We start from the raw sequence: 54741 nt of genomic DNA, 5'->3' as shown, positions 1-54741 counted from the left end.
TCGTGGAGTACGCCGAGGAGCAGGTGCTCCGGCCCCACATCCGCATCACGCGCCCGCGCCTCACCCCACGCGAACTCGAAGGTGCTCTTCGCGCGTGGGGTGAACGGGATCGCGCCCGCCGCCGCGCCGCTCCGGCCGCGGCCGATGATCTCCACGACCAGGTCCCGCACCGCCGGAGCCGTGATGCCGAAGTCGGCGAGCACCCGGGACGCGACGCCCTGCCTCAAGGTCACCAGCCCGAGCAGGAGATGCTCGGTGCCGACGTACACGTGGTCGAGCCGGCGGGCCTCGTCCTGTGCCAGCACGATGACCTGGCGCGCCGGTTCGGTGAACTTCTCGTACATCGGATCTCCCCTCCACCAGTCCTGCAGTAGGTCGCCGAGGCCGTCGAGCAGGTCGATCTCCAGATGCTCCTGCAGGTCCTCGGCGGTCACCGGGTGATGCTCGAGCCGGCTCCGGATGAAGGCAGCGGCTTCGCTGTGCCCGGCGTCGCCGGCCGCGATCCGATCGAGCAGGTCGTCGACGTCGGTCACCGGCTCGAGTTGCAGCTCGGCGCGGTTCAGCGAGACGAACTGCAGCACGACCGCGACCGCCACCACCCGGTTCGCCCCGGCGAACGGCCTGGCCCGCACGAGACCCGCGAGCAGCACTCCCGCCGATTCCGCGAGGCTCCCGGTCAGCCGTACGCCGTCCAATACCCGATCGATCGCGTCGAGATTCGACCGGCGGACGACGTCGTCGGAGTCGCACCGCAGCACGCGGGCCGCGATGGCGAGAACGTCGTACCGGCCGAGGTAGCGCATCAGTCGTCTCCGCGCAGCCGGCGCAACGACTCCTCGTGCCGGACGAGGTTCTGCTCGAGCAGGTCGCTGAACTGCGCGTCCTGCCGGCGCTGATCCACCAATGCCGCGATCGCCTCGCGTGCCACGTCCGACACCGACCGGCCCTCCACCGACGCCACGGTCTGCAGCCGCTCGGCCAGGTCCGGGTCGAGCCGCAGCAGGATGTTCTTGGTCGCGTCCTTCGCCATAGATAGCAAGATATCAGGCTAGCTGGACCTAGGTGGAGGCGGGAGACGCCCGTGGGGCGTCGATCCTGGAGTCGGTGCTGCGGGCGCGGGGGATTCGTTCGCCTACCACGCGTCCCGCGACGCCCTGCGCCGCGACTGTCGTCGTTACACCAACCTCGCGATGCGTGGTTGGACCTTGCTGCGGTTCTCGTGGGAGGACGTGATCCTGGACGAGGGGTGGGTCGGGGAGGTGCTGGCGGCTGTCCGAAGTGGACGCACAGGCAGGCAGAACCCCCAGAAGAGGGCCGCTTGAGGGCCCGAAACGGGAGTTCTGCCTGCCCGCAGGGTCAGGCGGAGTGCACCAACATCGGACGGGCGATCACCGGACGCGGGGCGGGCTCGAGGGTCAGGAGGTCGAGCCCGGCGACGCCGTACCGGAGGAGGACCAGGCGCGCTACCTCCGCGCTGACGCCGAGCGGGGCCGAGACCGCGACCGCGCCGGCGCGGCGGGACGTGGTTTCGGCGCGGTCGGGGAGTACGCCGGGCGCGAGGAACAGGGAGCCGACCGCGACGTGGCGACGGCCCTCCAGTCGCCACTGGAGCACGGCCTCGGCCGGTGACGGCGAGGCGGCGCAGACGAAGGCGGCGGTCACCGGGAGGCGGTGACGCTGGCCCCACAGCCGCGCGAGGCGGGTGACACTCGCGTTGGCGTGCGAGTCGCTCGAACCGGCCGCCGCGAGTACCAGCGCGTCCAGCTCACGGACCCGGCCGCCCTTCAGCTCGGCACGCATCCGGCGGTCGAGTACGTCGAGCAGCGTGTCGTCGTACCCGAGGACGTCGGACGCGATGATCCGCAGGTTCGGGAACCGGCTGCGCGCCTCGTCGAGGACGGCCGGTACGTCGATCCGCGCGTGGTACGCGGCCGACAGGAGCAACGGCAGGACGACGACCTCTTCGACGCCTTCGGCGGCGAGCTTGCCGAGCACCTGGTACGGCGTGGGCGGGCAGTGGTCGAGGAAGGAGGCTTCGATCCGCAGGTCGTCACGCATCTCGCGCAGGCACTTGACGAGGGCGTGGACGGTGGCGGCCGAACGCGGATCGCGGCTGCCGTGGGCGAGGACTACGAGAGCTGGCGCAGTCATAGCAGTTCCCCTTCTTCGTCGTCGATCATTCCGGCCGCGAGGGTCCACCCGTCGTGGGCGTCGATCAGCAGGAACGATCCGGTGATGGCGTTGCTGGAGTACGGGTCGGCGGCGAGCGGTGCGGCGATCTTGAGTTGCACCTTGCCGATGTCGTTCAGGTCGAGCTCGGCGGCGTCGATGACACCGAGCGTGTCGAGGTCCAGCGCGCCGGTGATCTTGGTGACGATCGCCTGCGCGGTGGTGGTGGTGTGCTTGATCAGCACCCGGGCCCCGACGGTGAGCGGCCGGTCGGACAACCAGCTGATGGTGGCGGCGAGTTCCCGGCGGGTGCCGGGGGAGTGCTCGGCGGCGACGATCACCGAGCCGCGGGCCACGTCGATGTCGTCGGCCAGCCGGACCGTGACGGCTTCACCGGCGATCGCGGACGGCCGTTCGACGACCGCGGTCGACGTGGCGGTGACGACGGGGCGGTCGATCCCGGCGATCGACGTACGGCGTCCCGCGGGCAGCACGATCACCGGGTCGCCGACCGTGACGGTGCCGGAGGCAACGGTTCCGGTGTAGCCGCGGTAGTCGCGGTACTCCTCGGTCTGCGGGCGGATCACGTACTGGACCGGGAACCGCAGTGGCTGGTTCGAGGTGTCGGTGCGTCCGTTCGCGTTCTCCAGGACCTCGAGCAGCGTCGGCCCGTCGTACCAGGAGGTGTCCGCGGAGTGCTCGACGACGTTGTCGCCGACGAGCGCGGAGACCGGGATCGCCTGCAGGTCGGCGATGCCGAGCTGATCGGCGACCTCGCCGACGTCCTTGGCGATCTTGGTGAACACGGCCTCGTCGTAGCCGACCAGGTCGATCTTGTTCACCGCGAGGACGACGTGCGGCACCCGGAGCAGGCCGGCGACGGCGAGATGCCGGCGGGTCTGCTCGAGTACGCCGTGGCGGGCGTCGACCAGGATGATCACCACGTCCGCCGTCGATGCACCCGTCACGGTGTTCCGGGTGTACTGCACGTGCCCGGGGCAGTCGGCCAGGATGAACGAGCGCTTCTCGGTCGCGAAGTACCGGTAGGCGACGTCGATCGTGATGCCCTGCTCGCGTTCGGCGCGCAGGCCGTCGGTCAGTAGGGCGAAGTCGAAGTCGCCGCCACGTGCCTCGGAGACCGTCTTCACATGCGCGATCTGGTCGGCGAGGATCGCCTTGCAGTCGTGCAGCAACCGCCCGACCAGCGTCGACTTGCCGTCGTCCACCGAGCCGGCCGTTGCCAGACGCAACAGGGTGCTCATCAGAAGTACCCCTCTCGCTTGCGGTCTTCCATCGCGGCCTCGCTGGCCCGGTCATCGGCGCGGGTGGCGCCCCGCTCGGTGATCTCGCTGGCCGCGACCTCGATGACGACCTCGGCCGCGGATGTCGCTCCGCTCGCGACCGCTCCGGTGCAGGACATGTCGCCCACGGTCCGGTACCGAACGGTGCGCCGGGCAACGGTTTCGCCGTCGCGCGGCTGCGAGTAGGGGCCGACGGCAAGCAGCATGCCGTCGCGCTCGAACACGTCCCGCTCGTGCGCGTAGTAGATGCTCGGCAGCGGGATCTGCTCGCGCTCGATGTAGTTCCAGATGTCCAGCTCGGTCCAGTTCGACAGCGGGAACACCCGCACGTGCTCACCCGGCCGGTGCCGGCCGTTGTACAGCGACCACAACTCCGGGCGCTGGTTGCGCGGGTCCCACTGACCGAACTCGTCGCGCAGGCTGAAGATCCGCTCCTTCGCCCGGGCCCGCTCCTCGTCGCGCCGGCCGCCGCCGAAGACGGCGTCGAACCGGTGCGCGTTGATCGCGTCCAGCAACGGAATGGTCTGCAGCTGGTTCCGCGTCCCGTCGGTGCGCTCCCGCAACCGGCCGTCCGCGATGTAGTCCTCAACCTTCGCCACCTCGAGCCGCAGCCCGAGCTGCTCGACGACCGCGTCGCGATAGGCGAGTACTTCGGGGAAGTTGTGGCCGGTGTCGACGTGCAGCAGCGTGAACGGCACCCCGGCCGGCGAGAACGCCTTCCGCGCCAGGTGCAGCATCACGATCGAGTCCTTGCCGCCGGAGAACAGGATCACCGGCCGCTCGAACTCCGCCGCCACCTCACGGAACACGAAGATCGATTCGCTTTCGAGCGCATCGAGCTCTGTCACTGTGTTGATCACTGGCGCGGTCATGTGTGCAACCCGCATTCCACCTTGCCGGTGCCCGCCCAGCGGCCGCTGCGCGGGTCCTCACCGGGCGCGACCTGCTGCGTGCACGGCTCGCAGCCGATCGACGGGTAGCCGTCGTACTGCAGCAGGTTCACCAGTACGCCGTTGTCCTGGATGTAGCTGTCCAGGTCCTCCTGCGTCCACGGCGCGATCGGGTTGAGCTTCACCATGTCGCGCTTCTCGTCGTACTCGACGACGGGTGTGTTCGCGCGGGTCGGCGCCTCCTCGCGGCGGATGCCGGTGACCCAGGCCTTGTAGCCGGACAGGTACCGGTTCAGCGGCTCGACCTTGCGCAGCGCGCAGCACTTGTTCGGGTCGCGGTCGTGGAGTTTCTCGCCGTACTCCGCGTCCTGCTCCGCGACGGTCTGCTTCGGGGTCGCGTTGATCAGGTGGATCGGCAGGGTCGCTGCCACCGCGTCGCGGGTCCCGATCGTCTCGGCGAAGTGGTAGCCGGTGTCGAGGAACAGTACGTCGACGCCCGGCGCCGCCTGCGCCGCCAGGTGGGGGAGCGCACCGTCGGCCATCGAGGCGGTGACGACGAGTTCGTCGCCGAACGTCTCACGGGCCCACGCGAGCACCTCCACGGCCGACGCCTCGGCCAGCCGTTCGTTCGCCTCCTCGGCGATCGTCTTCAAGTCACTCATTCCACTGTCACCCGCAACCCGATCATCTTCAGCTGGAACACCCGCGCACACGGCCGGCACTCCCACGCGCCATGGCCTTCCTCAGAGGGCCTGAGGTCCTCGTCCCCGCAGTACGGGCAGTAAAGAGGTGCAGCTCGTTCACTCACTGAAGTGCCTCCTGGTCCGCTCGGGTAACCCACTGGGCGAAGCGCTCGCCTTCGTTGCGCTCCTTCAGGAAGTTCTGGGTGACGCGTTCCACGTAATCGGTGAGGCCGTCCGCGGTGACCTTGTGACCGCGGAGCTTCCGGCCGAAGCCGGCGTCCAGGCCGAGGCCGCCGCCGAGGTGCACCTGGTAGCCCGGCACCTGGTTGCCGTCGGCATCCAGCACGAGCTGGCCCTTCAGGCCGATGTCCGCGACCTGGATCCGGGCGCACGAGTTCGGGCAGCCGTTGACGTTCACCGTGATCGGTACGTCGAGTTCGGGGATCCGCTCCTCGAGCTCGTTGATCAGCTGCGCCGCCTTCGCCTTGGTCTCGACGATCGCCAGCTTGCAGAACTCGATCCCGGTGCAGGCCATCGTGTTCCGCCGCCATGCCGACGGCTTCGCCTGGTACCCGAGCGCGTCGAGCTCGGCGACCAGCGAGTCGACCCGGTCGGCCTCGACGTCGAGTACGAGCAGCTTCTGCTGCGCGGTCGTCCGGATCCGGTCCGACCCGTGCCGCGCCACCACGTCGGCGACCTGCGCGAGCGACGTACCGGAGACCCGGCCGACGACCGGCGCGACGCCGACGAAGTACTTGCCGTCCTTCTGCTGGTGGATGCCGATGTGGTCACCCTGGATCGCGGGGACCTCGGGCGCCGGGCCGTCGATCAGCTTCCGCTTCAGGTACTTGTCCTCCAGGACCTCGCGGAACTTCTCGACGCCCCAGTCCGCGAGCAGGAACTTCAGCCGGGCCCGCGTCCGCAGCCGGCGGTAGCCGTAGTCGCGGAAGATGCTGGTGACGCCCCACCAGGCTTCGGCGACCTCGTCCAGCGGGATCCAGGTGCCGAGGCGCTGCGCGAGCATCGGGTTCGTCGACAGGCCGCCTCCGACCCACAGGTCGAAGCCGGGGCCGTGCTCGGGGTGTACGACGCCGACGAACGCGATGTCGTTGACCTCCGGTACGACGTCGTGCGACGGGTGCCCGGTGAGCGCGGTCTTGAACTTGCGCGGCAGGTTGGAGAACTCGGCGCTGCCGATGTACTTCGAGACGATCTCGTCGATGGCCGGCGTCGGGTCGATGATCTCGTCGGCCGCGATCCCTGCGACCGGGCTCGCGATGACGACCCGCGGTACGTCGCCGCACGCCTCGGTCGTGTACAGCCCGACCGCCTCCAACTGCTCCCAGATCGCCGGCACGTCCTCGATCGCGATCCAGTGCAGCTGGATGTTCTGCCGGTCGGTGATGTCGGCGGTGTCGCGCGCGTACTTGGTGGAGATCTCGGCGATCACCCGGAGCTGCTCGGTGGTCAGCTGGCCGCCCTCGACCCGGACCCGCATCATGAAGTAGCGGTCGTCCAGCTCCTCCGGCTCGAGCGTCGCGGTCTTGCCGCCGTCGATCCCAGGCTTGCGCTGCGTGTACAGACCCCACCAACGGAACCGGCCGCGCAGGTCGGCGGGGTCGATCGAGTCGAAGCCGCGGTGCGCGTAGACGTTCTCGATCCGGGCCCGGACGTTCAGGCCGTCGTCGTTCTTCTTGTTCTCTTCGTTCTTGTTCAGCGGCTCGCGGTATCCAAGCGCCCACTGGCCTTCGCCCTTGCCCTTGCGGGGGCGGGCCGGTTTGCGGGCGGGGGAGGTGACGCCGGCAGTCATCCGGGGCGTGTCCTTGTCCTCGTGACAGGTGCGAACCTGCGGGCGGACTGATCGAAGCGTCGTCGGTTCGATACGTTCCGCGCGGTGCGCACCCAGCGGTGATCGGGGGTGATCAGGGGCCGTCATTGGCCCTGGCAGGGTGGCTGTCAGAACATCGAAGGACAACAGATGGCGCTGCGCATCCGCCCGAGGTCGACATGAATGCGACCTACGAGGTGGGTGGAGAGGGCAGCGAGCATGTCCACAAGCGTCAGCGCCAACCGCTGACAAATCAACTCCCATTCCTACATCCTGAGACGCAATCTCACGATACGGCTATCTCTACCAGTCTGGTGTTGATTGAATCGGCTATGGAATGCGTCGCACAAGAGTTCTTGTGCAAGAGTTCTTGTGGAAGCTACGGTGCTGTTCATGACACCTCCGAACCGCCGGACGGTGACACCGTCCGTCCTCGCCGCCATGCACCACCCGCTGCGCCGCCGGCTACTTGACCTGATCCACATCAACGGGCCCGCGACCGCGTCCCGGCTGGCCGACGCCACCGGAGAACTTGTCGGCAATATCAGCCATCACCTGAAGGTTCTCGCGTCCGCGGGCGTGATCGTCGAAGCTCCGGAGCTGGCCAAGAACCGCCGCGAGCGGTGGTGGAAGCTCGGCGACACCTCGGGGTACTCCTGGTCGATCGCGGACGCTGCCGGTGATCCGGCGGCCGAGTTGGTGGCGGCCACGGCCGAGGACGCGAACCTGGCCCATCACGTCGGCAAGGTGCGCCAGTGGTTCGACATGCGGTACGAGTTCGAGGAGCCCTGGGTGCGGGCGGCGTACGCCACCGAGAGATGGCTCACATTGACGCCCGATCAGCTCAGCGAGCTGAGTGAACGGATCGAGGACCTCGTCCGGTCGTACTACGAGAACCCGGCCGAGGGTGACGATGCGCATCGGGTCTTCTTCTTCGCCCACGCCGTACCCGCCCGGCCATGAGCACGACGGTCTTCCCGCCGCTCCGGAGAGACCGTCGGGTGCACGGATGGATCGCGTCGGCCGCGGTGTCGCAGGCCGGCGACATGGCCTGGTACGTCGGGCTGGCGTGGAGTGCCGCACAGGTCACGAGCCCGGCCGGTGCGGGTCTGGTGATGGGGATCGGAGCGCTGCCGAAGGCGCTCATCCTGCTGTACGGCGGTGCGCTCGCGGACCGTTTCGACGGCCGCCGGACGATGATCCTCGCCAACCTGGCGCGGATCGTCGTCCTGGTGGTGGCCGCGACGGCGGTGGCGGTCTGGGGGCTCTCCCTAGCACTGCTAGTGGTTGTGGCGGTCGTGTTCGGCGCGGTCGACGCGCTCTACACGCCGGCGTCCGGGACGCTGCCGCGGCGCATGGTCCGCTCGGAGGACCTGGTCAAGCTGTCGGCGGGTTCCCAGCTGGCGCAGCGGCTCGCGGTCTTCGCGGGCGCCCCGCTCGGCGGACTGCTGGTTGCGCACGGCGGCCTGATCACCGTGATGATCGTCGACGCGGCGTCGTTCGTGGTGATCGCGGTGGCGCTGGCGTTCCTGGTGAAGCCGCGCCTCCCGCAGCCGGTCTCCACCGGCCACTCGATCCGCGCCGACCTGCGCGACGGGTTCGCCTACCTCAAGCGGGACGCCCGGGCGCGGACGCTGGTGATCGCGTTCTCGGGCCTGAATCTGTGCGTCGGCCCGATCCTCGCCGTCGGCCTGGTGCAGCGCACCCACTCCGCCGGCTGGGGCTCGGCCTGGTACGGCTGGTTCGAGGCGTGCTCGGGGGTCGCGGCCGCGGTGGGTGCACTGGTCGCGATGCGCTGGAAGCCGGCCGACCTGGCGCGGTCCGGTCTGCTCACGCTGGTCGTCCAGGCGGCCGGGTGCGCGATGATCGGGCTGATGCCGAAGCTCGGTGTCTTCGTCGCGATGGCGATGATCGGCTGTACGGCGGGGATCGCGTCGGCGCAGCTGTCCGCGGCGTTCCAGCAGAGCGTGGACCCGACGTACCTGGGGCGCAGCTTCAGCATCGTGAACCTGTCCGACGAGGCGATGATGCCGCTCGCGATGGTCGGCTTCGGGGCGCTGATCAGCCTGTCGGGGATCGCGGTGGCGTGCGTGCTGGTGGCCGCCGGTTTCGCGGGCCTCGTGCTCTGGGCGGCGGTCCGGGTCGATCGCTGAGGTCTGTACTCCGGGAGTCCGGTGCGCTACCGTCCGTTCAAGTAATAGGAAACTTTCCTAACGATTGGTCGGAGGGAGACAGTCGTGGGGTCCTGGCGTCGGGTCGGAGCGATGGTTCTGGCAGCGGGTCTGGTCGTGGGGTCGGTGGGTCCGGTGAGTGCGGCAGATGGTGTGGCCGGGGCGGTTCGCGTGAATCAGCTCGGGTACGGCGCCTTCGACGGCAAGGCGGCGTACGTGCTGAGCCGTTCGGCCGTGACCCGCTACGCGGTTGTGGACCGGCATGGGCGCCGGGTCCTGAGCGGCCCGGTCGGCAAGGACGTGGGGGAGTGGAACGCGGCGTACCCGCACGTCTATCAACTGGATCTGTCCGCGCTGAAGGTGCCGGGGACCTATCGGATCGAGGTGCCGGGCCTGCCATCGGCACCGTTCGAGATCCGGGCGTCGTCGGACCGCCTGCTGACCGGCGCCAAGGACAAGGCCGTCTCCTTCTTCACGGCTCAGCGCGACACGGCGCACCGCAACGACGCGCGGGCACTCGTCTACGAGACGCCCGAGTTCGTGGATCCGGACACCGACCAGACCGTCGGCGAGCTGCAGCGGATCGGCGGGCCGGTCGACGTCACCGGCGGGTGGTACGACGCGGGCGACTACCTCAAGTTCACGCACATCGCGGCGTACTCGGATTCGTTGCTGTGGGCATCGGCCCGGGATGCGCGACGGCCGGACCGGAAGGTGCCGGCGGAGGCGCGGCACGGGCTGGACTGGCTCGGCAAGATGTGGGACGAGCGGACGCGGACGCTGTACATCCAGGTCGGCGTCGGGACCGGCAATGCCGAGGAGACGTTCATCGGCGACCACGACATCTGGCGGCTGCCCGGTGTCGACGACAACCTCACCGATCCGTCGGAGCGCTTCCTGCGGAACCGCCCGGTGTTCCGCGCCGCGGCCCCGGGGCAGCCGATCAGCCCGAACCTCGCCGGTCGTACGGCGGCGGCGTTCGCGCTCGCCGCGCAGGTCGAGCCGGACCGGGCGTCGGCCCGTCGGCACCTCGAAACGGCAGCCCAGATTCTCGCGCAGGCTCAGACGAAGAACGTCGGCCAGTTGGTGACCTCGCTGCCGTTCGCGTTCTACCCGGAGACGGCGTGGCGGGACGATCTCGAGCTGGGCGCCACCGAACTCGCCCTGGCTGCTCGGCGATTGGGTGACCCGCGGGGCCGGACCTGGCTGAAGCAGGCGGCGTACTGGGCGACGCAGTACATCGAGCACGAGGCGGGCGGCGACACGCTCAACCTGTACGACGTGAGCGCGTTGGCGCATGCCGATCTGATCCGGGCCGCGCGCACCGATCGGCCGCTCGTGTCCAAGCTGGTCGGCGATCTGCGGGCTCAGTTGGAGATCGGGGCGTCGCGGGCCGCGGCGGATCCGTTCCGGGCGGGAGCGCAGTACGACAACTTCGACGCCGTACCGCATGCCTTCGGGCTCGCCGCGACCGCGCGGCTCTACCGGACGGCGACGGGAGACCGGCGGTACGACGCTTTCGGGCAGCAGCAGCTCGACTGGAACTTCGGGGCGAACGCGTGGGGTGTGTCGTTCATGGTCGGCGTCGGCCGGAACGCGGAGCGCTGTCCGCACCACCAGATCGCGAACATCACCGGCCGCACGCTGACCGGGGCGGTGGTCAACGGGCCCAACTCCGCGTCCCTGTTCGATGAAGGGCTCGGGGATCACCTCGACGGGATGAACCCGTGTCCCGCCGACGGTGTCGACCGGTACGCCGAGTTCACCGGCCACGGCTCGCGCTACGTCGACGACGTGCGCTCCTGGCAAGCCTCGGAACCGGCAGACGACTTCGCCGCGATCGCCGTCTACGCGCTGAGTCGGTGACGGCTCATGTGGTCCGCTGCTGCCGCACACGCCGCGTCATGACCACACCGGGGATGCCGAGCCCGAGCAAGAACGGGATCGCGCCGAAGATCGCGAACCAGAGAAAGATGGCGAGGTAACCATAGGCAGCGTTGTCCACGTCCGCGTCCGCCACTGCAAGCAGGACAAAGCTCGCCACGAGCGCAACCACCATGAGGACCGCGACGGCGATTGCCAGCCCGATGAGAATCCGGGCCCATCGCCGATAGGCGGCGCTGATCACCCGGACTTGCGGTGGCGCGTACGCCGCAGGCCCACCAGGCATCTGAGGCGGGTGAGGGGGCGGCTGCTGTTCGGACATGGGCCCTTTTCTACTGTGTGCGGCCCCGAAACACCATTTACGCTCTGAGTCGGTGACTCACAGGAGGCGTGGATGGCGTTGGGCAAGTCGAAGCCGGAAGCAACCAAGTCGAATCACGATCAAAGCGAGTGGCTCGACCGTCGCCTCCACCCTCGTCGCCCAATGACCGCTCGGGCTGTTGCTGAGCAGGTGCGGTCGGGGGCGGTGTCTGCGCTGGAGATCGTAAACCGCGCTCTCCAGGCGGCCCGGGAGTTCGATCCGGTGCTGCATTTCCTGGATGAGCTGGACGCGGACCGGGCACTTCGTGCTGCCGAGCGGTTGGAGCCGAGTGGGCCGTTGGCCGGCGTACCGTTCCTGATCAAGGCGCGTACGCCGCCGGAGTCGCCGATCCTGTCCCGGCTGATCGCCGCAGGCGCGATCCCGATCGGCTGGGCGACACGGGCGCGACCGGGTGCGGTCTCGCTGACGTTCGGATGGAACGGGACCGAGTACACCCGCAATCCGTGGGATCTCACGCGGTCGCCGGGCGGCTCGACCGCGGGTGGAGCGGCGCGGCCCGCACCGCCTCGACCCCACAGCCCTACCGCACTGGCCGAGCGACCTTGAGCACCCACCAACCAAATCTGACGGCGATTCATGGTTGGTGGATGCTCAAGGACAGGGCAGGCGGTGGCGGGTGGCGTATCGGTCGACGCTGGGGGCGTCGCCGGCTGATCCGGACGTGGATCGCGTTGTGCGGGAGCGGCTGGCCACGGCGGGTGTCGACGTGGTCGACGTACCGCTGGAGCTGGAGTCGACGGAGGAGGCTTGGCCGGTGCTGTCGGACCTCGACAACGGGCGCGGCGCGGAGGCTGCCGCCGCGAATCGGGCTCGCTTCATCAGGGATCACAACAACACCGCGCTGGCAGATCTGTTCACCGCGGTGGATGTGCTGGTCACACCGACCACACTGACCGTTGCCCACGGCTACGACCAGCACGAGCAGAACATCATCACCGCCGACCCGTGCTGGATCTTCAACGTCACCGGCCATCCCGCGGTGAGCGTTCCCGCCGGTCTGTCGGACGGGCTCCCGGTGGGGATGCAGGTTGTTGCGCCGCACGGGGCTGATGAGATTGCGCTGGCGGTGGCCCGCCGCCTCCAGGTCGTGCTGCCTCCGCCGCCTGTTCGGTGACCGTCGGCGGCAGCGCCTTGGCCACGACGTCGATCGCCGACGCCAGCCGCTGGTCGGTTCGGGTCTCACCGCGAGCGGTCGGGGAGCGGAGCGGCTCGGGTTTCACGAAGTCGGCGACGGCCGCCACGACCTCCGGCGTGTAGACGTCCTCGGACGTCGCGGCGGCCGGTGCGACGGACCCGGTCGGCGGCCGGAAGACCTCTTTGAGCTCGATCCGAAGGAACTTGACCAGTTCCTTCGCCCGGAGAAAGCGGCTCCGACGGAGGATCGCTCGTTCGCCGGTGAGGGTCGCGGTGTCGCGCCAGTGGACGTCGCACATGATCCGGCCGAGCTGGAACCCCGGATTCGTCTCGCCGCCGGGATACCCGCGCGCATTGCCGTGCGTGAAGAACTCGCTGTAGAACGCGCCTTCGTCCTCGTACTTCAGCACGTTCCAGGCCCGGAACGGATCCGTCGGCAGGTCGCCTCGCACCCACGCCTCGTCCATCAGCGCGTGCGACGTCGCGTTCAGCGGCCGATGGCCGACATAGCGGTACTGCGGTTGCTCACCACGCCGGCGCCGGTCGTACTCGGCGATGATCTGCGGCCACTCGTCGGCGGACACCGCACGCGCCAGGCGCGACGCGAACGACGTCCGCGCACGCAGCTCGGCCCGCGACGTGACCGGGTGATCGGTGCGCCCGGTCATCGTCTCGAGCTTGTCCATCACGAAGGTCCCGCCGTGCGGCCCGACCCGCTCCCAGCGGGTGACCTTCAGCGACGGGCGGTTCGGTCCGCCGGTGACGGCGTTCAGCGCGCGCAGGGCCGCGATCCCGATGCGGTAGAGCGGGACCCGGCGGCGCATGATGCGCGTCTCCCACGCGGTGCGGTACGAGCTGTTCAGCCACGCCGTACCGACGAGCTGCTTGGCTTCGCGGCGGTTCATCGCGGGTGTTTCGCCCGCCACTCCTTGATCATCTGGTCCATGTCGGCGTGGATGAACGCGAAGAAGTCGGCGGCCTCGGTCAGCCGCTGGCCGACGGGGGAGTCCTCGCCGAACAGTGATGCGCCGGAGCGGCTGGTCGACTCCCACTCGGTGAGCGCGAGGTTGCGGCGCTCCAGGATCGCGGCGAAGACGTCCTCGCGGATCCGGTAGTGGTCCTTACGCGAGCCCGGCAGCCGCTCGCGGGAGATGAACGAGACCTGGAGCAGCTGGCGGACGGCGCCGGACACGGCCGGCTGGCTGATCTGCAGCAACTCGGCGAGCTCGGCCGCCGTCATCGTCCCGTTCGGGCTGACCAGCATCGCGCCCATCACCCGGGCCGACATCGTCGGTACGCCGCTGTTCGCCAGCACGCCCGCGAAGCGCTCGACGAACTGACTGACGGCCTCCCGGCTCGGTTCCGCACCCATGGTTGAAGCTTACAGTAATCTGATCTATCGCAACTATCACAGACTTCTGATCAGGGCCACGCAGGGCGCCTGACCAGAACAGCGCCCGCTCCCGGATATCCAGGAGCGGGCGCTGTCGGAGTGGGTCAGCTGAGCTCGAGGCCCGGGTAGAGCGGGAACTTGTCGAGCAGCTCGGCCGAGGCGGCCTTGGTCTTGTCGGCGACGCCGTCGGCGAGGACGTACTTCGCCTTGGACGGGGCGCCCGCAGCGGTCGTCGTCGGTGTCGTGGAGGACAGGACGTCGACGATCAGCTCGGCGACGCGGTCGAACTCGTCGCCGCCGAAGCCGCGCGTGGTGAGCGCCGGCGTACCGATCCGGACGCCGGAGGTGTACCAGGCGCCGTTCGGGTCACGCGGTACGGCGTTCCGGTTGGTGACGATGCCCGCGTCCAGGAGGGCGGACTCGGCCTGCCGGCCGGTGATGCCGTACGACGAGACGTCCAGCAGCACCAGGTGGTTCTCGGTGCCGTCCGTCACGAGCTTCACGCCGCGCTTCATCAGGCCCTCGGCCAGCGTCACCGCGTTGTCCGCGACGGCCTGCGCGTAGGTCTGGAACGAGGGCTGCCGCGCCTCGGCCAGCGCGACCGCCTTGGCGGCCATCGTCTGGCTGAGCGGACCGCCGAGGACCATCGGGCAGCCGCGGTCGACGGAGTCGGCGTACTCCGGCTGGCAGAGCACCATGCCGCCGCGCGGACCGCGCAGCGACTTGTGGGTCGTGGTGGTGGTGACGTGCGCGTGCGGGACCGGGTCGAAGTCGCCGGTGAAGACCTTGCCCGCGACCAGGCCGGCGAAGTGCGCCATGTCGACCATCAGGGTGGCGCCGACCTCGTCGGCGATCTCGCGCATCTTGGCGAAGTTCACCTTGCGCGGGTACGCCGAGTAGCCGGCGATCAGGATCAGCGGCTTGAACTCGCGGGCGGCCTCGGCGACCTTGTCGTAGTCCAGCAGACCGGTCGACGGGTCGGTGCCGTAGGAGTGCTGGTTGAACATCTTGCCGGAGATGTTCGGCCGGAAGCCGTGCGTCAGGTGACCGCCCGCGTCCAGCGACATACCGAGCATCTTCTGGTCGCCGAGCGCCTTGCGGAGCTTGGTCCAGTCCTCGTCGGTCAGGTCGTTGACGTGCTTGGCGCCGGCCTCGGCCAGCGCCGGGGACTCGATCCGCTGCGCCAGGATCGCCCAGAACGCGACCAGGTTCGCGTCGATCCCGGAGTGCGGCTGAACGTAGGCGTGCGGGGCGCCGAACAGTTCGCGGGCGTGGTCGGCGGCGGTCTGCTCGACGGTGTCGACGTTCTGGCAGCCGGCGTAGAAGCGGTGCCCGATGGTGCCCTCGGCGTACTTGTCCGACAGCCAGTTGCCCATCGTGAGCAGGGTGGCGGGGGAGGCGTAGTTCTCGCTCGCGATCAGCTTCAGCGAGGACCGCTGGTCGGCGAGTTCGGACCTGATCGCGCCGGCGATGGTGGGCTCCACCGCGGCGATCACCTGCAGCGCGTTGTTGTACGCGGCCGACGCGGCGGCCGCGTCGAAGGACTGAGTCATCGTTGTCTCTCCTGCGGTTTGCAGTGGGTCGAAGGCACCCAGGCGCACGGTGCCGACGGGTTTCGCTCCCCGGTGGTTCTCCACCTTCAGCGCGCCAGTCGCGACGAGGCTCACCCTATCGTGCGCTCGACGATTTGCCCGAAGGGTGTCGTCCGCGGCAACGTGCCGAACACACCACCCCAGTCGCCGGCCAATCGAGATGCGACGAACGCGTCCGCAACGGCCGGTGTGGAATGCCGGATCAGCAAGGAAGCCTGCAGGCACAGGGCCATCCGGGCGGCCAGTCTGCGAGCCCCGGCTTCGGCGTTCTCGATGTCAGCAAGCGCTTGCAGTACGTCGTTCACCGCCGCATCCAACCGCGTATCCGCCCCCTGCACGGCGGCCATCTCGGTCAGCCAGGCCTCGAGCGACTCGGGTCGGCGCAGGGCCCGCAGTACGTCGAGCGCGTTGACGTTCCCCGACCCTTCCCAGATCGAGTTCAGCGGCGACTCGCGGTAGAGCAGCGGCAGCCCGGACTCCTCGACGTACCCGTTGCCGCCGAGGCACTCCAGCGCCTCCGCGACCATGAACGGCGTCCGCTTGCAGACCCAGAACTTGGCCAGCGGCAACGCGATCCTCCTGAAGGCCGCTGCCTGCGCATCACCCCCGAGCGCCGCATCGACTGCTGCGGCGAGGCGCATGCCGAGGGCTGTTGCCGCCTCGCTCTCGATCGCCAGGTCCGCCAGCACGTTCTGCATCGCGGGCTTGTCCGCCAGCAACCCGCCGAAGGCCGATCGGTGCCGGGTGTGCCAGATCGCTTCGACCAGCGCACGCCGCTGGAGCGCCGCCGAACCGAGCACACAGTCGAGCCGGGTCGCCGCCACCATCTCGATGATCGTGCGCACCCCGGCGCCCTCGTCGCCGAGGCGGTACCCGATCGTGCCGTGGAACTCGACCTCGCTGGAGGCGTTCGAGCGGTTGCCGAGCTTGTCCTTCAGGCGCTGCAGCGCGAACGGGTTCCGGTTGCCGTCGGCAAGAACCCGCGGTACGACGAAGCAGCTCAGCCCGTCCGGCGCCTGCGCGAGGACGAGGAACAGATCCACCTGCGGCGCCGAGCAGAACCACTTGTGCCCGTTCAGCTGGTACACATCGCCGGCGGGGGTCGCGGTCGTGAGGTTCGCCCGAACGTCGGAACCGCCCTGCTTCTCGGTCATCCCCATCCCGGCCAGTACGCCGTTCTTCGCGGCGGCCGGCAGCCGGCGTACGTCGTACTGCGTGGACGCCAACTGCGGGATCCACTCCTTCGCCAGTTGCTCGTCCGCCCTCAAAGCGGGCACGGCGGCGTACGTCATCGAGATCGGGCAACCGTGGCCCGGCTCGACCTGCGACCACAGGTAGAACCCGGCCGCGCGGGTGAGGTGCGGCGACGGGCGCTCGCTGGTCCACGGCGCCGCCTGGAGCCCGAAGCCGACAGCCTGCTCCATCAGCCAGTGCCACGACGGGTGGAACTCGACCTCGTCGATCCGGTTCCCGTAGCGGTCGTGGGTGCGCAGCACCGGCGGGTTCTGGTTCGCCGGGAGAGCGTTGGAGAGCGCCTCCTCGGACCCCGCGAGCTCGCCGATCCGGTGCAGACCGGGATCGCCGGTGAGGTCGACGTACGGACGCAGAGCGTCACCGAGAGCCGTGTCCCGGGTGAAGAAGTTCACGCCCCGCAGTGGGGGAGCCTGATTCGTTACCGCGAATGGGTCCGCCATGTCAGTACGGTAAGCGGTATGGCACGTTCTGGGGCAGGACCCACTGGTGGGAGCTCCCTCTCATTGGCATGGGTTCGCAGGGTCCCCGCGACGACCTGGAAGCTGCTCACCCAGACGATCGGCGTCTGTCTGCGCTACCGGGTCACCGGACTCGCGGCCGAGGGGGCGTTCTTCGCGATCCTCTCGCTGCCGCCGCTGATCTTCGGGCTGGCGGGCTCGCTCGGTTACATCGCGAGCAAGTGGTTCGAGGTCGAGACGATCAACGACATCAAGCAGCAGATCGTCGACCTGGCCGCCCGGGCGCTGACCGACGACTCGATCAAGAACGTCATCGCCCCGACGCTCGACCAGGTGCTGAACGGCGGCCGGCCGGACGTCATCTCGATCGGTTTCGTGCTGGCGCTGTGGTCCGGCAGCCGCGCGCTGAACGTCTTCGTCGACACCATCACGATCATGTACGGGATGGGCGGCAAGCGCGGCATCGTCCGCACCCGGGCGCTGTCGTTCTCGCTGTACTGCGCGGCGCTGGTGATCGGCGTGATCGTCCTGCCGCTGGTGCTGGCCGGACCCGACGCGGTCGACGCGCTCCTGCCGCACCGGCTGGACTTCCTGAACCAGCTGTACTGGCCTGTGGTCACGATCCTGTCCGCGGGCTTCTTGAACACCCTGTACCACCTCTCGGTCCCGATCCGGACGCCGTGGGTCTCGGACCTGCCCGGGTCGTTCCTGGCGCTGTCGATCTGGATCCTCGGCAGCTTCGTGCTCCGGTGGATCCTGCAGAGCACCGTCGGCGGTACGTCGATCTACGGCCCGCTGGCGGCGCCGATCGCCGTACTGATGTGGCTCTACATGACCGCCATCGCCGTACTGATCGGTGCGGCGCTGAACGCGGTCGTGGACCGGCTGTGGCCGCACAAGGCGCACGTCACCGAGGTCCAGCAGGCGGAGCCCGTCGAGGAGACCGAGGCTGCCGAAGAGGTCGAGCCGGTGATGAAGGCCGAGCCGGACCCGCACCACGAGGAGGGCTACGTGCCGACGCCCGCGGAGTCGGAGGAGCGCCCGGAGGCGGCTGTCGGACGGAAAGTGGAGAAGCTGGCCCAGCGGCCCCGGAAGGTCGCACCCTCCGCTGCGCCTCGACCTGAGCGTGAGCCTGAAGCTCAAGTTGAGCCTGAGGCCGCGCGGAAGCCCGCGTCGGTCGGAAAATCCGGTGCGCAGAGTGACACCGACGACCTAGGCTGACGGCATCGCGACACACGGTTCCGGCTCGGGACCGCTGGGATTCGGAAGGGAGGCACCCGCTCATGAGCTTGCAAGAGGCCCGGTGGGCCGTTGTCTCCCGTACCGTCCGTCCGCTGAGCTGATCTCGCGGCCGGACCCTCTGAAAGGTTCGCCGCATGTCAGCCACGCTTCAGGCCCTGGGACTCGACAGTTCCACGGCCGAGTTTCTGCAAACCGTCCCCGACGACCTCGTCGCGGGACGCGTCGCCCGGGTCGACAAGGGTCTGGCGACGGTCTTCACCGGGGACGGTCCGGTCCGCGCCAGCTGGTCCGGGGCGCTGCTCGCCGAGATCGCCGCCGACGCGCAGGCCGGCCCCTGCACAGGGGACTGGGTCGTCCTGCGGTTCTGGCCCGACGACCGGATCACGCTCGAGTCGGTGCTGCCGCGCTGTACGACGATTGTCCGGGCGGAGGTCGGCGGCTCGTCGCGCGGCCAGGTGCTCGCGTCGAACGTCGACGTGATCGCGATCGTCGTCGGACTCGTCCCGGAGCCGAACATCGTCCGCATCGAGCGGTTCCTCGCGCTGGCCTGGGAGAGCGGTGCGCGACCGGTCGTCGTCCTGACGAAGTCCGACCTCGTCGGGGACGCCGATTCGGTGGCCGAGGACGTCGCGGTCGCCGCGCCCGGTGCCGACGTACTCGTTTGCAGCGCCACCACCGGCGCGGGGATGGACGACGTACGGGCGCTGCTGGACGGGAACGCGACACTAGCGCTGCTAGGTTCCAGCGGCGCCGGCAAGTCGTCGCTGGTGAACGCACTGGCGGGTGTGGAGCTGCTGGATGTGCAGGACATCCGCGAGGACGGGAAGGGCCGGCACACCTCGGTACGGCGCGAGCTGATCGCGCTGCCCCAGGGCGGGGTCGTGATCGACACACCTGGGCTGCGGGGGATCGGTCTGCAGGAGAGCGGTGAGGGCATCGCCGCGGCTTTTCCGGACATCACGGCGTTGGCGGAGCAGTGCAAGTTCAAGGACTGCTCACATGTGATGGAGCCGGGGTGTGCGGTCCAGGCCGCGCTGGAGGACGGGTCGCTGCCGTACCGGCGCTACGACAGCTGGGTGAAGCTGCAACGTGAGGCGGCGTACATGGCTCGTCGCACCGACATCCGGCTGCGGAACGAGGCGAAGAAGGAATGGGTTCGGGCGGCGAAGTCCTACCGCAGGGAGTGGAAGCCGCGACCGTAGCCCCCCTGCTTCGGCTTCGTCTCTGCAGTGAAAGGATCGGTTGTATGAACCGATCGGTGCTGGTGACAGGGGCTTCGCGGGGGATCGGTGCGGCGGCGGCGCGGGCGTTCGCTGCTGCGGGTGACCGGGTGGCCATCCACTACAGCGCCTCCGCGGACGCCGCGGCGCAGGTGCTGAAGGAGCTGCCGGGGTCGGGGCATCTGACGGTGCAGGCGGATCTGGCGGATCCGACGGCGATCGAGGCGATGGTGTCGGACGCCGCAGCCGCGCTGGGCGGAATCGACGTACTCGTGAACAACGCCGGCGTGTACCACCCGCACCGGATCCGCGAGACGACGTACGCCGAATGGCAGCAGGCCTGGGCGGACACACTCGCAGTGAATCTCGTAGGCCCGTCCAACGTCACGTGGTGCGCGGTGCGGCACATGTCGCGCGGCGGGCGGATCGTGAACGTGTCCTCGCGCGGCGCCTTCCGCGGCGAGCCGAACCAGCCCGCGTACGGCGCCTCGAAGGCGGCGATCGTCTCGTTCACGCAGTCGCTGGCGCGGGCGCTGGGGCCGGAGGGGATCGCGGTGACCGCGATCGCGCCGGGCTGGACGGTCACCGACATGGCCGCGGTGAACCTGGCCGGTGACGGGTACGACCGGCGGCGGCTGGAGAGCCCGCTCGAGCGCGTGGCCGACCCGTCGGAGGTCGCGGCCGCGATTCTGTACCTGGCGTCGCGTGAGGCCGAGTTCGCGACCGGGACGGTTCTCGATTTCAACGGCGGCTCGTACCTGCGGATGTAAATCCGTTCGGCGTGGGTCAAGCGTGGTCGCCGCAGGATTCGCGGACGATCAGTTGAGGCTCCGCAAGGTGCGACCGTACGGCCGGCTCCGCACCGGAGATGACCGCGAGCAAAGCGCTCGCGGCCGTCTCACCGAGGAGGCGGCCGTTGGTCGCGACACTCGTCAGGGACGGTATCGATGCCTGAGCGGTGGCGATGTCGTCGTAGCCGATGATCCGCGTGGCCCCCGCGTGGCCCGCGTCGAAGAGGGCCCGGGCGACGCCCAGCGCGACGGTGTCGTTGTGGCAGATGATGCCGTCCGGCAGCCCGCTGCCGGCCAGTTCGTGTCCGGCCCGGATGCCGGCCTCCACGGTGGACTCGCAGGTCAGGTCGACGAGGTTGACCTCGGATCCGGACTCGGCCAAGGCCCGATGGACGCCCGTGAGCCGATCGATCCGCGCGACGCCGAGCTTGGGACCGCCGAGATAGGTGATGGATCGGCACCGGTGCGCGCGAACGAGATGGTCGGCCGCCAGATAGCCACCCAGCACCTCGTCGGAGCCGACATACGGCTCGGTGGCCCCGAGGACGTACCGGCTCAGGAAGACGGTGGGTACATCCCATGAACGAATGCTGCTGACGAGGTCATGGTTGCTGCCCGTCGCCGGAATGATCGCCAGTGCCGCCACCTGGTGCTCCCGCAGCATCCGCAGCAGCCGTGCCTGCTGGTCGAGCCGATCGCGCGTCGACACCATGAGCGCCATATACCCGCTGGCGGTGAAGGTCGACTCCACCCCGCTCAGGACCTCGCCGAAGAACGGCCGGTCGATGTTGGGCACGATCACCCCGATGGTCCGGCCCTTACGCCGCAGTGATGCCGCGCCCTCGTTGTAGACGTACCCGAGCGTCTCGATCGACGCCTGCACTCGCTCCCGGGTGGCTGTCGACACCCGGCCTGCGCCGGTGAGGACGTACGAGGCAGTGGTTCGTGACACCCCCGCGTGCCGAGCGACGTCGATCAAGGTGACTCGCCTGGCCATGCGATCACGCTAGCAGGCAGGGGCCGAAGGGGCGGACTGCCGCGGACCTTCGACCCCTCCAATCTGCGGGTAGCGCGACGACAGGATCGGCGTCAGACGGCGCGGACGTGGAAGATGGCTAGGCGGGCGTCATGCGCGTCGACGTTCATGTTGACGGTCCTGGTGGTGTTCAGGGTGATCTGCACGGAACCGTCGCCGGGCAACCAGTGCAGGCGGTCGATGCCGGTGCCGAACGCCTTCTGCTCAGCGGCCAGGTCCGACGCGGTACCGAAGTCCGGGCGGTTGGTGTCCGCACCCCAGATCACCAGCCTGCCCGCGTTGTGGTGCGCGCGTGCCCTGGCCTTGTGGATGTCCCGCATCAGCCACCACTCGTCGCGCAGGTCCGTGCGCTGGTCGCCGTTGAACGCGTTCGCGATGTAGTGGGTATTGAGCACCGCGAACTCGACGGACGGATGGTCCTCGTGCCGGACGACGACCTCGTTGAACCAGCGGGGTGGCGTCACGCCGGGAATACCGCCGTGCGCGCGCTCGGTCCGGCTGGAAACGACGACCCACGGCCTACCGACGCAGATCGGGATCCGGAAGGACGTCTCGTGGCGCAGGAACGCCTTGGTGTACAGAGGGCCGAAGTAGTGGTCGATCATCGCTTCCTCGCCGGTATCGCCCTCGCTGATCTCCTGGAAGCAGACCAGCGGCCGGTTCTCGCCGTCGGCGTTGCGTACGGCGTCGAACGCGGCGTCCCGGGCTCCGAGGTTGTCCCGGCCGACGTTCGCCGTGATCACCGGCAGGCGGAACCAATCGGTGGCCGCCGATGCGGTACCCGTGCCCGCGATGGCACCGGCGAGCACGCCGCCGCCGAGGGTGAGCGCCCTGCGCCTGCTTATCTTGCTCGTCATGGTCGGACTCCTGTCAGGTGAATGATTGGACAGAGGTGGGCAACAGATCGTGCCGAGGACGCCGGCGGCCGTTGGGCCGGCCGGTGGATCGCCGGTCGGTTCATTCGACGTAGAAGCCGCTGGAGTCGAGCTTCAGCTCCCCGATGATCGGGTGGCGCTTGCCGGTCGCGGTGTCGTACCAGGCCCAGACGACGCACCGGCGGTTGCCTTCGGTGGAGAAGGCGGCCATGGCGCCGGGGCCGGTGTGGTTGCCGGGCAGCCCTCGGTACGGCCCGAGCCCTCCGCTGCCTGTGTAACCGAAGTAGGGCTGGTTGGCGCCGTCTTTCAAGAGAGTGCAACGGCTGGACGGAATCGGATTGGTCCCGCAGTCGGCGATGCCGGTCGCGTAGCGGGCACTGTTCCAGTTGTTGCCGGAGAACAGCAGATAGTAGTGCCCAGCTCCGCCGACGAAGATCGAAGGATTCTCGATGACATGGGTGCTGCCGGAGTCATTGACGGTGTCCCAGACCAGATCGGTGCTTTTCAGTGCGTCGCGGCGGGTGTTCCAGAGCGCGAAGCCGTCGGAGCCGACCTGGACGATGGAGATGCCGGTCTCCGGGTAAGAGGTGATCGCGTCGTCGCGATAGGCGACGTAGAGCTTGCCGTTGGCAACGAACGGGTTCGGGTCGATGGCCCACCGGCCGCCGCCGGGACAAGCCCAGATACCCTTGTTGGTAAAGGGGCTCTTGGCTCCGCCTGAGGTGGCCAGGCCGATGCATTTCTGGCTGGTGCCGGCCTTTGTCGCCGTGTAGTACATGTAGTAGGTGCCGTTGAACTGTGTCACACCGGGCGCCCAGACAGCGCCGTTGTCCACCGCCCACGAACCCGGGCCGGAGGGGAGCGCGTCGCCGGCGACGCAGTCCGACATGCTGACCGTGTCACCCGATCCGTGGTTGAGGAAGGGTACGTACAAGGTGACGCCGCTCTGGGCGCCGCAGCGGGGGCCGGCACCGGAGCCGACGGTCGTGCCATAGGTGACGTAAGTGCCGTCGATGGCCTGCACGGTGCTCGGGTCGGCCAGGCTGAACGACGATGAGCCGGTGGACGCCGGCGCTGCGGTTGCGCCGGGAGCGCCCGGCGCGACCGCTCCGGTGACCGTCAGTGCGAGTGCCAATGCCGTCGCGAGCAGCGACGTCTTCCGTGATCTGGTCATGGATCCTCCTTCGTCGAACCCGGAGAGGTCTGTCCGGGTGGGCGGATATCCGTCACATCGATTCCGGCGTCGACGGAAATGAGTAACGGGCGACGAGATGAATTCTGAGCCTGCATAATCGATTCAGCAACAGCCTGAGCCGAGTGCTGACGAACGGGCCGGTGACTGCCGGAGGTGACCACGGGAGCCGAGCGAAGTGAAGGCGCGAAGGGGCGCGGGTGGCGGAGCCCCCGCTCGCGGCAAGCGGAGCGCAGCCGCACAAATGACGAAGGCGAGGCGGTCAGCGCAGGAATCTGCGCGACACACCTCGCCTATCGCCTTCGTGGACGATACTGGGATCGAACCAGTGACCTCTTCCGTGTCAGGGAAGCGCGCTACCGCTGCGCCAATCGTCCTCGAGGTGGAGACGGGATTCGAACCCGTGTACACGGCTTTGCAGGCCGTTGCCTCGCCTCTCGGCCACTCCACCGTGTGGCCGATCCGCCACTGAGGACGGTGGCCTGCCGAATCTTCTCCGAGCGGACGACCGGGTTCGAACCGGCGACCTCAACCTTGGCAAGGTTGCGCTCTACCAACTGAGCTACGTCCGCACTGCGCTCCGGGGCGTTTCCGCTCGGTGCGAGAGCAGAACAGTAGCGCACTTTCCGCCCGGACAAAAACCCGATTTCACCGGGTCGGGTCGAGCCTGAATCGCACCCCATCCGTCACACGAGTCCCATCGATCCTGTCCACTCGCCACGCCGTTCGATCACCCCTTCAACGACACCAGATCGACGTTTTCGAGGTACTCCGCATCGCCCCGGAGATCGATCGCGGCGACACGCCCGTCGACCACGGTGAAAGAGAACACAACCAGCGGTTCACCGCGCTGCATCCACACCAGGCCAGGCATTCCGTCGACGAGCACCAGCTTCGCCGCGGCCGCGCGCCCGGAGAACTCCTGCGCCACCCGGTCGGCTCCCGCGAGCCCCGGCGTACCGCCGTAGGCCGCTGCGCCCGCGTCGCTTCGTACGACGACCTCCGGGTCGAGCACGTTCAACAGCGCCGAGAAGTCCGCACCCCGCGCCGCGGCGAGGAAGGCGGTGACGACCTCCTTCTGCCGCACCACGTCGACGTCGGTCGGTTCCGGCGTACCGCGGACCCGCCGGCGCGCCCGGCTGGCGATCTGACGCGCGGCGGCGGGCGACTTGCCGATGATCGGCGCGATGTCCTCGAACGGTACGGCGAACAGATCGTGCAGGACGAACGCGAGCCGCTCGGCCGGCGACAGCGTCTCGAGAACCACTAGCAGTGCTAGCCCGACCGAATCGGCCTGTACTGCTTCGAGCTCGGGATCCGGTACGACGTCGTCCGCCAGGCCCGGGGAGTGGTCGCCGACCGGCAGCTCGGGCCGCCCGCGCCGGGTCCGCAGCATGTCCAGGCAGATCCGCCCGACCACGGTCGTCAGCCAGCCGCCGAGGTTGTCGATCGTCGCGGTGTCGCTGCGACTCAGCCGGATCCAGGTCTCCTGGACCGCGTCCTCGGCCTCGGGTTCGGAGCCCAGGATCCGGTACGCGACAGCTCGCAGCCGGTCCCGGTTGTGCTCGAACCGCGTCGCGAGCCAGTCGTCCCCGCCCATTCCGACCACATCCTTCACCTGTCACACTGACCGGCCGAGCGCCGTCATGCGATTGACGGAGTACGAGCACCAGATGTGACAGAGGAGTGAGCGATGACGGCAGAGGCCCGCCCGTTGGAGGTCCGCAAGCAGGACGTCCTGAACCGTCTGGAGAAGGACGTCGACGCCTGGGTGTCCACGGCCTCGCTCGACGGTACGCCGTACCTGATGCCGCTCTCGTTCCTGTGGAGCGACGGCACGCTGCTGCTGTCGACAGCGCGGACGAACCCGACGGCGCGGAACCTGCTGACTAATCCCGTCGTACAGCTGACGCTGGGGGAGGTGCGTGACGTGATCCATGTGGCCGGCACGGTTGCGGTCGTCGAGGTGTCGGAGGCCGAGGGCGACGCGTTCGCGGCGAAGGCCGGCTTCGACCCGCGTCCGTTGGCGAACTACCCGTTCTTCCGGGTCACGCCGACGAAGGTCCAGGCCTGGCGCGAGGTCAACGAACTCAAGGACCGCGTCCTGCTGGACAACGGGATCTGGCTCGTTTGACGCGCGCGCAGACCTGTTGTCATCGCGCGATTTCGCCCTGCTACGGCACGCGGCGTGGCCGGTCGGGCCGTGGCGGTAGTGGCCGTGATCAACCGTTGTACGGCGGCTCTCGCGGGCGTAGCGTCAACAGCGGAATTCTGGCGACGCGGCCGGCTGGGGGGCTGGTGTGCGACCCTGCCTCGGGGGATGGGGACGCACCGGCCGCGTAGGGAGGGCTACGCGCGCGCCTCGCCGTGAGGAGACCACCCGGCCGATGCCCGGTCCGGGATCTGGATCTCCGAGGGGGAAGACAATGACGTCTTCGTTGGACGCCGGCTCGCGGGCCGGCACTTCACGCAGGATGCGGCGGCCGCTGGTCTGGGCCGCGGGGCTGTTGCTGGTGGCAAGCGCCCTGATCGTATCTCCCGCAGCGGCCTCGCATCCCGAGGTCAGTCTGGCGGGCAGCAATTTCGAGATCGACACCGACGCGAACCTCAAGGTCGACGACGCGGCGCCGTCGATCGACTGGGCCTCCGTCACCGAGACTCGGAAGGCAGACAAACCCACCGGTGCCACGGACGACTCGTTCGGCCAGGGCACCAAGGAGGACACGGCGGTGCCGACGGTCGTCGACGGCAGCATCCCGCCGAACAAGAGCGACCTGCTCAACTTCGGTGTCTACCTGGAGGACACCGCGACCACCGACTTCCTGCACCTGTTCTGGCACCGCGTGCAGGAGCCGTCCGGAACCACCAACATGGACTTCGAGTTCAACAAGTCCCTGACCACCAGTGCCAACGGCATTACTCCGGTCCGGACCGCAGGCGACGTACTGATCCAGTACGACCTGTCACAGGGCGGCACCAACCCGGTGCTTTTCCTGTCCCGTTGGCTGACCACCGGGCCGACCTCGGCATGCGAGGCTTCGAACAGCCTGCCCTGCTGGAGCGACAAGCAGAACCTTTCGGCGCAGGGCGACGCAACCGGGTCGATCAACACCACGGCGATCCCGGCAGCCGACTCCGACGGCCTGGCCACGTCCCCGAACGTGGTGTCGTCGCGGACGTTCGGTGAGGCGTCGATCGACTTCTCGGCGCTCGGCGGCGGCACGGATCCATGCGTGTCGTTCGGTAGCGCGTACCTGAAGAGCCGGTCGTCCGACTCGTTCACCGCGGCGCTGAAGGACTTCATCGCTCCCGCACCGCTCAACCTCGCCAGCTGCGGCGCGATCAAGGTCACCAAGACGAGGAAGCACGCGGCCGACGGGCCTGGCTCACATCCGCACGCAGGCGTCCCCTTCACCGTGAACGGCGTCACCCAGACCACCGACGCCAACGGCGAGACGTGCTTCGGCAACCTGCAGTTCGGCAGCTACTCGGTCACCGAGACCCTACCGACCGGCTACGTCGCCGACGGTCCACTCACAAAGACAGTCGTAGTGGACAACGTGGCAAGCTGCACCGCCACGCCGTACACAGGTGAAACCGTCACCTTCGGCAACACCCCGCTGACCGACCTCTCCGTCTCCGTCAACTCACAAATCGACGGTGGCACCGCCTCAACCATGGTCTGCACCGGCCCCACCGGCACCGTAGCCACCGGCACCACCGGAACGAACGGCGACGGCTCAACCTCAGCAACCAACCTGCCCCCGGGCACCTACACCTGCACCATCGTCATCGACCCGTAAACAAGACCCCGCCCCATCCCTCCAACCGGGGCAGAGCCAACGAGCCCGGGGTGCCCAACACCCCGGGCTCACCCACCCCACGCCGGCGAGCGAGCCGCCCAACCCAACCCCGGAACCGAGCGAAGCGAAGGCCTCCACCCGCGCGGCAGTTGGACGCGTGGTGAGTGGCCCGCGAAACCCGACCCACGCGGGTGAGCTAACTGCCTAACCCGACCACCGCAGCCGAGCGAAGCGAAGGCGCCCACGCACGGGGCAGTTGGACGTGTGGTGAGTGACCCACGAACCCGACCCACGCGGGTGAGCGAACTACCCAACCCAACCACCGCAGCCGAGCGAAGCGAAGGCGCAAGGGGGGGTGCGGGTGGCGGAGCCCCCGCCGCGCGGCAAGCGAAGCGCAGCCGCACAAATGACGAAGGCGAGCCGCTCCGCGCTTTCCGCGGACACGACTCGCCATCGCCTTCGTGGGCGATACTGGGTTCGAACCAGTGACCTCTTCGGTGTGAACGAAGCGCGCTACCACTGCGCCAATCGCCCGGGGTGGTGCTGATGTTTCTTGTGTGGTGTTGCGGGTGAAACCATAGCGCATGATGAAGCGACGATCTAATCGGGCCGGGCTACTCTTGCTGCAGGACGGAGACCCCGTCACGTTGGAGACGTGATTGTGACTTTCTCGCACGACACCGAGCAGGCGCTCGGGACGCTGGTCCGGCTGGTCAACACGATGCCCGGGCCGAACAGCCAGGTCGATTCGCTGGAGACTCTGGAGGAACTGGAGAAGTTCGTCCAGGAACGGGAGTTCAGTGCGGTCGACACGCTGACGGAGAAGGACCTGGCCGAGGTCCGCGATCTGCGGCCGTTGTTCGCGCCGGTGTTCACCACGGATTCGGACGCGTCGGCGGCGTCGATGATCAACGCGATCATCGCGCGCGGTACGTCGACTCCGCGGCTGACCAACCACGACGGGCACCCGTGGCACATCCACTATTCCCGTGCGGGTGCGTCGTTGGCGTGCCGGATCACGGTGGAGTGCGGGATCGCGCTGGCGCAGGTGATTTCGGCGGGCGAGCGTGAACGCCTCCGCAGATGTGAGGCGCCGGATTGCGACGACGCCCTGATCGACCTGTCCCGCAACCGTTCCAAGCGCTACTGCGACGCCCGCACCTGCGGCAACCGCTTGCACGTAGCCGCCTACCGCGAACGCCGCAAGGCCTCGGGCGAGTAACCGAACCGGCGGCCACGCGGTCCCACGCCACACGTCCCACCACACGCACCACCGGTTTGCACCTGAGGGCCGGTCGACCCGGCGCGCCAACGCGAACGGATAACCCTTGCCGTTGGGGGTTCTCTGTTGGTGTACCAGGGGAGAACCCCCAACGCGCGGGGTTATCCCCTCGCGTTGGAAACGGGCTCGGTGGCGGTGGGCCGGTCGGCGCCGGCCGGTGCTCTTTCCGGAAGGTTTTGTGCGGTTGGTGGCAGTTATGTTCCGGAAAGGGCGGGTTACGGGTTCGGGTTTTCGAGCGAGCGTTCGGTGAAGATTTTGGTGACCTGGGCGGTGATTGTGCCGGGGGCGGGGAGGGCATGGTCGTCTACGCGGTGGATGGCCTGGACGTCGCGGGTGGTGGATGTGAGGAAGATCTCCTCCGCGTCGAACAGGTGCTCCAGTGGTACGTCGCGCTCGACGCCGCCGAACCATTCGAGGACGAGGCCGCGAGTGACGCCGGCCAGGGCGCCTGACGCCAGCGTCGGTGTGACGAGTTCGCCGTCGTACACGCAGAAGATGTTCGAGCCGGTGCCTTCGCTGAGGTTGCCGATCGTGTTCGCGAAGATCGCCTCGCTGCCGCCGCGCTCCTTCGCGTAGGCGAGCGCGCGGACGTTCTCGGCGTACGACGTGGTCTTCAGGCCGGCGACCGCGCTGCGTTCGTTGCGCACCCACGGGACCGTGACGATCGCCGACACCGGCGACGGGCGCTTGATCTCCTGCGTCGCGATCACGACCGTCGGGCCCGACGTACCGCGGTCCGACGACAGCGGAGAGACGCCGCCCGTGTACGTGATCCGCAACCGCCCGAACGGGATCCCAGGATCCGCCGCGACCACCGCGTCGATACCGGACTCGATCGCCGCGACGTCCGGCGCCGGGAGGCCGAGCCCGACCGCCGAACGGACCAGCCGGTCGAGATGCCGCCGGACCGCGAACGGCCGGCCGCTCTCGATCTTGATCGTCTCGAAAACGCCGTCGCCGGTGGTCAGCCCGTGATCCAGCGGCGAGACCGTCGCCTCGTCGTCCAGCAACGCGCCGTTGAGCCAGATACGCATGTGGTGCTCCTTCCGCGGAACACCTTAGTGCGCAGGTGATCCCGGTCCGCGCGGGAGTCCGGGCGGGAGTCCGAAGGTGAGCAGTTGATGACGGTACGTCGACGGACCGGGGACCCCCGTTTTTGAACTCAGGCGGAGATGGGCTAATGTTCTTCTCGCGCCGGAGACACCGAAAACCGGTCGCAGTGCGGACGTAGCTCAGTTGGTAGAGCGCAACCTTGCCAAGGTTGAGGTCGCCGGTTCGAACCCGGTCGTCCGCTCGGAGAGGGTTCGGCAGGCCAACACCCTCAAATGTCGAACAGCCTCAGTGGTGGAGTGGCCGAGAGGCGAGGCAACGGCCTGCAAAGCCGTGTACACGGGTTCGAATCCCGTCTCCACCTCGAGAACCCCACCAGGTTCCCTTGGACGATTGGCGCAGCGGTAGCGCGCTTCCCTGACACGGAAGAGGTCACTGGTTCGATCCCAGTATCGTCCACGAAGGCGATGGCGAGTCGTGTCCGCGGAATGCGCGGAGCGGCTCGCCTTCGTCATTTGTGCGGCTGCGCTTCGCTTGCCGCGCGGCGGGGGCTCCGCCACCCGCACCCCCTTGCGCCTTCGCTTCGCTCGGCTGCGGGGGTTGGGTTGGGTAGTTCGCTCACCCGCGTGGGTCGGGTTCGTGGGTCACTCACCACATGTCCAACTGCCCCGTGCGTGGGCGCCTTCGCTTCGCTCGGCTGCGGTGGTTGGGTTGGGCAGTTAGCTCACCCGCGTGGGTCGGGTTCGCGGGTCACTCACCACGCGTCCGACTGCCCCCTCGCGTGGAGGAAGCGGCGGCTGGTGGTGGGGGGTAGTTCTTGCATGCCGGCGGAGTGCATTACGTGGGCTGAGGCTGCGTTCGTGAGGTGGCATTCGCCCCAGACTGTTACGTCCAGGTGGGTTAGGGCGGCGGTTAGGGCTTCTGTGGCGTAGCCGTTGGTTCGGTGGGTGGGGTGGATGGCGTAGCCGAAGCTCCAGTCGGCGGTGGGGTCTTCGCTGGCGCCCAGGCCTAGCCAGCCGACGGGGGTGGCGTCGGTTCGGCGGGTGAGGATCAGTTGGAGGTGGGTGCCGTCCCGGTTGGTGCCGCTGGCGTGGAGGTCCAGCCATTCGCGGACGGCGGGTTCGTCGCGGGGGCCGAAGTCGTCCATGAAGCGGGCGACGCGGGGGTCGGTCCACAGTTCGACGAGGGTCTGGAAGTCGGACTCGATCGGCCAGCGGAGCGCCAGCCGGGGGGTGATGAGTGGCAGCTCCATTCCGGCAAGCTAGCTGCCCTCGTCGTTCGAGAGCGACCGGATTTCGCGCCAACAGTTCGACCAACAGCGAACAGGTGTACGATCAGCATCAAACAAATCAGAGGATGGTGAAGTCGTGCGGGCGCTGGAACAGCCTTCGTTGGACGGTCCGGGAGCGATGCGGCTCGTGGAGGTCGCAGTGCCGGTAGCGGGGCCGGGGGAAGTGCTCGTGAAAGTCGGTGCGGCGGGGGTGAACTTCGCCGACGTGATGCAGACACGAGGCACGTACGACGGCGGTCCGAAGCCGCCGTACCTCGCGGGCTTCGAGGCAGCCGGGACGATCGTCGCCCTGGGGGACAACGTGACGAAGGTGGCGCTCGGCGACCACGTGATCGGTACGGGTGCCGGCGCGTTCGCGGAGTACATGCTGATGCCCGCGAATGCCGTCGTACCGGTCCCCGCCGGCTGGAGCGACGACGAGGCCCTCGGCCTGGTCCTGAACTGGGCAACCGCTCTCGCATCTCTCCGCCTAGGACAACTGACCGCGGGCGACACCGTGCTGATCCACGCCGCCGCCGGTGGTGTGGGGCAGGCTGCGGTCCGGATCGCCAAGCACTACGGCGCGACGGTGATCGCCACCGCGTCCGCGTCCAAGCATGACGTCGTACGGCGGCTTGGCGCGGATCATGTGATCGGGGCCGCCGACCTGGTGGCCGAGGTACGTCGGTTGACGGGCGGGCGTGGTGCCGACATCGTGCTCGAATCCGTGGGCGGCGAGACGTTCCGGCAGAGCGTCGAGGTCGCGCGCTGGGTGACCGGGAAGGTCGTGGTGATCGGCGCCGCGGCGGGTGAGTCGTCGATCAGCAACTGGGAGCTCAACTTCAAGCACCCGGTGCACGTGATCGGCCAGCACCTGACCACCACGATCAGGCACGCGCCCGAGCTGTTCGCCGAGGTCCTCGACGAGCTCGACGAACTGATCAACGCGGGTGTGTATCCACCCGGCCGCCCGACCGTTTACGACCTCGCCGACGGCCCGAAGGCCCTGGCCGAACTCGAGGCCCGCGCCACGGTCGGCAAGCTCGCCCTCAAACCGTCAGCCGACTGACTGCGCGACCCGGAATCCCAGGTCCTCGATCGCGAACGTCGGATGCGATCGCCGGCGGACCGTGGAGCCGAGAGAGCGCTCCTCGTCCGCGAAACCGCCACCACGGAAGATTCGGTACGAGCCGTAGACCTCCGGGTCGTACAGGTCCCAGCACCACTCCCACACGTTGCCGAGCATGTCGTGCAGCCCCCACGCGTTCGGCGTACGCAGTCCGGCGGGATGCGGATGGCCGTCGGAGTTCTCGGCGTACCAGGCGATCTCGTCGAGCGGGCCGTACCGGTAGCCGGGTGTACCGGCGGTGCACGCGTACTGCCACTCGGCCTCGGTGGGCAGGCGGTAGCCGGGGGAGGACTGATCCCAGTCCACTTGCTCGCCCTCGATGGCGTAGGCGGCGGGCAGACCGGCCTCCGACGACAACTGGTTGCACAAGGCAACCGCGTCGTACCAGCTGACGCCCGTGAGTGGCAGTCCGCCCCGAGTCACCGGGAACCGGGCCAGACGGAACGCGGGCAGGTTCACGTGCCAGCGTTTGCCGACGCGGTCGTCCCGCAAGAACACGAGCCCGGCGGGAAGGTCAACGAGGTCCACAACGTCCAACCGTAAGGGCGATCAGTAGAACTGCCGGACCTTCGGCCACACGGTGGACCACGGTTCTGCCGGTCCGCTGCACACGACCAGGGCGGTGCCGTCCTCGTCGTTCGAGACGATGCTGTCCACCGTGCCGACCTGGTTGCAGTCCCGGAAGTGCGACTCGAAGCCGGGGTTCCGTTCGATCTCGACGAGCAGCACCGGGCCGGTGTTGGTGTCCGGCGGCCGCGACCAGTCCCAGAAGCTCATGTGCGGGGAGTACGGCGTCGGCAGGCCGTGCGCGGGTCCATAGCGCACGAGTGCTCCGGCCTCGCCGTAGTTGCCGGTAAGGAGAGTCGCTCGCTCCGGGGATGGGATCTGTCGCCAGGCGCTCGCGACGGACGCGGTGAACGCCGGCCACCCGATCTGCTCGCCCTGCTCCTTGTTCACCGGAATGACGAAGTCGGCCGCTGACGCGGGCAGCACAGGGAGCGTGAAGACGGCGGACGTCGCGGCCGTCAGGACGAGACCGACGACGCCCTGGGTTCGGTGACGATCAACCCAGCGCAGCGCAGGCTCACAACCGGCCGCCACGAGCACGAGCAGCAGTGGTAGCGCGTAGTACGACTTCCCACCGGTCACGAGTACGACGACGCACAGCACCGGATAGGCCAGCGCGACGGAGCGAGCCCAGGGCAGCTGCCGCCAGATCCGCAGGAAGCCGGCCACCCAGATCGGGACCAGGAACGGTGACAGTTGCAGGAGCTGGAGCGGGACGAACATGATCCGGTTCTCGGCGCCGTCGTCCTCGCTGATGCCGTTGGCCACCGTGAGCTGTGGCCAGTCGTGCTGGAACTGCCACAGCACGTTCGGCAGCGCGATCAGCCCTGCGACCGCCACGCCGACGACCAGCCACCAGGACCGCAGCACCCCGCGCGGCCCGATGATCAGCAATGAGATGAGCAGGGCGCCGATCGGCAGCACGACGAGGTACTTGTTCTCCAGTGCGATACCGGCCGTCAACCCGAGCGCGAGCCACCACCGGCCGTCGCCCGTCCGCAGTAACTTCACCGCGAACAGACCGATCAGCATCCAGGCCAGCAGGTCGTACGTCGCCGTAGACACCAAATGCCCGACGCCGAGGACGAAGCCGGACACCGCGGCGCAGACGGCCGCCAGGATCTGACCGCGCCGCTCGCTGCCGAACTCTCGCGCGATCAGCGCGACGACGACGATCGTGGCGACGGTGCTCAGCGTCGACAGCACGCGCAGCCCCATCACGGTGTCGCCGAAGACGGCCGTCGACACGCGCGCGATGAACGGGGTCAGCGGCGGCTGGTCGACGTACCCCCAGCTGAGATGCCGCCCGGCGACCATGAAGTACAGCTCGTCGCGGTGGTAGCCGTAGCGTCCGGACAGCGCGGTCAGGACCGCGCCGACGATGAGCGCGACAGTCATCACGGGCCGGCCCGCGAAGGCGGTGGCCGATGGGCGGGTCATGACGGAATGGTGGCAGTCACGGAGGGCCGCCACCACTAGTTCAGCAGGCGCGGTTCCGCTTCTTGTTCGAGGAGCAGGACACGGCCGGTGAGCGACTCGTCCTCCACGAAGCGGGCGACGCCATCCGTGACCGCTTCGACCTTTCCTGCGATGTCCATGATCGGCACGGTGCCACCGCCCACCGACAGTTCCCGTGGATGATTGGATATGTCAACCGGACAACTCGCGAGGGGAAGTGCTGTGGCGCTGCTGTACGAGCGGATCTGTGCTCATGTGCTGGAGCAGCTTCGCCGCGGCGCGCTGCGGCCGGGGGACCGGGTCCCGTCGGAGATGGAGCTGGCCACCCAGTTCACGGTCAGCCGCATCACGTCCAAGCGCGCCTTGGAGGTACTGCGAGAGGCGGGTCTGGTCGAGCGCATCCGGGGAAAGGGGACCTTCGTCGTCCGCCGGCTGCCCGACCTCACCGATCTGACCGTGCCGCTCCGCACTAGCCCACGGCGTGAGACGCTCTCGATCGCGTACATCGTGCCGTCGATGTCGGAGGCGTTCGGGCTGGACCTCCTCAACACCATCGAGGAGCGCTGCGCGGAGCACGGCGCGCACCTGCTGGTACGGCGTACTCATGGGCGTCAGACGGATGAGGAGAAGGCCGTCGACTCGCTGGTGGCGACCGTGGACGGCTTGATCGTGTTCCCGGTGTACGGCGACTTCTACAACGCCAGCCTGTTGCGGCAGGTGCTCGACGGCTTCCCGGTGGTACTGGTCGACCGTCAGCTGTCCGGTATCCCGGTGTCCGCCGTACTGACGGACAACGTGGCCGCCGCCCGGGCTCTCACACAGCGGCTGCTGGACCAGGGGCATGAACACATCGCGTTCGTCTCGCCGCCGGCCGTCAACACGTCCTCGATCGAGGAGCGGCTCGAGGGGTTCCGGGCTGCCTTCGCCGGCCACAAGCTCGCTCAGCCGTACGAGCTGACCGACCTGCGGAGCACTCTGCCCGGTTCGACGACCACCGAGAGCGTCCGTGCGGACATGGACAAGATCCGGTCCTTCCGCGAGCAGAGGCCCGAAGTGACGGCGTACTTCGCGTGTGAGTACAACCTGGCGCGCATGGTCGACCGGGCCCTGGGCGGCGACCGTGTGATCGCGTGCTTCGACTCACCGGGTGACTCCATCGGCGGACCGCCGTACCTGCATGTCCGGCAGAACCAGACGGAGATGGGCCAGCGTGCCGTAGACCTCCTGCTTGCGCAGCTGCGGGGCGAGCAGGTGCCGAACCTGTCGTACGTGCCGTTCGAGCTGATCGATGCGGAGACCTGACTTTCGGCAGTACGGCGCGCGCCGTGCGACTGTGTAGCGTCTACGCCATGAAGTGGCGGCGCCTGGGGGATGTGGGGCTGTGGGCCGCGCTGAGCCTCCTGACGTTCGCGGAGAGCGGTGCGCGGCAGGACCCGTACTGGTTCCGTGCGGTTTGCCTCGCCGTACTGGCGTTTGCGGTCTTCGGGCGACGTCGGTGGCCTCTGGTCGCTCTGGGCGTCGTGGCGTGGACGCAGATCGTCATCCTCGCCTTCGCGCTCGGTACGACGGACGGCGTGCAGATCGCCCTGGTACCCGCGATCAGTCTGCTGAGCTACCTGGCCGGACGGCGTGAGACGCAGCTCAAGCACTTCGTCCTGCTGTGCAGTTGGTCGCTGCTCGGGATGCTTCTGCTCGCCCTGACGGTGCGTAGGGGAGCTCAGGCGACAGAGGCCGTGCTGACATGGCTCCTGTTGCTTCTGCTGGCACTACTCCTGGTCGTGCTCCCGTGGCTGATCGGCCGCTACCGGGCACAGCAGGCCTTGCTCGCCTCAGCGGGCTGGGAGCGAGCCGAGCGGATCGAACGCGAGCAGCAGATGGAGATCGACCAGGAGCGCCTGCGCGAGAGGTCCCGGATCGCTGAGGACATGCACGATTCGGTCGGTCACGAGCTCAGCCTGATCGCACTGCGCGCTGCAGCCCTCGAACTCGACCCCTCCCTGCCTGAAGCCCACCGACGGGCTGCGGGTGAGCTACGCGAGTCAGCCGCCACGGCGACCGAGCGGCTCGGCGAGATCGTCGGTGTACTGCGGGAGCAGGACGCACCGATCGTTCCGCACGACGAATCCGTGCGTGCGTTGGTGGATCGGGCTGCTGCGTCCGGTCTGGCGGTGCAGCTGACCGAGGACGTCGACGGCGTACTGGCACCGATGGTGGACCGTGCCGTGCACCGTGTGGTGCAGGAGTCGTTGACGAATGCGAGCAAACACGCACCTGGCGCGTCCGTGACAGTCAGCGTGACGACACACAAGGACGACGTACAGGTGGACGTTGCCGACACCGGAGCGAGTCAGCCGGTGGCTGCGCCGTCAGGTGGGCGTGGTCTTGACGGTCTGCGTGAACGCGTCCGGCTGGCCGGGGGTTCATTCACTGCGGCTCCACGACCAGGTGGTGGTTTCCAGGTCACTGCCACGATGCCGCGCGCTGGAGGCCGACCGGAGCCACCCACTGCCGCCGTGGAACGAGCCACGGTACGGCGGAGCGCCCAGCGTGGCCTGATCACTGCCATCGCTGCTCCGGTTCTCCTGGGTGCCGTGGTCAGCGCGGTTGCCCTTGGCTACTACCTTGTCGCGGGCTACAGCGCGATCCTGCGACCCGCGCAGTACGACGGACTCACCATCGGCCAATCCGAAGCAGACGTCGAGAAGGTGCTGCCGCGGATGCAGATGATCGACCCGCCGGGGGAGGGCTACCACCCGCCGGCCGACTGGAGCTGCCGGTACTACCGACCGGCCGCTCCGTTCTCCACCAACTACGTGTACCGCCTGTGCTTCGCGAACGGCGCACTGGTCGCCAAGGCCGTCGTACAGAGCGGATCGGTCCCACCGACCCCGGAAGGCAACCGATGATCAGGGTGATGCTCGCCGACGACGAGGCGATGGTGCGGGCCGGTGTCCGCGCGATCCTCGGCACCGACGACGAGATCGAGGTCGTTGCCGAGGCAGCCGACGGCGTGGAGGCGGTCGAGGCGGTACGGCGGCACCGGCCGGACGTCGCCGTACTGGACATCCGGATGCCGCGGATGGACGGACTGGCGGCCGGCGCGGAGATCCGGCGGACCGTCCCGGACACGGCGGTCGTCATCCTCACGACCTTCTCGGAGGACGCCTACATCGCCCGTGCGCTCGGCGACGGCGCGAGCGGGTTCCTGCTGAAGTCCGGTGATCCGCGGGAGCTGATCGCGGGGCTGAAGGCTGTCGCCGACGGCGCTGCCTACCTGTCTCCGAAGGTCGCGCAGCGGGTGATCGCCGAGCTGAGTGCGGGGTCCGGCGGCGGTGCGATGGTGCGTGCGGCGGCCGCCAAGGAGCAGGTCGCCGCACTGACTCCCCGCGAACTGGAGGTGCTCGGACTGGTCGGTGCGGGGCTCTCGAACGCCGAGATCGCGGCCCGGCTGTACCTGGTCGAGGGAACCGTGAAGGCGTACGTGAGCGCCGTACTGCTGCGGCTCGGCGTGAAGAACCGGGTCCAGGCGGCGATCGTCGCCTACGAGGCCGGCCTGGTGACGGGCTGAGCGCGCTTGAGCTGGTGGATCTGGCCGCTTCGGGTCATCGGGACGCATGGTCCGCACATGCCTGGATACTGGTTGCGGAACCGACATCGAACGCTCCGGGTGGTGACGTGGTGAGGACACCGGGTCATGGGATAGTGGACCCTCCCGGGGACCTCACCTCTCCGGACCACCCAGCAAGCCTCCAGGGGCCACCCGCCCCCTCGTACAGAAACGGGGATCCAGGTCGTGACCGACTCGCACAACTCCGGACAGCACAAGGACCGGGAAGCGGCGGCGGCCGAGGTCCGGAGAATGTGGCAGCCGACCCCCTCCTGGTCTCAGCCGGACCCTAGCCAGACCGCCGACGCCCAATCGGATGCACAGCCTGTCGAGGAGACCGAAGAGCAGCAGCCGGACGCGCTGTCGCAGGAGTTCCCTGGCGACGCGTGGTCCGGACCTGCGACCAAGCCCGTCGACCAGCCGGCGCCGTGGACCCAGCCGCAGCCGAGCACGCCCGCCCCGTCGTGGACGCAGCCGGCCGCTGAGTCCGGTGCCGCGTCGTGGAGCCAGCCGGAAGAGCAGGACGACAAGGTTGAGCCGGCAGCCACCGAGGAGGCTCCCGCTCACGAGGCCGGTCCTAGCAGCCCTGTGTTCGGCGGTTCGTCGTTCCACGGCTCCGGGCAGGACCAGGGCGCGCAGCCGCAGGCACCCCAGTTCCCGCCTGCTCAGCCTCCGCAGCCCGCTCCGGGTCCCCAGCAGGGACAGGGCGGTCAGCCGCTGTCGCCGGCCGCTCAGCACTTCTTCCCGCAGGGTGTCCCAGGTCAGCAGGCGCAGCAGCCGCCGCAGAACCTGTCGTACCGTGCCGACGAGCTGATCCAGGCGTTGCCGTTGCCGCGGGAGGCTCCGGCCGAGCGTGGCGTGCGGAGCATGCTGAAGCTGCGTCCGGGCACCACCGAGCGTTCCGAGCGGATCGCGCGGGCGACCGCCGCGACGGCCTTCCGCCGCCCGGTGACGATCGTCGTGGCGAACCCGAAGGGCGGCTCCGGCAAGACGCCGACCACGCTGATGCTGGCCGGTGCGCTCGGTCAGGCCCGTGGCGGCGGCGTCGTGGCCTGGGACAACAACGAGCTGCGCGGCAACATGCACCTGCGGACCCACGACACGAACTCGCGGTCCACCGTCACGGACATGCTGCAGGCGATGCCGATGCTGACCCAGCCGGACGCCCGGCTCGGCGACGTCGCGGCGTACCTGCGGCACCAGGTGGCCGGTCAGTACGACGTGCTCACCTCGGCGACCACGACGTACGCGCAGATCGAGGCCAAGGACTTCGACCAGATCCACCGTCTGCTGAGCCGGTTCTACAAGGTGCTCGTGATCGACACCGGGAACAACGAGGGCTCCAGCAACTGGCGCGAGGCGATGAAGGCGGCCGACGCCCTCGTCATCCCGATCAAGTGGAAGAGCCTGTCCTGCGCGGCCGCCGTGCAGATGCTGGAGGAGCTCGACAACCAGGGCCCGGAGGCGCAGCGGCTGATCCGCCGCGCGATCATCGCGGTCTCCAACGGCCCTGGCGATGTGAACAAGGAGGTCGAGAAGCAGCTCCGGCCGTACTTCGAGTCGCGTGCGGCCGCCGTCGTCGACATCCCGACCGACATGCACGTCGCCGCCGAAGGCCCGCTCGACCACTCGGCCCTGCAGCCCAGCACCCGCCGAGCCGCCCTGGAACTGGCCGCCCGGGTCTCGGAGCAGATCACCACCGCGCTCAACACCCCGCGCTGAAACCACCCGCGCTGAAACGCACCGTGCGGCGCCGCGTCCCGGACACGGCGCCGCACGACTGCGTTCAGGCGCAGAGGTTGATGTACCAGACGTTGTCCCAGTTGGTGATGAACTTCTTGCCGACCGACATGTACCGCAGGTGCTCGTGGCGCGAGCCGAGCAGTTCGACGCGGCGGGTCTGGTTGTTGAAGTAGTTGGTCGTCCCGAGCCAGTTGCTCAGCGAGTAGACCTGGCAGCGGTAGAACTGGAAGATCGCGTAGGTGGTGCCGGTGGAGTCGGTGTGCCGGATCCAGGTGCAGAACCGCCCGGCCGGGCACTTGTTCACCCAGTCAGTGGCTTGTGCCTGACTCCAGCGCTTCCGCTCCCAGATCTCAGGACTCGGAGTGACCGCCGGCACGCCGGCCAGTGCTTGGTTCGACGCCGAGACCTTGTCCGGCCGCGGCTCGACAGCGAGCGCACCCGGGGCGGACAGGCCAAGCACGAGGGCGGCCGCGGCCGCCGATGCTGCGAGGATTCGCTTGATCATGCGATCAGTGAACGGTCCTGCTCTTTCAACTCGCTTTCAGGACGGTTCTTGCGGAGGCGGTGGCGGACGAGTTCGACGATGAGGGTGACTGCCAGGGCGAGGCCGATGCCGAGGGCGACGCCCTTCAACGGGTTGTCCTCGAAGGCCTTGCCGCCGATGTAGCCGACCAGCGTGCAGTACACACCCCAGCTGATGGCGGCGAGAGCGGCGTACGGCGTGAAACGTCGGAGCGGGAAGCGGACCGAGCCCATGGTCAACGTGACCGCGGTGCGGCCGCCGGGGACGTAGCGGGCGACGACGAGGACCAGACCGCCGCGTTCGGCGAGGGCCTGGCGGGCCCACAGGACGGCGGCGTGGCGTTTGGTGCCGGGTTTCACGCGGTCGAGCAGTCGGCCGCCGGCGCCGCGGCCGAGGGCGTACGAGACGTGGTCGCCGATGAACGCGCCGACCGCCGCGACCACGATCACGGCGTACAGATTGGGTTCGCCGGAGGCGGCCGCGAACACCCCGGCGGTGACGACCAGGGTCTCGCTCGGGATCGCGGGGAAGAACCCGTCCAGCGCGGCGAAACCCCACAACGCGAGGTAGATCCACCACGAGGACATCAGTTCGTCGGCGAAGTGCAGGATGGCGTCGCTCATACCTAGAACCTAGAAATGCGGGCACCCCCGGCACATCGGACGAGCGGCTGGTCCCGACCCCTACTTTCGTCAGGTGTGTCGATACCATCTGTCCGTGACCGGTAATCGGCTGGTCGAGACCCTGGGAGTGAACGTGTCGGAAGTCAAGGTCCACCTGATCGGCGTCGAGGGCGAGGCTGAGCGGAGTGTGACCGAGACGACGACGATCGGGGAGCTGTTCGCCGAGATCTTCGGCCAGGACCGCTCCGCCATCGCCGCCCGGGTCAACGGTGAGCTGCGGGACCTGTCCCGGGTGGTCGCCGACGGCGACGAGATCGAGCCGGTCAAGGCGGCGTCGGAGGACGGCCGGGCGATCATCCGGCACTCGACCGCGCACGTCCTCGCGCAGGCGGTGCAGGACCTGTTCCCGGAGGCCAAGCTCGGCATCGGCCCGCCGGTGGAGAACGGGTTCTACTACGACTTCGACGTACCGACGCCGTTCACGCCGGAGGACCTGACCAAGCTCGAGAAGAAGATGCAGCAGATCATCAAGGAGCGGCAGCGGTTCAGCCGCCGGGTGGTCTCCGACGACGACGCGCGCACCGAGCTGGCCGCCGAGCCGTACAAGCTGGAGCTGATCGGTATCAAGGGCTCCGCGGCGGACGCGGCCGAGGGAGCATCCGTAGAGGTCGGACAGGGCGAGCTGACGATCTACGACAACGTCCGGCGCGACGACAGCGTCGCCTGGAAGGACCTCTGCCGCGGCCCGCACGTCCCTGCCACCGGGTACCTCGGCAACTTCAAGCTGATGCGTACGGCGGCGGCGTACTGGCGGGGGAGTGAGAAGAACCCGCAGCTGCAGCGGATCTACGGCACCGCCTGGGAGTCGCGGGACGAGCTCAAGGCGTACCTGACCAGGCTTGAGGAGGCCGCGAAGCGCGACCACCGCAAGCTCGGCACAGAGCTCGACCTGTTCAGCTTCCCGGACGAGATCGGCTCCGGTCTCGCGGTGTTCCACCCCAAGGGCGGTGTGCTGCGGAAGGTGATGGAGGACTACTCCCGCCGGCGGCACGTCGAGGACGACTACGAGTTCGTCTACTCACCGCACATCACCAAGGGCCAGCTGTTCGAGACCTCCGGTCACCTGGACTGGTACGCCGACGGCATGTACCCGCCCATGCACCTGGACGAGGAGCGCGGCGCGGACGGGCAGATCCGCAAGCAGGGTCAGGACTACTACCTGAAGCCGATGAACTGCCCGATGCACAACCTGATCTTCGCGGCCCGCGGCCGGTCGTACCGGGAGCTGCCGCTGCGGCTGTTCGAGTTCGGCACGGTCTACCGGCTGGAGAAGTCCGGCGTCGTGCACGGTATGACCCGCGCCCGCGGCTTCACCCAGGACGACGCGCACATCTACTGCACCCGTGAGCAGATGCGCGACGAGCTGCGCAACCTGCTGACGTTCGTGCTCGGCCTGCTCGCCGACTACGGCCTGGACGACTTCTACCTCGAGCTCTCCACCAAGAACCCGGACAAGTTCGTCGGCTCCGACGAGGTCTGGGAGGAGGCCACCGAGACGCTCCGGGAGGTCGCCGAGGGCTCCGGTCTGGAGCTGGTCCCGGACCCGGGCGGCGCCGCGTTCTACGGTCCGAAGATCTCCGTCCAGACCCGGGACGCGATCGGCCGGACCTGGCAGATGTCGACGATCCAGCTGGACTTCAACCTGCCGGAGCGGTTCGAGCTGGAGTACACCGCGCCGGACGGCTCCCGGCAGCGGCCGGTGATGATCCACCGCGCGCTGTTCGGTTCGATCGAGCGGTTCGTGGCGGTGCTGACCGAGCACTACGCCGGCGTGTTCCCGCCGTGGCTGGCCCCGGTCCAGGTGATCGGCATCCCGATCACCGACGGGCACGTCGACTACCTGTTCGAGATCGCCCGGCAGCTGAAGGCGCAGGGGATCCGGATCGAGGTCGACGCGTCCGACGACCGGATGCAGAAGAAGATCCGGAACGCCCAGAAGGCCAAGGTCCCGTACATGCTGATCGCCGGCGACGAGGACATGGCCGGCGGCTCGGTCTCCTTCCGCTACCGCGACGGCACCCAGAAGAACGGCGTACCGATCGCCGACGCCGTCGCCGAGATCGTCGAGTCCGTGCAGAAGCGCGTGCAGGTATGACGGACACCCCCGACTCGCCGTACACACCTGAGGACGTGGTGCGGCAGGACGGGGTCGGGGTGCCTGACCCGTTCATGCGGTTGTGGACGCCGCACCGGATGGCCTACATCGAGGGCGAGAACAAGCCCACCAGCGACGAGGCCGGTGCGGGCTGTCCGTTCTGCCGGTTGCCGGGGCTGACGGACGTGGATGCGCTGATCGTGCATCGAGGTGCGGCGGCGTACGCCGTCCTGAACCTGTACCCGTACAACCCGGGACACCTGATGGTCGTGCCCTACCGGCACGTCGCCGACTACACCGAGCTGACCGAGGCGGAGGTCGCCGACGTCTCGACCCTGACCCGGCAGGCGATGCAGGCGATCCGCACGGTGTCTGGGGCGCACGGCTTCAACATCGGCATGAACCAGGGCGAGATCGCCGGCGCCGGCATCGCCGCCCACCTGCACCAGCACGTGGTCCCGCGCTGGGCGGGCGACACCAACTTCATGCCCGCCATCGCCCACACGAAAGTCCTGCCCCAACTCCTCCCGGACACCCGCGCGCTGCTCGCGAAGTCCTGGCCGTAACGCACGAATCGCCCCACCCGAGGGTGGGGCGATTCATTCAGAGCATCACTCGCCGTTGAGGTCCTGGCCGGTGAAGTTCTTCCAGAGGAAGTACGTCGGGTCGGTGAAGGTGCCCGCGGCCTTGCCGAGCGACGCGATCGTCGTGGCGGTGCCGTTGGCGTGACCCACGTGGTACAGGTAGCCGGAGGCGCTGTCCTTGTCGATCGCCAGGAGCAGCGTGCCGTCGCCGCACGGCGCCGCGACCAGCGACTCGAAGCCCTGCCAGGTCGAGCCGCGGACCTCCTTCACCACACCCGGGATGACCTGTCCGCCGGCCAGCGGCAGCCGGGCGGTGTACAGCTTGCCGCTGGTCGTCGTCATCAGGAACGTGTCGTACGTCGAGGTCTGGCTGATGAGCGTCATCGCCTTCACCCCGCTGTACCCGGACTGCCAGCCGGTGACCTGCCGGCTCGTGACGCCGTCCTTGGTGACGACGTTGCGGCGGTACAGCGTGCCGTCGGTGTGCAGCGAGTACTCGGTGTCCCGCTGCGTGGTCGCGGTGACCACGGTCGACCGGTCGAGCGACCGGTACACGTCCCAGCCGCCACCCACGCGGGTGACCTGCTTCTGCGAGACCGTGCCCCCACCGGCCGGCGTCAGGTACGACGTGTCGTACAGGCTCGACCCCATGATGACCGGACCGGTGTGCGCGTCACCGCCGACCTCCGTCGCACCGAACCGCATCGTCGCGCTCAACCGCACCTGCCCGTCCGGGTAGATGTCCTTGGCAACGATTTTGTCCTCGATCTTCGCGGCGTCGGTGCCGAACGTCTGCAGCCGATGGTCCCCGCCCGCCGTCACCGAACCGGCCTTGATACTGCACGTGGCGCCGGACGTGCTCGCCCCGCCGGTGGGCTGTGCCGCGGCGAAACCCCCGCCCAGCAAGGCCGCGCTGACAACCCCGGCCGCGACCGCTCCGCCGTACCTGGCCCACTTGATCATGCTGTTTCCCCCTGCTCGTGTGTATCGGACGGCAGTGAGATGCGGCCATGACCGAAAAAGTTCGGCCCGACTCCGAAGAGCCGGGCCGAACCTTTGAATCAACGGCAATTGGTCAGCTCAGTCGCCGGCCAGCCGCTCACCGGTGAACAACTGCCAGTGGAAGTAGACCGGATCCTTGAACGTACCGGCCACCTTCTTGATCATGCTGATCGGCGTCGCGGCACCGTTGGCGTGACCAACCTTGTAAAGGTAGGCGGACCCGGTGTCCTTGTCGATGCCGAGGAGCAGTACGCCGTCGTCGCACGCCGCCGCGACCAACGTCTCGAACCCCTGCCACGTCGAGCCCCGGACCTGCTTCACGACCCCCGGGATGATGTGCCCGCCGGCCAACGGCAGCCGAGCGGTGTAGAGCTTGCCGGAGGTCAGCGTCATCAGGAACGTGTCGTACGTCGCCGTCTGGCTGATCAGCGTCATCGCCTTGACACCCCGGTAGCCGGACTGCCATCCCGTGATCTGCCGGCTCGCCACACCGTTCTTGTAGGTGACGTTCCTGCGGTACAGCGTGCCGTCGTTGTGCAGTGAGTACTCCGTGTCCCGCTGCGTGGTCGCGGTGAGGTAGGTCGACCGGTCGAGACTCCGGTACACCTGCCACCCGGGCCCGACCCTGGTGAGCTGCCGCTCGGTCACGGCGCCCGTCCCGTTCGCCGTCACGTAGCTGCTGTCGTACATGGTCGAGCCCATGATGACCGGGCCCTGGTGCGCCATCCCGCCGACCTCAGCGGACCCGTACCGGAGCGTCGCGCTCAGCCGGACCTGGCCGTCGGGAAAGAGGTCCTTGGCAACGATCCAGTTGTCGGCCACATAGCCGTCGTCCGTGATGACCACCTCGCGGTGATCGCCGCCCGCCGTGATGGCCCCGAGGTTGAGTCCACAGGTGCGGGCAGGTTGTGCTGCTGCCGGTCCGGTCAGGAGACCGGCGCTGAGAACCCCCGCGGCCAGAACTGCGCCGTACTTCGTCCAGTTCTTCATTTGTCCCCCAGATCACTCGCCGAAGAGCGGCGGGTCGCCGAACTTCGTCCAGCTGAAGTAGACCGGGTCCTTGAACGTCCCCGGAGCCTTGCCGAGGCCCTTGATGGGTGTCGACAGGCCGTTGGCGTGGCCCATGGAGTAGAGGTAGGCGTTGCCGGTGTCGCGGTCGATGGCGAGGACGACGGTTCCCTGGCCGCAGGGCGCTGCGACGAGCGTCTCGAACACCTGCCACGTCGACATCCGGATCGGTTTCACCACCGACGGGATGATGTGCCCGCTGACGCGCGCGAGCCGTGCGGTGTAGAGCCGCCCGGTGGTGTGCGTCATCAGGAACGTGTCGTACGACGCCGTCTGGCTGATCAGCGCCATGCCCTTCACGCCGCGGAAGTTCGACACCCAGCCGTCGTGGTGCCGGTAGACCCGCCCGTTGGCGTCGGTCTTGACGGTACGGCGATCCAGCTCGTAGCCGTCGTTCCGCATCGACCACTCGACGCTTCGCGAGCCGACCGTCGACCGATCGAGGGTCTTGTAACCGTCCCACCCCGGCCCGACCCGCGTGAGCTGCTTCTGCGACACCGTCCCGCCGCCCGTCGGCGTCCGGTACGAGAAGTCGTACAGGACCGATCCCAGAACCACCTGGCCGGTGTGCAGCTCCGAGCCCTCGCCCGGGCCGTACCGGACGGCCGCGCTCATCCTGGTCTGACCGTCGGGGAAGACGTCCTTCGCGACGATCTTGTCGGTGACCTTCGTGACCGGTGCGGTCGCCGAGAAGGTCTGCATCCGGTGATCCCCGCCGGCTGTGACCGAGCCGACCGAGATCGTGCACGGCGCCGTCGTCCCGCTCTGCTCCGCCGTCGCCGTGCCGGTCGTGAGCAGTCCCGTGGTGAGCGTTGCGGCGGCCATCAACCCGCCGTACCTGACAAGCGTGCGCATTTCCACCACCCCCATTGCTGATAGATGGAGGTTGGACGCTGGTATGGACCGGAAAGTTCAGCGCAGGAACAGGGGAAGCATGGGGTCGACGAGGTCCGTGAGGGTTGCCAGCGTGACCGCGCGCGGCGGGTTCGTCAGGGCGGTCACGCGAACCACCCGACGCCCCTGACGGAACACGAGTTCGCCCTCTTCCGGAAGGTAGTAGCCGGGCTGCCCGATCGGCGCGAACCGCGGCGGTGGCACCCGTTGTGCTTCCGGGATCGTCGGCTGGTCGAACGCCTCCACGATCGACACAGTCGCGTCGTACGTTCCCCAGATGCAGGTGAGCGCGCCCTTCACCCGGTAGTCCCGCCGCAGCTGCACCTGCAGCCGGATGAACCGCTCGGCGGCCGACGTGGCCAGCTGACACGTCTCGTCCGACTGCCGTGCGGGCCGCAAACTCCGCGGTACGGCGTCCTGTGCGGCCAGCGCGATCGCGATGGCCTTCACGCGGTCGATCCCGTCCGCCGTACCGCGGTCGATGCCGCCGGCCGGTGTGATCCGGACCGCGCGGTCGCCGGCGTGGAACACGAGCCGCGATTCGCCGATCAGGGCCTCCGGTCCGAGTTCGGGCAGCGATTCGACGCCGCCGGCGCCGTTCATCAGCCGGCTGAGCGAATCCGGCTGACTGGGCAGCGCACTTACCCCGATCGTCACGGCCCGGTCCTCGAGGAGCAGGGTGCACAGGTCCATGGCGGGGAGGCCGCCGTCGTTCCAGGAGTTCGGCTTCGCGATCACCGGGAGCCGGAGTTGGGCGGTGAGCGTGCGCGTGATCGCCGTGCAGACCTGTGGCCCGGGCGCTCCCGCCGTACCGTCCAGGCCCTCGGCCTGCTGGGGAGCGATCGCGGTGGGGACGATCACGGAGGGTGGCAGCGGGTTCGGAGCGGTGCCGTTCGCGCGCTGCGCCACCGAGCAACCGCCCGCCGCGAGGACGAGCACGAGCGCACCCGCGAGCTCCCTCCGGCGCATGGCGGTCACCTCCTCACCCACCAGCATCCTCCGCGAGCAGGCCCCCCGCAGGCCGAAACCCGTGCCTAATCACCGGATCGCCATCCGAGTGAACTACGATCGCGTCGCCATGCTTAACAGATTCCGGCAGTTCTGGACCAAGGTGATCACGCCGATCGCCACCCTCCTGCTCAAGCTCGGCGTGAGCGCCGACGTGGTCACGCTGGTGGGCACCATCGGTGTGTCCGCCGGGGCGCTGATCTTCTTCCCACGCGGCCAGCTGTGGATCGGCGTGCTGGTCATCACGCTGTTCGTGTTCTCGGACCTGATCGACGGCTACATGGCCCGGACGTCGGGGACGTCGGGGAAGTGGGGCTCGTTCCTGGACTCGACGCTGGACCGGATCGCCGACGGCGCGGTCTACGGCGGCCTGGTGATGTACTACGCGAACTCGCAGGCCGGCGACTCGACCCTGATGGCGGCCGTGACGTTATGGGCGCTGGTGATGGGCGCGGTCACGTCGTACGCGCGGGCCAAGGCGGAAAGCCTCGGCCTGAAGGCGAGCGGCGGCCTCGCCGAGCGCGCCGACCGTCTGGTCTTCACGCTGGTCCTGGCGTTCTTCTCCGACCTCTTCGACCTGCCGATCCTGCTCGAGATCGTGATCTGGTACGTCGCCGCGGCGAGCACGATCACGGTGATCCAGCGGTCGCTCTCGGTGCGCAAACAGGTCCTGGCCAACCCGGCCGACGCGGGCCTTGACAACCAGCCACCCCAGCCACCCCAGCCGCCGGACCCCAAGGCCTGATGGAGGGCGTCCGGCACCGGGCGGTCGACCTGGCCTTCGCGCTCGCCTGGACCCTGGTACGACGCCTGCCCGAGCGGACCGTCACGTGGTTGTTCCAGCGGGCCGCCGACCGCACCTACCGCCGCAACGGCCGCGGCGTACGGCGACTGCGCGGCAACCTGGCCGCGGTACGCCCGCACGCGACCGCACAGGAGCTCGACGAGCTCACGCACGCCGGCATGCGGTCGTACCTGCGGTACTGGCAGGAAGCGTTCCGCCTGCCCGAGTGGACCGGCGAGCAGATCGTCGGCCGGGTCCGGACGGTCAACGAGAAGGTGCTGCGGGACGCGTACGCGGCGGGGCAGGGCGTGATCTGCGCGCTGCCGCACCTGGCGAACTACGACCACGCGGGCGCCTGGGCAGGACTGACCGGGATGCCGGTGTCGACGGTCGCTGAACGCCTGCGGCCGGAGTCGCTGTTCGACCGCTTCATCGCGTACCGCAAGAAGCTCGGCATGGAGGTGCTCCCGCTGACGGGCGGTGACGACGACGTGACCGGCGTACTCGCGGATCGCCTGCGGGCCGGGGGATTCGTGTGCCTGGTCGCCGACCGGGACCTGTCCGAGCGGGGTGTCCCGGTCACGTTCTTCGGGCGGCCGTCGCGGATGCCGGCCGGGCCCGCCGCGCTGAGTCTGAAGACGGGTGCGCCGCTCATCCCGGCGACGCTGCACTACGAGGGCCGCGACCTGGTGATCACCTTCCACGACGTCGTCGACCCCGAGGGCGGTGCGGCGATGATGACCCAGCGCTGCGCGGATGCGTTCGCCCGCGGGATCGCCGACCATCCCCAGGACTGGCACATGTTGCAAAGGATTTTCCTGGAGGGGTAACAATCCTCCTGTGAGGATCGGTGTGGTGTGCCCGTACTCGCTGGGCACGCCCGGCGGGGTGCAGAACCACGTCCGCGACCTCGCGGAGGCGCTGCTCTCCCTCGGCCACGAGGTGTCGGTCCTGGCTCCCGTCGACGACGGCGCGATCCCGCCGTACGTCGTCTCGTCCGGGCGTGCCGTCGGCGTGCCGTACAACGGGTCGATCGCCCGCGTCACGTTCGGTCCGCGGACGGCGGCGCGGGTGAAGAGCTGGCTCGCCGACGGGAACTTCGACGTCGTCCACGTCCACGAACCGACCACGCCGAGCGCGTCGATCATCGCGCTCTGGTCCGCCGACGGGCCGTTCGTCGCCACGTTCCACACCTGGCAGGTCCGGTCCCGGGCGATGAGTGTGGCGTCGAGCCTGCTCCGGCCGGCGCTGGAGAAGATCGACGCCCGGATCGCGGTCTCGGAGAACGCGCGCTCGATGATGGTCCAGCACATCGGTGGCGAGGCCGTGGTGATCCCGAACGGCCTCTACACCGCGCGCTTCAAGGGCAGCCCGCGCGCGGAGTGGATGGGCGAGGACGGCGCGATCAGCTTCCTGGGCCGGCTGGACGAGCCGCGCAAGGGCCTCGGCGTACTGCTGGACGCCGTACCGGCGTTGATCGCCGAGCGTCCGCGGCTGAAGATCCTGGTCGCCGGATCCGGGCAGGCCGACGGGGCGCGGCGGTCGCTGCCGCCGCGGTATCACGACAACGTGCTGTTCCTGGGCGCGATCGACGACGAGGCGCGCGCGGACATGCTGGCCGGTTCGGACGTGTACGTCGCCCCGCATCTCGGTGGCGAGAGCTTCGGCATTGTCCTGGTGGAGGCGATGGCCGCGGGCGCGCCGGTGCTGGCGAGTGATCTGCCCGCGTTCCGGCAGGTGCTGGAGGGCGGGCAGCTGGGGGAGTTGTTCGAGCCCGGCGACGCAGGCGAGCTCGCGTCCCGTGCGCTCCGGCTGCTGCGTCGACCCGATGAGCGCGAGCAGCTCCGGTCCGTCGGGCTGGCCGCCGCACTGAAGTACGACTGGTCGGTACTCCTCCCAGAACTCCTGTCCGTCTACGAGCTCGTCGCCAACCGGTAGCGCTCCGCCAGCCGCTCCAGGTACGCCGTCAGCTCCGGAGGCCCGTCCCGTACGACGAAATCCACGTCGAGCAGACTGAGATGCACCGCGAGACTCTGCACGCTGTCAGCACCTGTCTGCAGCAGACACCGCTCGTCGTCGATCGACTCGACCGCCCCCACTGCAGCCGTCAGTCGCTCAGCGAGCACTGACGCAGGTACGGCGACCTCAACGGATGCCCTGTACCGCCAGGCCGCAGCAGACACCCGCCGCGACACGTACGCCGCCACGTCACCGTCCTCAGGCAGCTCGCGGGGAGCGAACCGCGGACCCGTCGGAACTCGCGGTCGTACCCGATCGACCCGGAACGTCCGCCAGTCCTGCTTCTCCACGTCAAAGGCGACCAAGTACCAGCGGCGGCCCCAGTTCACCACCCGGTGTGGCTCGACGCGCCGGAGCGTCTCCGACCCGTCATGTGCCAGGTAGTCGAACCTGAGCTGCTCCCGGTCCCGGCAGAGCGCGGTCAGCTGCGTCAGCAGCTCCGGGTCGACCTGCGGGCCGACCTCGTCCGCCGGCACCTGCACCGTGTAGCCGGCGAGAGTGTTGACCCGCCGGCGCAACCGCGACGGCAGCACCTGCTCCAGCTTGCTCAGCGCGCGCAGCGAGATCTCCTCCACTCCGGCGATACCGGCGGCCTTCCGGAGTCCGATCGTCACCGCCACGGCCTCGTCGTCGTCCAGCAGCAACGGCGGCAGCGCGGCCCCCGCCCCGAGCCGGTAACCGCCGACGGACCCACGGGTGGCGTCGACCGGATAACCGAGCGACCGCAGCCGCTCGACGTCGCTGCGGACCGTCCGCGCGCTGACCTGCAACTTCTCGGCCAGCTCGGCGCCCGTCCAGTCGCGCGGCGACTGCAACAACGTGAGCAGCTTCAGCAGCCGCGCCGAGGTCTCGATCATGTCCGAAAGTCTCGCAGACCATTAGGAAGCTAACTCGCCTAATGGACTTCTAGGTTGAAGACATGACGAACAACGCGAGCAACACTGCGATCCGGCCCTTCCGCATCGACATTCCGCAGGCCGACCTGGACGACCTGCGCGACCGCCTCGCCCGCACCCGGTGGGCGAGCGAGCTCGACATCGACTACACCGACGCCGTCCAGACCGGACCGCTGCCGCCCGAGTGGGAGTACGGCGTACCGCTGTCCTACGTGCGGCGGCTGGCCGAGCAGTGGCTGACGTCGTACGACTGGCGGAAGTGGGAGGAGCGCCTGAACTCCTACCCGCAGTTCGTCACCGAGATCGACGGGCAGAACGTGCACTTCTTCCACGTCCGCTCGGCGGACCCGAACGCGATCCCGCTGATCCTGACCCACGGCTGGCCGAACACCTCGCTGGAGTACTTCGACCTGATCGAGCCGCTCACCAACCCGCAGAACGGGGAGCAGGCGTTCCACCTGGTCATCCCGTCGGTGCCCGGCTTCGGCTTCTCAGGCCCCACCAGGGACCGCGGCTGGAACAGGTACCGCGTAGCCGCCGCCTGGGCTGAGCTGATGCGCCGGCTCGGCTACGACCGGTACGGCGCGCACGGGAACGACGGCGGCTCGTACGTGTCCCCAGAGGTCGGCAGGGTCGACCCGGAGCACGTCGTCGGCGTCCACGTCACCCAGTTGTTCTCGTTCCCGACCGGTGATCCGACGGAGCTGGAGAACCTCACCGAGGAGGAGCAGAAGTATCTGCAGTTCCTCCAGTTCTTCAACGAGAACCTGGGCGCATACGCGAAGCTGCAGGAGCAGGCGCCACAAAACGTGGCGCACGCACTGGCGGACTCGCCGACCGGTCAACTGGCGTGGATCGCCCAGTTGCTCAGCTCCTGCTCCGACGAGCACGTCCTCACCAACGCGACGATCTACTGGCTGACCAACACCGGTGCGTCGTCAGCCCGCTTCTACTTCGAGGACAAGCACGCCGACCACCCGAAGGAGCCGACAACGGTGCCGACCGGTCTGGCCAGTTTCGCCTTCGACTTCCGTCCGCTGCGCCGGTTCGCCGAGCGGGATCACGCGAACATCGTGTCCTGGCACGAGTTCGACCGCGGCAGCCACTGGGCCACACAGGACGCTCCGGACCTGCTGGCGCAGGACCTCCGGGAGTTCTTCGCCGCGCTCAGCTGAGCTTCGCGTGCACGGCCTTGATCTCGTCCGGGTCGCCGGAGTGCGGCTGCCACGGCAGGACGAGCGGGTCGGTCGGGTAGCGGGGGATGACGTGCAGGTGGGTGTGGAAGACGGACTGCCAGGCGTCCGATCCGATGCAGCTGAGCAGGTTCGCGCCGGTCGCGTCGTCGAGGCGCTCGATGACGCGGCCGACCAGCGACTGGGCGAGCAGGGTCGCCGCGGTGAGGTCCTCGGGGGCGGCCTCGCGGAGGTCGGTCGAGTGGGCGCGCGGGATGACCAGCAGATGCCCGGGCGTCGCCGGGGCGATGTCCATGAACGCGATCGCCCGGTCGTTCTCCGCGACCTGCGTGGAAGGGACGGTACCGGCCACGATCCCGCAGAAGATGCAGTTCTCGCTCATCGGAACAGGCTATACACTGCGCGAGCCGAACCCCTGCCCATCCGTGCCGCCCGAGGAGCCCGATGCCGGACGAACTCCTGCGCCCGACCGTCGGCGCCGGCGTGGACATGTCGGCGCGTCCCTGGCGCCTGACGTCCCAGACGTACGTCGCGTTCTTCGGCGGCGTGCTCGCGTCCACGGCCGTGGCGTTCCTCAACGCGGGCCGCCTCGGTGTCGACGCCGCGAAGCGCCGGCTGATCCTGCTGACCGGCCTGGTCGGCCTGCTCGCGGTGATCGGCGTGTTCGTCCTGCTGTACGGCACACGCGACACCGGCGACACCGGCGTCACCTCGGGTCTGCGCGTGAGCATCCGCGTGGTCGCCGTACTGTGCTGCCTGGTGCAGTTGCGGCTGCAGCGGCCGATGGACCGCGCGTTCCAGTTGCGCGGAGCGGACTACGGATCCCTGTGGGGCTGGGGGATCGCGGTGACGATCGGCGGCGCGATCGCCGAGGCGTTGATCCTCTTCCTGGTGACGGTGGTGCTGTGAACGAAACGAGTGAGGCGCGGCTGCGGATGGCCGCGCACTGGCTGCAGATCGGCCGCCCCGAGCGCGTGCTCGACGAACTGCAGGGGCTGTCCGGCGACGCGGCGGTGGACTACCGCGCGTACCTGTTCCGTGGCGCCGCCCTGCACGCGCTGGACCGGGACGCCGAGGCGGTCGACGTACTGCGGGACGGCCTCGCCCAGCACGGCCCGTTCCCGGCGATGCTGCACGTTCTCGGGTCGGCCCTGCGTTCGGAGGGCCGGCTGCCCGAGGCCGAGGCCGCGTTCCTGCAAGGCCTGAGCCTCGACCCGAACGATCCGGACCTGCTGCTCGGCTACGCCCACGTCTGCCTGGCGGCCGGACAAGCCGAGAAGGCGAGCGCCCTGGTCGAGCGTGCCGCGTCGCACGCGCCGGAGAGCGTGGCGGTCTCTGCTGCGCGGGCGCAGGTCGCGTTCGCGCTCGGCAAGGACCGCGACATGCACCGGCACAGCACCGAGGCGCTGTCGTACGACCCCGAGGACCCGAACGCGCGGGCGTTGCACGGTACGGCGTCGATGCTGACCGGCGACTCGCGTGCCGGATACAACTCGCTGCGGTCCGCCGCCGCCTCGCAGCCCGGTGACGCGGACCTGCGCGCCGCCGCCCGCGAGGCGAAGCTGTTCAACCACCCGCTGATGGTTCCGCTGCGCCCGTTCGCCCGCGTCAATCCGCTGATCGTCTGGGTCGGCGCGGTAGCGGTCATCTACGGCCTCCGCGCGGCCGGCCTCGCGCCGCTGTCCTTCGCGTTCGCCCTGTTCTGGCTGGCCTTCTGCGTCTACTCCTGGGTGATCCCACCGCTGGTCCGCCGCTGGGTCAACAGAGAATGGGGATCATGAGTAACGATCGGATCGAGGCCCTGCGCAAGGCGGTCGACGCGGCCCCGGACGACGTACTGCTGCGGCTCGTGCTCGCCGAGTCGCTCGCGACGGCCGGTGAGACCGAGGAGGCGCTCGACCAGTACGTCGTCCTGCTGGATCAGCACGGTCTGCCGGACGATCAGTTCGTACCGGTCGGTGAACTGGCCGCCTCGAACGGGCGGCTCGCCCTGCTGCGGAACCTGCTCGAAACAGCACGTCAGCGCGGTGTCGTCGAGGGAACCGGGCGGCTGCAGCAGCTCGTCGACGGCATGATCGCCGAGCGCAGCGGCGTACGGATCAAGGTCGGGCCGGAGGACGAGCAGGATCCGTTGATCCCGGACACGCCCAAGGAGACCACCACCTTCGACCAGGTCGGCGGGATGGAGGAGATCAAGCGGGTCATCCACCGGATGGTGATCCTCCCGTTGAGCCGCCCGGAGCTGTACGAGAAGTACGGGCGGAAGTCGGGCGGCGGCGTGATGCTGTACGGCCCGCCCGGCTGCGGCAAGACCCTGCTGGCGCGGGCGACCGCGGGGGAATGCGGGCTGCCGTTCGTCAACGTCCGGATCGAGGACGTGATGGACCCGTACCTCGGGGTCTCCGAGCGCAACCTGCACGCCGCCTTCGAGCGGGCCCGCGCCAACGCGCCGTGCGTGCTGTTCCTCGACGAGCTCGACGCGCTGGCCTTCGCGCGCCACAAACACGGCGGGTCCGAGGCGCGCCGGCTGGTCGACGTACTGCTGCAGGAGCTGGACGCGATCGGCTCCGAGAACGAGGGCCTGCTGG

53 protein-coding genes, 7 tRNA genes and 1 riboswitch (2 of these 61 only partly in view) are annotated in these 54741 nt (G+C 68.8%); of the genes, 28 read left to right on the top strand and 32 right to left on the bottom strand.

The genetic code is table 11. From position 1 onward, the window contains the following. The 7 genes from E0H50_RS24690 to E0H50_RS24655 all read right to left on the bottom strand — a co-directional run. Positions 1–803 carry the 5' portion of a Clp protease N-terminal domain-containing protein gene (locus tag E0H50_RS24690; RefSeq protein ID WP_131292607.1) on the bottom strand. Its footprint begins 280 nt before the window's first position, so only the first 803 of its 1083 coding nucleotides appear in the window; the start codon lies at positions 801–803; the stop codon falls past the left edge of the window. After that, complete coding sequence (locus E0H50_RS24685; protein ID WP_131292604.1) at positions 803–1030, bottom strand: ribbon-helix-helix protein, CopG family; 228 nt, start codon at positions 1028–1030, stop codon at positions 803–805. Before E0H50_RS24685 ends, E0H50_RS24690 begins: the two co-directional genes overlap by 1 nt. A gap of 326 nt (positions 1031–1356) precedes the next feature. Next, entirely contained in the window at positions 1357–2151 is a 795-nt protein-coding gene (locus tag E0H50_RS24675) for a sirohydrochlorin chelatase (protein WP_131292601.1), read from the bottom strand. Continuing rightward, positions 2148–3431: a sulfate adenylyltransferase subunit 1 gene (locus E0H50_RS24670; protein ID WP_131292598.1), complete on the bottom strand. Its 1284-nt coding sequence runs from the start codon at positions 3429–3431 to the stop codon at positions 2148–2150. Before E0H50_RS24670 ends, E0H50_RS24675 begins: the two co-directional genes overlap by 4 nt. Beyond that, positions 3431–4342: a sulfate adenylyltransferase subunit CysD gene (cysD, locus tag E0H50_RS24665; RefSeq protein WP_238151183.1), complete on the bottom strand. Its 912-nt coding sequence runs from the start codon at positions 4340–4342 to the stop codon at positions 3431–3433. Before cysD ends, E0H50_RS24670 begins: the two co-directional genes overlap by 1 nt. Further along, positions 4339–5022 carry a phosphoadenylyl-sulfate reductase gene (locus E0H50_RS24660; RefSeq protein ID WP_131292592.1) on the bottom strand — a complete coding sequence of 228 codons (684 nt, stop codon included), beginning with the start codon at positions 5020–5022 and terminating at the stop codon, positions 4339–4341. The genes cysD and E0H50_RS24660 overlap by 4 nt, the downstream gene beginning before the upstream one ends. Before the next feature lie 142 nt (positions 5023–5164). Then, positions 5165–6853, bottom strand: a complete 1689-nt coding sequence (locus E0H50_RS24655) for a nitrite/sulfite reductase (protein ID WP_131292589.1) — start codon at positions 6851–6853, stop codon at positions 5165–5167. Between the two features lie 411 nt (positions 6854–7264). Between E0H50_RS24655 and E0H50_RS24650 the strand changes: the two genes are divergently transcribed. The 3 genes from E0H50_RS24650 to E0H50_RS24640 all read left to right on the top strand — a co-directional run bounded on the left by E0H50_RS24650 (position 7265) and on the right by E0H50_RS24640 (position 10908). Further along, complete coding sequence (locus tag E0H50_RS24650) at positions 7265–7834, top strand: ArsR/SmtB family transcription factor (protein WP_131292586.1); 570 nt, start codon at positions 7265–7267, stop codon at positions 7832–7834. Next, positions 7831–9024, top strand: a complete 1194-nt coding sequence (locus E0H50_RS24645) for an MFS transporter (RefSeq protein WP_131292583.1) — start codon at positions 7831–7833, stop codon at positions 9022–9024. Before E0H50_RS24650 ends, E0H50_RS24645 begins: the two co-directional genes overlap by 4 nt. 153 nt (positions 9025–9177) lie before the next feature. Continuing rightward, a complete protein-coding gene (locus E0H50_RS24640) occupies positions 9178–10908 on the top strand; it encodes a glycoside hydrolase family 9 protein (protein WP_238151182.1) in 1731 nt (576 codons plus the stop codon). Between the two features lie 4 nt (positions 10909–10912). Here E0H50_RS24640 and E0H50_RS43095 read toward each other — a convergent pair whose 3' ends face one another. Beyond that, complete coding sequence (locus tag E0H50_RS43095; protein ID WP_165547283.1) at positions 10913–11248, bottom strand: hypothetical protein; 336 nt, start codon at positions 11246–11248, stop codon at positions 10913–10915. A 162-nt stretch (positions 11249–11410) separates the two neighbouring features. Here E0H50_RS43095 and E0H50_RS24630 point away from each other — a divergent pair, with 162 nt between their 5' ends. Next, positions 11411–11854, top strand: coding sequence for an amidase family protein (locus E0H50_RS24630; RefSeq protein ID WP_165547282.1), 444 nt, complete (start codon positions 11411–11413; stop codon positions 11852–11854). A gap of 70 nt (positions 11855–11924) precedes the next feature. After that, positions 11925–12422: an amidase family protein gene (locus tag E0H50_RS24625; RefSeq protein WP_165547281.1), complete on the top strand. Its 498-nt coding sequence runs from the start codon at positions 11925–11927 to the stop codon at positions 12420–12422. 921 nt (positions 12423–13343) lie between these two features. Here E0H50_RS24625 and E0H50_RS24620 read toward each other — a convergent pair. The 3 genes from E0H50_RS24620 to E0H50_RS24610 all read right to left on the bottom strand — a co-directional run bounded on the left by E0H50_RS24620 (position 13344) and on the right by E0H50_RS24610 (position 17121). Then, positions 13344–13814: a GbsR/MarR family transcriptional regulator gene (locus E0H50_RS24620; protein WP_131292572.1), complete on the bottom strand. Its 471-nt coding sequence runs from the start codon at positions 13812–13814 to the stop codon at positions 13344–13346. Positions 13815–13939: 125 nt separating this feature from the next. After that, positions 13940–15388 carry a glycine hydroxymethyltransferase gene (locus E0H50_RS24615; RefSeq protein ID WP_131292569.1) on the bottom strand — a complete coding sequence of 483 codons (1449 nt, stop codon included), beginning with the start codon at positions 15386–15388 and terminating at the stop codon, positions 13940–13942. 29 nt (positions 15389–15417) lie between these two features. Beyond that, positions 15418–15500: riboswitch (ZMP/ZTP riboswitch) on the bottom strand. Continuing rightward, the gene (locus tag E0H50_RS24610; protein ID WP_131292566.1) at positions 15499–17121 is read right to left on the bottom strand and encodes an acyl-CoA dehydrogenase family protein; all 1623 of its coding nucleotides are present in this window, start codon (positions 17119–17121) and stop codon (positions 15499–15501) included. Its footprint overlaps the riboswitch before it by 2 nt. Positions 17122–17184: 63 nt before the next feature. On the opposite strand from E0H50_RS24610, the gene E0H50_RS24605 reads away from it, so the two are divergent. The 3 genes from E0H50_RS24605 to E0H50_RS24595 all read left to right on the top strand — a co-directional run bounded on the left by E0H50_RS24605 (position 17185) and on the right by E0H50_RS24595 (position 20371). Next, positions 17185–18360, top strand: a complete 1176-nt coding sequence (locus tag E0H50_RS24605; RefSeq protein ID WP_238151181.1) for a YihY/virulence factor BrkB family protein — start codon at positions 17185–17187, stop codon at positions 18358–18360. Positions 18361–18515: 155 nt separating this feature from the next. Further along, positions 18516–19583, top strand: a complete 1068-nt coding sequence (gene rsgA, locus E0H50_RS24600) for a ribosome small subunit-dependent GTPase A (RefSeq protein WP_131292560.1) — start codon at positions 18516–18518, stop codon at positions 19581–19583. A gap of 44 nt (positions 19584–19627) precedes the next feature. Then, positions 19628–20371, top strand: a complete 744-nt coding sequence (locus tag E0H50_RS24595; RefSeq protein ID WP_131292557.1) for an SDR family NAD(P)-dependent oxidoreductase — start codon at positions 19628–19630, stop codon at positions 20369–20371. Between the two features lie 16 nt (positions 20372–20387). On the opposite strand, the gene E0H50_RS24590 is transcribed toward E0H50_RS24595, so the two are convergent. From E0H50_RS24590 to E0H50_RS24560, 7 genes are all read right to left on the bottom strand, one after another. Then, positions 20388–21389: a LacI family DNA-binding transcriptional regulator gene (locus tag E0H50_RS24590; RefSeq protein ID WP_131292554.1), complete on the bottom strand. Its 1002-nt coding sequence runs from the start codon at positions 21387–21389 to the stop codon at positions 20388–20390. A gap of 92 nt (positions 21390–21481) precedes the next feature. Beyond that, complete coding sequence (locus E0H50_RS24585; protein ID WP_131292551.1) at positions 21482–22285, bottom strand: hypothetical protein; 804 nt, start codon at positions 22283–22285, stop codon at positions 21482–21484. 100 nt (positions 22286–22385) lie between these two features. After that, a complete protein-coding gene (locus E0H50_RS24580) occupies positions 22386–23477 on the bottom strand; it encodes a family 43 glycosylhydrolase (protein WP_131292548.1) in 1092 nt (363 codons plus the stop codon). 323 nt (positions 23478–23800) lie between these two features. Continuing rightward, a tRNA-Val gene (locus tag E0H50_RS24575) sits at positions 23801–23872 on the bottom strand. Positions 23873–23875: 3 nt separating this feature from the next. Then, a tRNA-Cys gene (locus E0H50_RS24570) sits at positions 23876–23946 on the bottom strand. A gap of 48 nt (positions 23947–23994) precedes the next feature. Then, positions 23995–24067, bottom strand: a tRNA-Gly gene (locus E0H50_RS24565). A gap of 158 nt (positions 24068–24225) precedes the next feature. Beyond that, a complete protein-coding gene (locus tag E0H50_RS24560) occupies positions 24226–25113 on the bottom strand; it encodes a sigma-70 family RNA polymerase sigma factor (RefSeq protein ID WP_337590386.1) in 888 nt (295 codons plus the stop codon). A 75-nt stretch (positions 25114–25188) separates the two neighbouring features. Between E0H50_RS24560 and E0H50_RS24555 the strand changes: the two genes are divergently transcribed. Both E0H50_RS24555 and E0H50_RS24550 read left to right on the top strand, forming a co-directional pair. Then, entirely contained in the window at positions 25189–25629 is a 441-nt protein-coding gene (locus tag E0H50_RS24555; RefSeq protein ID WP_131292546.1) for a pyridoxamine 5'-phosphate oxidase family protein, read from the top strand. Between the two features lie 292 nt (positions 25630–25921). Beyond that, a complete protein-coding gene (locus tag E0H50_RS24550) occupies positions 25922–27298 on the top strand; it encodes a SpaA isopeptide-forming pilin-related protein (RefSeq protein ID WP_131292543.1) in 1377 nt (458 codons plus the stop codon). 462 nt (positions 27299–27760) lie between these two features. Here the strand turns inward: E0H50_RS24550 and E0H50_RS24545 are convergent. Further along, a tRNA-Val gene (locus E0H50_RS24545) sits at positions 27761–27832 on the bottom strand. 121 nt (positions 27833–27953) lie between these two features. On the opposite strand from E0H50_RS24545, the gene E0H50_RS24540 reads away from it, so the two are divergent. After that, positions 27954–28520, top strand: coding sequence for a CGNR zinc finger domain-containing protein (locus tag E0H50_RS24540; RefSeq protein WP_238151180.1), 567 nt, complete (start codon positions 27954–27956; stop codon positions 28518–28520). Between the two features lie 275 nt (positions 28521–28795). Here E0H50_RS24540 and E0H50_RS24535 read toward each other — a convergent pair whose 3' ends face one another. After that, a complete protein-coding gene (locus E0H50_RS24535; RefSeq protein ID WP_131292540.1) occupies positions 28796–29614 on the bottom strand; it encodes an aminotransferase class IV in 819 nt (272 codons plus the stop codon). A 187-nt stretch (positions 29615–29801) separates the two neighbouring features. Between E0H50_RS24535 and E0H50_RS24530 the strand changes: the two genes are divergently transcribed. From E0H50_RS24530 to E0H50_RS24520, 3 genes are all read left to right on the top strand, one after another. Next, a tRNA-Gly gene (locus tag E0H50_RS24530) sits at positions 29802–29874 on the top strand. 49 nt (positions 29875–29923) lie between these two features. Then, a tRNA-Cys gene (locus E0H50_RS24525) sits at positions 29924–29994 on the top strand. A 23-nt stretch (positions 29995–30017) separates the two neighbouring features. Further along, a tRNA-Val gene (locus E0H50_RS24520) sits at positions 30018–30089 on the top strand. A gap of 295 nt (positions 30090–30384) precedes the next feature. On the opposite strand, the gene E0H50_RS24515 is transcribed toward E0H50_RS24520, so the two are convergent. Then, positions 30385–30882, bottom strand: a complete 498-nt coding sequence (locus tag E0H50_RS24515; protein WP_131292537.1) for a GNAT family N-acetyltransferase — start codon at positions 30880–30882, stop codon at positions 30385–30387. 157 nt (positions 30883–31039) lie between these two features. Here E0H50_RS24515 and E0H50_RS24510 point away from each other — a divergent pair, with 157 nt between their 5' ends. After that, positions 31040–31969, top strand: coding sequence for a zinc-binding dehydrogenase (locus E0H50_RS24510; protein ID WP_131292534.1), 930 nt, complete (start codon positions 31040–31042; stop codon positions 31967–31969). Here the strand turns inward: E0H50_RS24510 and E0H50_RS24505 are convergent. Genes E0H50_RS24505 through E0H50_RS44250 form a run of 3 tightly spaced genes read right to left on the bottom strand, consistent with a single transcriptional unit; the run spans position 31958 to position 34194 of the window. Further along, positions 31958–32557, bottom strand: coding sequence for a formylglycine-generating enzyme family protein (locus E0H50_RS24505; RefSeq protein ID WP_131292531.1), 600 nt, complete (start codon positions 32555–32557; stop codon positions 31958–31960). The genes E0H50_RS24510 and E0H50_RS24505 overlap by 12 nt on opposite strands. Positions 32558–32578: 21 nt before the next feature. Continuing rightward, positions 32579–34036 carry an ArnT family glycosyltransferase gene (locus E0H50_RS24500; protein ID WP_131292527.1) on the bottom strand — a complete coding sequence of 486 codons (1458 nt, stop codon included), beginning with the start codon at positions 34034–34036 and terminating at the stop codon, positions 32579–32581. A gap of 35 nt (positions 34037–34071) precedes the next feature. Beyond that, on the bottom strand, positions 34072–34194 hold the full coding sequence (locus tag E0H50_RS44250; protein WP_272948517.1) for a hypothetical protein: 123 nt from the start codon (positions 34192–34194) through the stop codon (positions 34072–34074). Between the two features lie 82 nt (positions 34195–34276). Between E0H50_RS44250 and E0H50_RS24495 the strand changes: the two genes are divergently transcribed. From E0H50_RS24495 to E0H50_RS24480, 4 genes are all read left to right on the top strand, one after another. After that, a complete protein-coding gene (locus E0H50_RS24495) occupies positions 34277–35356 on the top strand; it encodes a GntR family transcriptional regulator (protein ID WP_131292524.1) in 1080 nt (359 codons plus the stop codon). A gap of 47 nt (positions 35357–35403) precedes the next feature. Then, complete coding sequence (locus E0H50_RS24490) at positions 35404–36960, top strand: sensor histidine kinase (RefSeq protein WP_131292521.1); 1557 nt, start codon at positions 35404–35406, stop codon at positions 36958–36960. Then, on the top strand, positions 36957–37622 hold the full coding sequence (locus E0H50_RS24485; RefSeq protein ID WP_131292518.1) for a response regulator transcription factor: 666 nt from the start codon (positions 36957–36959) through the stop codon (positions 37620–37622). The genes E0H50_RS24490 and E0H50_RS24485 overlap by 4 nt, the downstream gene beginning before the upstream one ends. A 225-nt stretch (positions 37623–37847) precedes the next feature. Further along, positions 37848–39383, top strand: a complete 1536-nt coding sequence (locus E0H50_RS24480; RefSeq protein WP_131292515.1) for a MinD/ParA family ATP-binding protein — start codon at positions 37848–37850, stop codon at positions 39381–39383. 64 nt (positions 39384–39447) lie between these two features. Here the strand turns inward: E0H50_RS24480 and E0H50_RS24475 are convergent, their stop codons facing one another. Further along, complete coding sequence (locus E0H50_RS24475; protein ID WP_131292512.1) at positions 39448–39909, bottom strand: hypothetical protein; 462 nt, start codon at positions 39907–39909, stop codon at positions 39448–39450. Then, on the bottom strand, positions 39906–40550 hold the full coding sequence (locus E0H50_RS24470) for a DedA family protein (RefSeq protein WP_131292510.1): 645 nt from the start codon (positions 40548–40550) through the stop codon (positions 39906–39908). The genes E0H50_RS24475 and E0H50_RS24470 overlap by 4 nt, the downstream gene beginning before the upstream one ends. 133 nt (positions 40551–40683) lie before the next feature. Between E0H50_RS24470 and thrS the strand changes: the two genes are divergently transcribed. Both thrS and E0H50_RS24460 read left to right on the top strand, forming a co-directional pair. Further along, positions 40684–42705: a threonine--tRNA ligase gene (gene thrS, locus E0H50_RS24465; RefSeq protein ID WP_131292712.1), complete on the top strand. Its 2022-nt coding sequence runs from the start codon at positions 40684–40686 to the stop codon at positions 42703–42705. Continuing rightward, complete coding sequence (locus E0H50_RS24460; protein ID WP_131292507.1) at positions 42702–43271, top strand: HIT family protein; 570 nt, start codon at positions 42702–42704, stop codon at positions 43269–43271. Before thrS ends, E0H50_RS24460 begins: the two co-directional genes overlap by 4 nt. Positions 43272–43316: 45 nt before the next feature. On the opposite strand, the gene E0H50_RS24455 is transcribed toward E0H50_RS24460, so the two are convergent. The 4 genes from E0H50_RS24455 to E0H50_RS24440 all read right to left on the bottom strand — a co-directional run bounded on the left by E0H50_RS24455 (position 43317) and on the right by E0H50_RS24440 (position 47222). Next, complete coding sequence (locus E0H50_RS24455; protein ID WP_131292504.1) at positions 43317–44252, bottom strand: hypothetical protein; 936 nt, start codon at positions 44250–44252, stop codon at positions 43317–43319. Positions 44253–44369: 117 nt separating this feature from the next. Beyond that, positions 44370–45281, bottom strand: coding sequence for a hypothetical protein (locus E0H50_RS24450; RefSeq protein WP_131292502.1), 912 nt, complete (start codon positions 45279–45281; stop codon positions 44370–44372). 12 nt (positions 45282–45293) lie between these two features. Then, positions 45294–46214, bottom strand: coding sequence for a hypothetical protein (locus E0H50_RS24445; protein WP_131292499.1), 921 nt, complete (start codon positions 46212–46214; stop codon positions 45294–45296). A 57-nt stretch (positions 46215–46271) separates the two neighbouring features. Then, positions 46272–47222 (bottom strand): hypothetical protein, encoded by a 951-nt coding sequence (locus tag E0H50_RS24440; RefSeq protein ID WP_238151178.1) that lies wholly within the window; start codon positions 47220–47222, stop codon positions 46272–46274. Positions 47223–47331: 109 nt separating this feature from the next. Between E0H50_RS24440 and pgsA the strand changes: the two genes are divergently transcribed. The 3 genes from pgsA to E0H50_RS24425 are packed head-to-tail and all read left to right on the top strand — an operon-like array spanning position 47332 to position 49983. Beyond that, positions 47332–48006, top strand: coding sequence for a phosphatidylinositol phosphate synthase (gene pgsA / locus E0H50_RS24435; RefSeq protein ID WP_131292496.1), 675 nt, complete (start codon positions 47332–47334; stop codon positions 48004–48006). After that, positions 48006–48875 carry a phosphatidylinositol mannoside acyltransferase gene (locus tag E0H50_RS24430; protein WP_131292493.1) on the top strand — a complete coding sequence of 290 codons (870 nt, stop codon included), beginning with the start codon at positions 48006–48008 and terminating at the stop codon, positions 48873–48875. Before pgsA ends, E0H50_RS24430 begins: the two co-directional genes overlap by 1 nt. A gap of 10 nt (positions 48876–48885) precedes the next feature. Continuing rightward, entirely contained in the window at positions 48886–49983 is a 1098-nt protein-coding gene (locus tag E0H50_RS24425) for a glycosyltransferase family 4 protein (protein WP_131292491.1), read from the top strand. Here the strand turns inward: E0H50_RS24425 and E0H50_RS24420 are convergent. Next, positions 49959–50921, bottom strand: a complete 963-nt coding sequence (locus E0H50_RS24420) for a helix-turn-helix transcriptional regulator (protein WP_131292488.1) — start codon at positions 50919–50921, stop codon at positions 49959–49961. The two genes, E0H50_RS24425 and E0H50_RS24420, sit on opposite strands and share 25 nt — an antisense overlap. Before the next feature lie 62 nt (positions 50922–50983). Between E0H50_RS24420 and E0H50_RS24415 the strand changes: the two genes are divergently transcribed. Then, complete coding sequence (locus E0H50_RS24415) at positions 50984–52135, top strand: epoxide hydrolase family protein (protein ID WP_131292485.1); 1152 nt, start codon at positions 50984–50986, stop codon at positions 52133–52135. Here E0H50_RS24415 and E0H50_RS24410 read toward each other — a convergent pair. After that, positions 52128–52535 (bottom strand): HIT family protein, encoded by a 408-nt coding sequence (locus tag E0H50_RS24410; RefSeq protein ID WP_131292481.1) that lies wholly within the window; start codon positions 52533–52535, stop codon positions 52128–52130. The two genes, E0H50_RS24415 and E0H50_RS24410, sit on opposite strands and share 8 nt — an antisense overlap. A 62-nt stretch (positions 52536–52597) precedes the next feature. On the opposite strand from E0H50_RS24410, the gene E0H50_RS24405 reads away from it, so the two are divergent. The 3 genes in view from E0H50_RS24405 to E0H50_RS24395 are tightly spaced (each overlapping or abutting the next) and all read left to right on the top strand, a layout consistent with a single transcriptional unit that may run on beyond the window. After that, positions 52598–53062, top strand: coding sequence for a hypothetical protein (locus E0H50_RS24405; RefSeq protein ID WP_131292478.1), 465 nt, complete (start codon positions 52598–52600; stop codon positions 53060–53062). Further along, complete coding sequence (locus E0H50_RS24400; protein WP_131292475.1) at positions 53059–53934, top strand: tetratricopeptide repeat protein; 876 nt, start codon at positions 53059–53061, stop codon at positions 53932–53934. Before E0H50_RS24405 ends, E0H50_RS24400 begins: the two co-directional genes overlap by 4 nt. Next, positions 53931–54741: the 5' portion of a tetratricopeptide repeat protein gene (locus E0H50_RS24395; protein WP_131292472.1), read on the top strand. It continues 452 nt past the right edge of the window; only the first 811 of its 1263 coding nucleotides appear in the window; it begins with the start codon at positions 53931–53933; the stop codon falls past the right edge of the window. The genes E0H50_RS24400 and E0H50_RS24395 overlap by 4 nt, the downstream gene beginning before the upstream one ends.

The organism is Kribbella sindirgiensis, assembly GCF_004331435.1.
Lineage (GTDB): Bacteria > Actinomycetota > Actinomycetes > Propionibacteriales > Kribbellaceae > Kribbella > Kribbella sindirgiensis.
Note: the sequence above shows the minus strand (reverse complement) of the source record. Positions and strands in the feature narration are given on the sequence as shown.

What these genes read in the sequence shown, in the direction of transcription:
- E0H50_RS24685 (WP_131292604.1), bottom strand. Translation starts at nt 1,030, where the DNA reads ATGGCGAAGGACGCGACCAAGAACATCCTGCTGCGGCTCGACCCGGAC.
- E0H50_RS24675 (WP_131292601.1), bottom strand. Translation starts at nt 2,151, where the DNA reads ATGACTGCGCCAGCTCTCGTAGTCCTCGCCCACGGCAGCCGCGATCCG.
- E0H50_RS24670 (WP_131292598.1), bottom strand. Translation starts at nt 3,431, where the DNA reads ATGAGCACCCTGTTGCGTCTGGCAACGGCCGGCTCGGTGGACGACGGC.
- cysD (WP_238151183.1), bottom strand. Translation starts at nt 4,342, where the DNA reads ATGACCGCGCCAGTGATCAACACAGTGACAGAGCTCGATGCGCTCGAA.
- E0H50_RS24660 (WP_131292592.1), bottom strand. Translation starts at nt 5,022, where the DNA reads ATGAGTGACTTGAAGACGATCGCCGAGGAGGCGAACGAACGGCTGGCC.
- E0H50_RS24655 (WP_131292589.1), bottom strand. Translation starts at nt 6,853, where the DNA reads ATGACTGCCGGCGTCACCTCCCCCGCCCGCAAACCGGCCCGCCCCCGC.
- E0H50_RS24650 (WP_131292586.1), top strand. Translation starts at nt 7,265, where the DNA reads ATGACACCTCCGAACCGCCGGACGGTGACACCGTCCGTCCTCGCCGCC.
- E0H50_RS24645 (WP_131292583.1), top strand. Translation starts at nt 7,831, where the DNA reads ATGAGCACGACGGTCTTCCCGCCGCTCCGGAGAGACCGTCGGGTGCAC.
- E0H50_RS43095 (WP_165547283.1), bottom strand. Translation starts at nt 11,248, where the DNA reads ATGTCCGAACAGCAGCCGCCCCCTCACCCGCCTCAGATGCCTGGTGGG.
- E0H50_RS24630 (WP_165547282.1), top strand. Translation starts at nt 11,411, where the DNA reads ATGACCGCTCGGGCTGTTGCTGAGCAGGTGCGGTCGGGGGCGGTGTCT.
- E0H50_RS24620 (WP_131292572.1), bottom strand. Translation starts at nt 13,814, where the DNA reads ATGGGTGCGGAACCGAGCCGGGAGGCCGTCAGTCAGTTCGTCGAGCGC.
- E0H50_RS24615 (WP_131292569.1), bottom strand. Translation starts at nt 15,388, where the DNA reads ATGACTCAGTCCTTCGACGCGGCCGCCGCGTCGGCCGCGTACAACAAC.
- E0H50_RS24610 (WP_131292566.1), bottom strand. Translation starts at nt 17,121, where the DNA reads ATGGCGGACCCATTCGCGGTAACGAATCAGGCTCCCCCACTGCGGGGC.
- rsgA (WP_131292560.1), top strand. Translation starts at nt 18,516, where the DNA reads ATGTCAGCCACGCTTCAGGCCCTGGGACTCGACAGTTCCACGGCCGAG.
- E0H50_RS24595 (WP_131292557.1), top strand. Translation starts at nt 19,628, where the DNA reads ATGAACCGATCGGTGCTGGTGACAGGGGCTTCGCGGGGGATCGGTGCG.
- E0H50_RS24590 (WP_131292554.1), bottom strand. Translation starts at nt 21,389, where the DNA reads ATGGCCAGGCGAGTCACCTTGATCGACGTCGCTCGGCACGCGGGGGTG.
- E0H50_RS24585 (WP_131292551.1), bottom strand. Translation starts at nt 22,285, where the DNA reads ATGACGAGCAAGATAAGCAGGCGCAGGGCGCTCACCCTCGGCGGCGGC.
- E0H50_RS24580 (WP_131292548.1), bottom strand. Translation starts at nt 23,477, where the DNA reads ATGACCAGATCACGGAAGACGTCGCTGCTCGCGACGGCATTGGCACTC.
- E0H50_RS24555 (WP_131292546.1), top strand. Translation starts at nt 25,189, where the DNA reads ATGACGGCAGAGGCCCGCCCGTTGGAGGTCCGCAAGCAGGACGTCCTG.
- E0H50_RS24550 (WP_131292543.1), top strand. Translation starts at nt 25,922, where the DNA reads ATGACGTCTTCGTTGGACGCCGGCTCGCGGGCCGGCACTTCACGCAGG.
- E0H50_RS24535 (WP_131292540.1), bottom strand. Translation starts at nt 29,614, where the DNA reads ATGCGTATCTGGCTCAACGGCGCGTTGCTGGACGACGAGGCGACGGTC.
- E0H50_RS24515 (WP_131292537.1), bottom strand. Translation starts at nt 30,882, where the DNA reads ATGGAGCTGCCACTCATCACCCCCCGGCTGGCGCTCCGCTGGCCGATC.
- E0H50_RS24510 (WP_131292534.1), top strand. Translation starts at nt 31,040, where the DNA reads ATGCGGCTCGTGGAGGTCGCAGTGCCGGTAGCGGGGCCGGGGGAAGTG.
- E0H50_RS24500 (WP_131292527.1), bottom strand. Translation starts at nt 34,036, where the DNA reads ATGACCCGCCCATCGGCCACCGCCTTCGCGGGCCGGCCCGTGATGACT.
- E0H50_RS44250 (WP_272948517.1), bottom strand. Translation starts at nt 34,194, where the DNA reads ATGGACATCGCAGGAAAGGTCGAAGCGGTCACGGATGGCGTCGCCCGC.
- E0H50_RS24490 (WP_131292521.1), top strand. Translation starts at nt 35,404, where the DNA reads ATGAAGTGGCGGCGCCTGGGGGATGTGGGGCTGTGGGCCGCGCTGAGC.
- E0H50_RS24485 (WP_131292518.1), top strand. Translation starts at nt 36,957, where the DNA reads ATGATCAGGGTGATGCTCGCCGACGACGAGGCGATGGTGCGGGCCGGT.
- E0H50_RS24475 (WP_131292512.1), bottom strand. Translation starts at nt 39,909, where the DNA reads ATGATCAAGCGAATCCTCGCAGCATCGGCGGCCGCGGCCGCCCTCGTG.
- E0H50_RS24470 (WP_131292510.1), bottom strand. Translation starts at nt 40,550, where the DNA reads ATGAGCGACGCCATCCTGCACTTCGCCGACGAACTGATGTCCTCGTGG.
- E0H50_RS24460 (WP_131292507.1), top strand. Translation starts at nt 42,702, where the DNA reads ATGACGGACACCCCCGACTCGCCGTACACACCTGAGGACGTGGTGCGG.
- E0H50_RS24455 (WP_131292504.1), bottom strand. Translation starts at nt 44,252, where the DNA reads ATGATCAAGTGGGCCAGGTACGGCGGAGCGGTCGCGGCCGGGGTTGTC.
- E0H50_RS24450 (WP_131292502.1), bottom strand. Translation starts at nt 45,281, where the DNA reads ATGAAGAACTGGACGAAGTACGGCGCAGTTCTGGCCGCGGGGGTTCTC.
- E0H50_RS24445 (WP_131292499.1), bottom strand. Translation starts at nt 46,214, where the DNA reads ATGCGCACGCTTGTCAGGTACGGCGGGTTGATGGCCGCCGCAACGCTC.
- E0H50_RS24440 (WP_238151178.1), bottom strand. Translation starts at nt 47,222, where the DNA reads ATGCGCCGGAGGGAGCTCGCGGGTGCGCTCGTGCTCGTCCTCGCGGCG.
- pgsA (WP_131292496.1), top strand. Translation starts at nt 47,332, where the DNA reads ATGCTTAACAGATTCCGGCAGTTCTGGACCAAGGTGATCACGCCGATC.
- E0H50_RS24430 (WP_131292493.1), top strand. Translation starts at nt 48,006, where the DNA reads ATGGAGGGCGTCCGGCACCGGGCGGTCGACCTGGCCTTCGCGCTCGCC.
- E0H50_RS24420 (WP_131292488.1), bottom strand. Translation starts at nt 50,921, where the DNA reads ATGATCGAGACCTCGGCGCGGCTGCTGAAGCTGCTCACGTTGTTGCAG.
- E0H50_RS24415 (WP_131292485.1), top strand. Translation starts at nt 50,984, where the DNA reads ATGACGAACAACGCGAGCAACACTGCGATCCGGCCCTTCCGCATCGAC.
- E0H50_RS24410 (WP_131292481.1), bottom strand. Translation starts at nt 52,535, where the DNA reads ATGAGCGAGAACTGCATCTTCTGCGGGATCGTGGCCGGTACCGTCCCT.
- E0H50_RS24405 (WP_131292478.1), top strand. Translation starts at nt 52,598, where the DNA reads ATGCCGGACGAACTCCTGCGCCCGACCGTCGGCGCCGGCGTGGACATG.